Below are 56,962 nucleotides of genomic sequence, written 5' to 3' on the forward strand. Positions count from 1 at the left end.
AGAACGTACAGCGATCAATTCACCTATCCAAGGATCGGCTGCAGATATTCTCAAAATCGCTATGATTCAGCTGGATAAAGCCTTAGTTGCAGGTGGTTATCAGACCAAGATGCTGTTACAAGTACACGATGAAATTGTTCTTGAAGTGCCTAAGTCAGAATTAGCTGCTATCAAAAAACTCGTCAAACAAACCATGGAAGAAGCAATTCAACTGAGTGTTCCATTGATTGCTGATGAGAATGAAGGCGTGACTTGGTATGAAGCCAAGTAAAAAATGAATTAGCAGACAAAAAGGAATCCCCTTTGAATAGTATTGTTCAAAGGGGATTTTTGCTGAGAAAATTTTGCAAGCAAAGATAAAAATGATGTTATCTAGCTGGTAGTAGCATTATTTAATGTCTTTCTTTTGTTCTTTTTTGGCAAGTACTGGTAGAATCACACCTAATCCAATCAGAATAATTGGGGTCAAGATGTTTGTAAGAAGAGAGAATTGCCAAGCAGTTGGATTCTCAGCATAGCTAATTTTTGGAACCATACCAAGGATACAAGCAAAAGCAGTGAAGAGGAAGCACCAAGTGCCGATAACAAAGCCAAGCTTAGGATTATTCACAAACTTGTATTCAGCATTTTTGTATGTTTTCCAAGCACGGTTGAGCATCATATAGGCAAGGAATACCCAAAGATAACGCATCGGCATCACGATAGAATTGAGGTTGGTCATCCATTTTACAAGTCCGTCAATTTCCTGAATACCAAAAATTGGAAGGATGATGATAAGGCTAACGAGGACGCCTGTAAGGAGGTAACCGTTAATGAGGACACCTTTTTCAGTACGTTTACGAAGCCAGCTTGGGATGTAGTTTTCGTCAGCGTTATTGAGTAGGATTTGTAATGGTGCGTCAATAGAGAAGGCAAGTGCTGCGATTTGTCCGACCATGTTTGTAAGAGCATAGATTACGACAAAGAGGTTTCCAACGCCCCAATAATTTCCTAACATTTGGAAGGCTTGATAAGCACCATTACGCATGAGGTCTTCAGGGATATTATTGCCATCAAATAGCATTCCCATGGCAACAGAACCGAGGATAGCAGAGAGACCGACCATGATGGCCATGACAATCATACCTTTTGGAAATTCTTTTGCAGGATTGCGAGTCTGATTCACATAAGGGGAAATTTTTTCACAACCACCAACTGCAAAGACTAGTAGTGAAATCGTTGTAAAATAAGAAAAATCAAAGTTTGGAATGTAGGTGCTTAGTTGATCCATGTGTGGTGTCGCAAACTGAATATCTGGCTTGATGAAAGGCAGACCGACAGCCAAAAGCACGAAGAGTAAAGACATAACCAACATAGCACTTCCTGCCAAGCTACCGATGACTTTTAGAGTTGCCAATCCCTTTGTAGAAAGGTAGAGGAAAAGTCCAAAGATAAGTAAGCAGAGAATAACGATCCAGTGGATGTCGATTTGTTTAAGGAATTGTCCGTTACCTTGCAAGGCCCATCCAAGCGGAATCAGGATCCCTTGTGGTTTTTGTGCGAGGTAAGGAATGTGAACAACCCAGTAAGTCCAAGCAGCAAAGTAGGCGAGACGTTTGGTTGATGTTTTTTCAACCCAGTCACTAACACCACTTCCGCTTTCCTTAAAGGTAGAGCCTAGTTGTCCGACAATGAGGGAATAAGGGATAAAATAGAGTGTGAGGATTAAAACCCAAGATACGACGACAGAAATTCCCTGTTGAGAATAGTTGTTGACGACGTTTCCTAGCCCCCAAACCATGTTGAAGGCAATCAGAGAAACCATCAGCCAATTAAGTTGGTGTTGATCTTTTTTCATAATGTCTCCTTTTCTGATAATTTCAGTATATCATGTTTTTTTGAAAGCGCCTAACAAAATTTGAAATTTACTATAAAAAAAGTAAAACCTAGCTAACAGATCGGAGGAAGGTTTTGTTGGTTGAGAAAAAGGTTATCCACAATTTGTGGAAAAGTCAATACCTACAGATTCGAAATATTTTAATAGTTTTGGTTCGGGAGAAATAGAAGAAATTGAGGAGTAACATCAGATAAAAAACCAGTATAATGCTTGATGTAGCACAGTTTGTTGGCTGTTTTCTATTCTAAATCATAGAGAATGGAATTGGAAAGATATTTTGGAAAATCTTGAAAATATTTTCCGAAGAAAGTTTGAAGGTTATTCACAACTTGTGGATAACTTTGTATGAATAGGAAACCCCTTTGCGCGTGACAAAGGGGCTTAGTTTATTGATGGTTTGGTAGCCAACTGAGAGTAAAGTCAAGGGTTTGAGCATTAAGCAGTTCCTGATGACTGATGGTTTGTTTTTCTTTCCCGTCCAATTGACAGTCTTGTACAAAGTGGAAATGTTCATGGTTTTGATGCGCGTGAATATCCAACCACTGTTTTTTTTCTGCCAGATAGACACGCAGGTGATCAAAGAGTGGAATCCCAAGGTCGTAAGACGCTTTACCTGGACAGGTTGGATAAAGCCCAAGAGCAGACCAGACATACCAAGCAGAGAGGCTCCCGTTATCCTCATCACCTGGATAGGCATCCCAGCCAGCTCGAAAGGCTTTTTGACGGAGAGTTTTGATTAAGAGACTGGTGTACTGAGGATAATTACTGTAACGGAATAGATAAGGGATGTGGAAGCTTGGTTGGTTTGAAATGGCTAGTTGACCAAATGGCGCTGTTGCCATTTCGCTCATCTCATGGATTTCACAGCCATAACCTGTCGTTTCAAAGAGAGGTAAACTTTGGCAAGCTTTTAAGAGATAGTCGCTAAAGGCTTCTTTTCCACCCATTAGTTGGCTCAGCCCAGAAATGTCATGTAAGACACCGAGACTGGCCTGAATAGCTGAGCATTCGGCGTAGTCCCGTCCCCAACTATAAGGAGAAAAGTCAGGACGGAAGTTTCCATCTACATCACGCGCCCTCATGTAGCCTGTTTCAGAGTCAAAGAGGTTCTGATAATTCTTAGCATATTGAGCATAAGTCTGGGCTAGCTCTTCTTGACCTAATCTTGCTGCACAAGTAGAGATGCAAAAATCACTGTAAGCATAGTCCAGTGTGTGGCTGACACTTTCATGGAAGTCTGTGGATAGGTAGCCTAGCTCTTGGTATTGGCTTAGACCGTGTCTTCCGTTGATAGCTTTTGAATCAGCCTTAGTCGCAGTTTCAAGCATAGCTTTGAGAAATTCCTCTTCAAGTTCAGGTGCCATGTCTTTACTAGCACTATCAGCTATCAAACCATCAATCAAGGTGCCAGGCATCATTCCTCTTTCGTCAGGTGCAAGCCACTTAGGGAGGTATCCGGTGTCACGATAGCTATTGAGGAAGCCTTCTAGAAACTGACGATAGCGCTCTGGAATAATCAAGGCAAAGAGTGGGAATGAAGTACGGAAGGTATCCCAAAAGCCATTGTTGGTAAAGAGTAGACCAGGCTTGATAGTTCCTGAAGCTAGATCCATATGGATGTTTTCGCCTTGCTCATTTACCTCATAAAAGGTTTGCGGGAAGAGGAAAAGTCTGTAGAGGCAGTGGTCAAAAAATGTTCGATCTACTGGCCCAGTTTCCACGACATCAAAATGACCTAGAAGATCTTCCCAACTCGCTTTGGCGTTTGTTTGCGTGTCTTCAAAATCTTGTTTAGGAAGATTTAAGAGGGCTTGTTCTTTGGAAATAAAGGAAGTCGCTAGTTGAACCTGAGCTTCCGCTCCAGCCAAATCAATACGCCAGTCCTGTCCCTCTTGCTTGATAGATAAGATTTCTACTGAAAATGTGAGGGCAGTGAACATGACTAGGGGACTCTTATTTGTTTCTGTTAGTCCACTTTGTTCAAGGCTTAGAGTACGTTCATCCACTTGTTTCACTGTTAAATCATCAATCGCGTGCAGATAGAGTGAGAGGTTCTTGCCTTGTGTTTGTCTTAGTTGAATAGAAGCTCCATAGCAAGTAGGACTTAGCTGCGTTTCAATCTGGAAACGCTCTGAAAAAATCTTGAGATAATGGGGATTGAAAATGGCACGCTCCAAGTTATAGGAAGACTGACGATGGAAGAGCGAGTCGCCGCTGATTTCTCCTGTTACTGGTGTCAGCAAGAGCCAAGAATAGTCGCCAATCCAAGGGCTAGGCTGGTGAGTTAGTCGAATACCCTGAAAGATAGGAAGATGGGGATCAAAGAACCAGGATCCTTCTTGATCACTGGTTTGAGGAACATAATAATTCATGCCGAAAGGAACTCCTGTGTAAGGTAGGGTATTTCCTCGTGAAAATGCATGTTTACTAGCTGTTCCAAAACGTGTATCAATGGTTTCAAGTAGAGGTTGCATAGTGATTTCCTTCTGTAGGACTTTTGTATTCAGTATAACACAAAAATAAAGAAAGACATCTAAAAGTTGAAATAGTGTATAAATATATATTTAAAATTTACAAATATGAGCTTTTTTGCTAGAATGAGGGTAAGAAAGGAGATTATTATGAGTAATATTGATGAACACTCTACTAATGAAGAGTTAGTAGAAAAAGAGGAGTTGCAATCTGCAGAATCAGTAGAAGAGGTTGTAAAAGAGGAAGAAACACCAACCTCAGAAACAGCAGAACCTACTGTTGAGAAAGAAGAAGCCTCATCTTCTACGGAAGCGTCTGATCCTGTAGCTGAGGAGCCGGCAAAAGAGGCAGTGGCTACACCTACAGCTACTAAAGGTTTTGATGTAAATGAACTTGTGGAAAAAGCAAAAGATTTATTCCAAAAGAGAAAAATTGCTGTTATCGGTGTTCTTGCAGCAGTTGCTGTACTGATTGTTGCACTTGTTGGTTTCAAGGTATATGATTCTCAACCAAAGAGCTTGCTAGATGTTGTTCAGGTACAATTTTCAGGATACGAAGAATCTGGAACATTGACATACAACAGTGATGAAGTCACAGCTAAACTTCAAGAAATAGCTTATAAAAAAGCTGGATTTAGCTCCAAACAAGCAGCAGGTTTGGCACAAAAAGACCCAGTTACTTTTTCAGAAGTCACTAGAGATCCAAAACTAGCATCAAAATATGGCAAGGCAGATGCTTTGATTAGAAGTGTCCAATTTAGCTTTGATAAAACAAGTGACCTAAAAAATGGAGATGAGGTTACTTTCAGCGTTGTGACCACTTCAAAGAGTGCACCGGTTAAGGCTGAAAAGAAAACCTTCAAAGTTGAAAATCTTAAAGAATATGAAAAAGTTTCAGCTTCTGATTTGTTGACAGAAACACCTGTAACATTCGCTGGACTTAACGGCTATGGTACTGTTTCAATCGCTAAAAATTCTAAGAATGAAACTTACTTCGATTTTGAAAATGGTGAACGTCCAAAGAATTTGAAAAACGGCGATAAAGTTACTTTGAAAGTGAATGATGCTTATATTAATTCTTTGAAATCATCTGGTAAAATGGTAGATTCTAAGACTGTCGAAGTGACTGTCGAAGGACTTAAAGACTTGAAAGATGTGAAGAACTTTGCTGATTTGTTGAAGAAGAATGAAGACTACAGCAAGTCAGAACACAAGAATGATTCATATACTACGTATACTTTAGAGTCACAAGGAAGCTACTTGAAAGTGATTCCTGGCGAAGACAAAAATTCAAGTGCGAAAATCTCCTTAATCACTGTCTACAAAGTAACAAAGACAAGCTCTGGATTTTCAAACTCAACAACTGTCCGCTACAAATACTTCGGCTATGATGCCTTCCTATTGAAGGACGGAAACTTGGATCTTAATACGGCTTCGAAAGTATCTGACAGTTGGGGAACTGAAGATTATGAAGGTTTGAAATCAGAATTGTTGACGAACGGATATAAAGAATTCGATAATAAAAAAGACAATAAGAAAAGTGAATAAAAAGTTGGGCTTGCCCAACTTTTTTTCATAAGTTTGTTTCAAAACGACTTTAGTTTGTGTATATCTTTTGGACCTATTTTTTCTTATACTGAAAATGAATATTTGTTTGAAAGAGGCAAAACAGTTTATGGTTTATTCAAAAGAAATTGTCAGAGAGTGGCTAGATGAGGTAGCGGAGCGTGCTAAAGATCATCCGGAATGGGTGGATGTCTTTGAACGTTGCTACACAGACACTTTAGACAATACAGTTAAAATCTTAGACGACGGCTCAACTTTTGTATTGACTGGAGATATCCCAGCTATGTGGCTTCGTGACTCAACTGCTCAGCTTAGACCTTATCTTCATGTGGCTAAAAGAGACCCTCGTTTGCGTCAGACCATCGCTGGTTTGGTCAAACGCCAGATGACCTTGATCCTCAAGGATCCCTATGCCAACTCTTTCAATATTGAGGAGAACTGGAAAGGGCATCACGAGACCGACCACACCGATTTGAATGGCTGGATTTGGGAGCGCAAGTATGAAGTTGATTCGCTTTGCTACCCTTTGCAATTGGCTTATCTTCTGTGGAAAGAAACTGGTGAGACTAGCCAGTTTGATGAAACTTTTGTCACAGCGACCAAGGAAATCCTTCATCTCTGGACAGTGGAACAAGACCATAACAACTCACCTTATCGCTTCGTTCGTGACACTGATCGCAAGGAAGATACCTTGGTAAATGACGGATTTGGACCTGACTTTGCTGTGACAGGTATGACCTGGTCAGCCTTTCGTCCAAGTGATGATTGCTGTCAGTATAGCTACTTAATTCCGTCGAATATGTTTGCAGTGGTTGTCTTGGGTTATGTCCAAGAAATCTTTGCAGAATTGACTCTAGCCGATAGTGAGAGTATCATTGCAGATGCCAAACGCCTCCAAACTGAGATTCAAGAAGGAATCGAAAATTACGCCTACACTACAAACAGCAAGGGCGAGAAAATCTATGCCTTTGAGGTAGACGGTCTAGGAAATGCTAGCATCATGGATGATCCTAACGTGCCAAGTTTGTTGGCTGCTCCATATATTGGTTACTGTGATGTCAATGATGAAGTGTATCAAGCCACTCGTCGCACTATCCTGAGCCCTGAAAATCCATACTTCTACCAAGGAGAGTACGCAAGTGGACTTGGAAGTTCTCATACCTTCTACCGCTATATCTGGCCGATTGCCCTTTCTATCCAAGGATTGACAACTACTGACAAAGCTGAGAAAAAATTCTTGCTGGACCAACTAGTTGCCTGTGATGGTGGAACGGGTGTCATGCATGAAAGCTTCCACGTAGACGATCCGACTCTCTACTCTCGTGAATGGTTCTCGTGGGCCAACATGATGTTCTGCGAATTAGTCTTGGATTACTTGGATATTCGCTAATACTCTTCGAAAATCAAATTTAAACCACGTCAGCTTCGCCTTGCCGTATATATGTTACTGACTTCGTCAGTTCTATCTACAACCTCAAAGCAGTGCTTTGAGCAACCTGCGGCTAGCTTCCTAGTTTGCTCTTTGATTTTCATTGAGTATAAGGAGCACGCTTTAGCTTCACTGATTCTTGGAAAGAATCACAAATTTACATTTAAAACGTTAACAATAAAAATTTAAATTTAGAATGAGGTTTTACTTCATGGAAAATGTTGTTGTACATATCATCTCTCACAGCCACTGGGATCGTGAGTGGTATCTACCTTTTGAAAGTCACCGTATGCAATTGGTGGAACTTTTTGACAATCTGTTTGATCTTTTTGAAAATGACCCTGAATTCAAGAGCTTCCACTTGGATGGACAAACCATCGTCCTCGATGACTATTTAGAAATTCGTCCTGAAAACCGTGATAAGGTGCAGCGTTATATCGACGAAGGCAAATTGAAGATTGGGCCTTTCTATATCTTGCAGGATGATTACTTGATCTCCAGTGAAGCCAATGTCCGCAATACCTTGATTGGTCAAGCTGAATGTGCAAAATGGGGCAAATCTACGCAGATTGGTTACTTCCCAGATACCTTTGGAAATATGGGACAAGCACCTCAAATCCTTCAAAAATCAGGTATTCACGTAGCAGCCTTTGGACGCGGGGTGAAACCAATCGGATTTGACAACCAAGTCCTCGAAGATGAGCAATTCACTTCTCAATTTTCTGAAATGTACTGGCAAGGTGCAGACGGTAGCCGTGTACTCGGTATTCTCTTTGCTAACTGGTACAGTAACGGGAACGAAATTCCGGTAGATAAAGACGAAGCTTTAGCTTTCTGGAAACAAAAATTGGCAGATGTTCGTGACTATGCCTCCACCAACCAATGGTTGATGATGAACGGCTGTGACCACCAACCAGTTCAACGAAACTTGAGTGAAGCTATTCGTGTGGCAAACGAACTTTTCCCTGACGTGACTTTTATTCATAGCTCCTTTGATGAATACGTTCAAGCTGTCGAAAGTGCACTTCCTGAACACCTATCAACAGTTACAGGTGAATTGACCAGTCAGGAAACGGATGGCTGGTATACCCTTGCCAATACCTCTTCTTCACGTGTTTATCTCAAACAAGCCTTCCAGGAAAATAGTAACTTACTTGAGCAAGTAGTAGAACCATTAACCATCATCACTGGTGGGCATAACCACAAGGATCAATTGACCTATGCTTGGAAAACGCTCTTGCAGAATGCCCCACACGATAGTATCTGTGGTTGTAGTATTGACGAGGTTCACCGTGAAATGGAAACTCGCTTTGCCAAGGTCAACCAAGTTGGGAACTTTGTCAAAACAAACCTTCTCAATGAATGGAAACACAAAATAGCAACTCAGGAAGCGCAAAGTGATCACCTCTTTACAGTCATCAACACTGGATTACATGACAAGGTTGATACTGCCAGTGTTGTGGTAGATGTGGCCACTTGTGATTTCAAGGAATTGCACCCAACAGAAGGCTTCAAGAAAATGGCAGCTTTGACTTTGCCAGATTACCATGTTGAAGACTTGGATGGTCATGTCATTGAAGCCAAGATTGAAGATTTGGGAGCAAGTTTTGGCTACACTTTACCTAAGGATAAATTCCGTCAGCCTTATATTGCTCGTCAAGTACGCGTGACGATTCCAGTTCATCTTGCACCACTTTCTTGGGCAAGTTTCCAATTGGTGGAAGGGGTAGCAGAACACAGCGACGGCATCTTCCAAAATGGAGTCATTGATACACCATTCGTGACTCTTAGTGTAGACGAAGGCATCACAGTCTATGACAAGACTACTAACGAAGCCTACGAAGACTTTATCCAATTCGAGGACCGTGGTGATATCGGGAATGAGTACATTTATTTCCAACCAAAAGGAACTGAGCCAATCTACGCTCAACTGAAAGGCTATGAAGTCTTAGAAAACAACGCTCGCTATGCTAAGGTTTTGCTCAAACATGACTTGACTATTCCAGTTAGCGCAGATGAAAAATTGGATGCTGAACAAAGAGGTATCATCGAGTTCATGAAACGGGATGCAGGTCGTTCAGAAGAGTTGACAACCATTCCTCTTGAAACTGAGATGACTGTCTTTGTAGATAGTCCACAACTTCGCTTCATGACTCGCTTTACAAATACAGCCAAAGACCACCGTATCCGTCTCTTGGTAAAAACTCATAATACTCGCCCAAGCAATGATTCTGAAAGCATCTATGAAGTTGTGACAAGACCAAATAAACCAGCAGCTTCTTGGGAAAATCCTGAAAATCCACAACATCAACAAACCTTTGTCAGCTTGTATGATGATGTTAAAGGAGTGACTGTATCTAACAAAGGATTGAACGAATACGAAATCCTTGGAGACGACACAATAGCTGTGACACTTCTTCGTGCTTCAGGGGAACTCGGTGACTGGGGCTACTTCCCAACACCAGAAGCACAATGCTTGCGCGATATCGAAGTTGAGTTTGCAGTAGAATGCCATCAGGCTCAGGATCGTTTCTCAGCCTTCCGTCGTGCCAAAGCCTTCCAAGTGCCATTTACAGCTCTTCAAGTAGCAAAACAAGAAGGTAGCGTTGCAGCAACAGGTAGTCTCTTCAACCATCCAGCACTTAGCTTGCCACAAGTTTGTCCAACAGCCTTTAAGGTAGCTGAAAATGAAGAAGGCTACGTCCTTCGTTACTACAACATGAGCCAAGAAAATGTTCGTGTGTCTGACAAACAACAAACCATTCTTGACTTATTGGAACGACCATATCCAGTTCATTCAGGACTATTGGCGCCACAAGAAATTCGTACAGAATTGATCAAAAAAGAAGAAATCTAATTTAAAAAAGATAACATAAAAAGAAAGGAGGAGCGAAAAGAGTAAGAACCGACTGCTTTTCTCGCTCCTTTTTACAGGTAAAAGCAATGACCATTGCAACGATTGATATCGGAGGGACTGGGATTAAGTTTGCTAGTCTCACTCCTGATGGAAAAATTTTAGATAAGACCAACACCCCAACTCCAGAAACTCTGGAAGAGTTGCTAGCTTGGTTGGACCAGCGATTGTCAGAACGTGACTACCGTGGGATTGCTATGAGTGTGCCAGGTGCAGTTAATCAAGAAACAGGAGTGATTGAGGGGATTAGCGCCATTCCTTACATCCATGGTTTTTCTTGGTATGAGGCCATTGCTCATCACCAGCTACCTGTCCATCTAGAAAATGATGCCAACTGTGTTGGACTCAGCGAATTACTGGCTCACCCTGAGATTGAAAATGCAGCCTGTGTCGTGATTGGTACAGGGATTGGTGGCGCCATGATTATCAATGGGAAGCTTCACCGTGGACGTCATGGTTTGGGCGGTGAGTTTGGCTATATGACAACTATCGAGCCTGCAGAAAAACTCAACAACTGGTCACTACTAGCTTCTACAGGAAACATGGTTCGTTATGTGATTGAAAAATCAGGTCAGTCTGACTGGGATGGACGCAAGGTATATCAAGAGGCGGCAACCGGCAATACTCTTTGCCAGGAAGCCATTGAGCAGATGAATCGTAATCTAGCTCAAGGACTGCTCAATATCCAGTACCTGATTGATCCAGATGTGATTAGCCTAGGTGGCTCTATCAGTCAAAACCCAGATTTTATCAAAGGCGTGCAAAAAGCAGTAGACACCTTTGTGGAAAGATATGAAGAATATACAATTGCTCCAGTCATTCAAGCTTGCACCTATCATGCAGATGCCAATCTCTACGGTGCCCTTGTCAACTGGTTACAGGAGGAAAACCAATGGTAAGTTTTACAGGACTTAGTTCCAAACAAGCGCAAGCTATCGAAGTATTAAAAAGTCACATTTCTCTATCAGATGTAGAGGTGGCAGTCGCTCAGTCTGACCAAGCTTCTATCTCTATCAAGGGTGAGAAGGGGCAGTATCAACTGACCTACCGTAAACCTCATCAACTCTACCGTGCTTTATCTGTGCTAGCAACAGCTTTAGCAGAAGGGGACAAGGTAGAGATTGAAGAGCAGGCGGCCTATGAAGATTTAGCCTATATGGCGGACTGTTCGCGAAATGCCGTGCTCAATGTCGCATCTGCCAAGCAGATGATTGAAGTCTTAGCTCTGATGGGTTATTCAACCTTTGAGCTCTATATGGAAGACACCTATCAGATTGAGGGGCAACCTTACTTTGGTTATTTCCGTGGAGTGTATTCAGCTGAAGAGTTACAGGAAATTGAAGCATACGCCCAGCAGTTTGACATGACCTTTGTCCCATGCATCCAGACCTTGGCCCACTTGTCAGCCTTTGTCAAATGGGGCGTCAAAGAAGTGCAAGAACTCCGCGATGTAGAGGATATTCTCCTCATCGGTGAAGAAAAAGTCTACGATCTGATTGACGGTATGTTTGCTACTTTGTCTAAACTACAAACACGCAAGGTCAATATCGGGATGGACGAAGCTCACTTGGTTGGTTTGGGACGCTACCTTATCCTAAACGGTGTGGTTGATCGGAGCCTCCTCATGTGTCAACACTTGGAGCGCGTGCTGGATATTGCAGACAAGTATGGTTTCCACTGCCAGATGTGGAGCGATATGTTCTTCAAGCTTATGTCAGCAGATGGCCAGTACGACCGTGATGTGGAAATTCCAGAGGAAACTCGTGTTTACTTAGACCGTCTCAAAGACCGTGTGACCTTGGTTTACTGGGATTATTATCAGGATAGCGAAGAAAAATACAACCGTAACTTTAATAATCACCACAAGATTAGCCAGGATATCGCCTTTGCTGGTGGTGCTTGGAAGTGGATTGGTTTTACGCCTCACAACCACTTCAGCCGTCTCATTGCGGTCGAAGCCAACAAAGCTTGCCGTGCTAATCAGATCAAAGAAGTCATTGTGACTGGCTGGGGGGATAATGGTGGTGAAACAGCCCAGTTCTCGATTCTGCCAAGCTTACAAATCTGGTCGGAACTCAGCTACCGCAATGATTTAGAACGTCTATCTGCCCATTTCAAGACCAATACAGGTCTATCGGTTGAGGACTTCATGCAGCTGGATCTAGCCAACCTATTGCCAGACCTACCAGGTAATATACATGGTATCAACCCCAACCGCTATGTCTTTTATCAGGATGTTCTCTGCCCAATTCTTGACAAGCACATGACACCTGAACAGGACAAGCCACACTTTGCCCAAGCAGCTGAGACTCTTACTGCTATCAAAGAAAAAGCAGGAAACTATGCTTATCTCTTTGAAACTCAGGCACAGTTGAATGCCATTTTAAGTAGCAAAGTGGATGTGGGCCGACGCATTCGTCAAGCCTATCAAAAAGGTGATAAAGAGAGCTTGCAACAAATCGCTCGGGAAGAATTACCAAAACTCAGAAGCCAGATTGAAAACTTCCACAAGCTCTTTAGCCAGCAATGGTTGAAAGAAAACAAGGTCTTTGGCTTGGATACAGTAGATATTCGTATGGGAGGACTCTTGCAACGAATTAAGCGAGCAGAAAGTCGTATTGAGGCTTATCTTGCTGGTCAAATTGACCGCATCGAAGAACTAGAAGTAGACATCTTGCCATTCAATGATTTCTACGGAGACAAGGACTTCGCAGCCACAACGGCTAACCAGTGGCATACTATTGCGACAGCTTCGACTATTTACACAACTTAGAAAAACTCTATTCAGAAAAAAAGTTTCTCGTGAAACATCCTTCTTATATAAAAAAGCTCTCCACATAAAATAATTTGTGGAGTTTTTTCTATAATTTGTAGTTTAAACTGTCCTAAAAATAAGAGTATACTATTTTTGTAAACGTTATCAAGTTTAAAAATGTGAGATTATCAAGTTTTAGAAAAATAAAAAGGGAGGAAATTATGAACAAGTTTTCAAAAACTTTGAGAGATAATTGGATTTTTCTCTTAATGGTTCTACCAGGGACACTTTGGTTGATTTTATTCTTCTACATCCCAGTATTTGGAAATGTGGTTGCCTTCAAAGACTACCATATGACTGGTGAAGGATTCGTCCACAGTATTATGAATAGTAAATGGGTTGGACTAGATAACTTTAAATTCTTGTTTAGTTCGAAAGATGCCTTTGTCATCACTCGAAACACTGTGCTTTACAACCTTGGATTTATCTTTATCGGTTTGGTTGTTTCAGTTGGTATTGCCATTATCCTTAGTGAACTTCGCTCTAAGCAAATGGTTAAAATCTACCAAACATCTATGTTATTCCCTTACTTCCTATCTTGGGTTATCATCAGTTTCTTTACAGATGCTTTCCTAAACATCGATAAAGGGCTTATCAACCACACTTTAGAAGCTCTCGGGATGAAGGGTATCAACTTCTACGCTGATATCAGTATCTGGCCTTACCTCCTCCTCTTCCTAGGTATCTGGAAAGGCTTTGGATATAGTAGTGTGATGTACTACGCAACGATCATGGGTATTGACCCAACTTACTACGAAGCGGCGACAGTGGACGGTGCTAGCAAATGGCAACGTATCCGTAACGTAACCATCCCTCAGTTGACACCGCTTGTGACAGTATTGACTATCCTTGCAGTCGGAAACATTTTCCGCGCAGACTTCGGTCTTTTCTACCAAATCCCTCACAACGCTGGTCAGCTCTATAGTGTAACAAACGTATTGGACGTTTATGTCTTTAACGGATTGACTCAGACAGCAGATATAGGTATGGCATCAGCAGCCGGTCTCTACCAGTCAGTCGTCGGTTTGATTCTCGTTATCCTATCAAACTTACTTGCAAGACGTGTTGATCCTAACTCAGCACTGTTCTAGAAAGGAGGAGCATATGGCAAAAAAAATTCAAAAAGAAAAAATTGATAATGTTGGCATACACTCCTTCAGCAAAAAAGCAGATATCTTCTTTAGTATCATATCTGGTTTGCTGGCCTTCTCTTGTATCTTGCCTTTCATCTTCGTAATCATTATTTCAGTTACAGACGAAAAAAGTATTGTTCAATATGGTTATAGTTTCTTCCCATCGAAGTTTGGTGTAGATGGGTTCCAATTCTTGGCTCAGTTTAAAGACAAAATTTTACAAGCGCTCTTTATTTCAGCCTTTGTGACAGTTGTCGGTACATTGACAAACGTATTCATCACAACAACATACGCTTATGCCATCTCACGTTCAACATTTAAGTATCGCAAATTCTTTACAATCTTTGCTCTTCTTAGTATGTTGTTCAATGCTGGTTTGGTACCAGGCTATATCGTGGTAACTCAGCTACTTCACTTGGGTGATACTATTTGGGCCTTGATTGTTCCGATGCTTCTATCACCATTCAACATCATGTTGATGCGGTCTTTCTTCAAGAAAACCATTCCAGAAGCAATCCTCGAATCGGCTCGTATTGATGGTGCTAGTGAGGCGCGGATCTTCTTCCAAATCTGTTTACCACTCTCTCTTCCAGGGATTGCGACTATCACACTGTTGACAGCACTTGGATTCTGGAACGACTGGTTCAATGCCCTTCTTTACATCAAGAGTGACAACTTGTATCCATTGCAATATTTGCTCATGCAAATTCAAAACAACATGGATTACATTGCTAAGTCAGTTGGGATGTCAGGACAACTTGCAGTTGCCCTACCAAAAGAAACAGGCCGTATGGCCATGGTCGTAGTTGCGACTGTTCCAATTGCGATTCTCTATCCATTCTTCCAACGCTACTTTGTAAAAGGTTTAACCATCGGTGGTGTTAAAGAATAAGAGACACTGAGAAACAAGTTTTCTCTACCCTATCTAACTTTTCTTGTGAAAAGTAGATCACTAAAATTGTTTTAAATTTAAAAATAAAAAAAGGAGTTTTTATCATGAAAAACTGGAAAAAATATGCTTTTACTTCAGCTAGCCTTCTAGCTTTGGCTGCTGGACTTGCAGCTTGTGGTAACCTTAAAGGAAACAACCAAAAAGCTGCTGAATCATCATCATCGTCATCAGGTGATAAGACTGTTATCAAAATGTACCAAATCGGTGACAAACCAGATAACTTGGATGAGTTGCTAGAAAATGCAAACAAAATCATCGGAGAAAAAGTTGGTGCTAAATTGGATATCCAATACCTTGGTTGGGGTGACTACAGCAAGAAAATGTCAGTTATCACTTCATCAGGTGAAAACTATGATATCGCCTTTGCAGATAACTATGTCGTAAACGCTCAAAAAGGTGCTTATGCTGACTTGACAGAATTGTACAAGAAAGAAGGAGCTGACCTTTACAAAGCACTTGACCCAGCTTACATCAAAGGTAACACTGTAAACGGTAAAATCTATGCAGTTCCAGTTGCAGCCAACGTTGCATCTTCACAAAACTTTGCTTTCAACGGCCCACTTCTTGAAAAATACGGAATCGATATCTCAGGTGTAACTTCATACGAAACACTTGAACCAGTATTGAAACAAATCAAAGAAAAAGCTCCAGATGTAATGCCATTCGCTGTTGGTAAAAACTTTATCCCATCAGAAAACTTTGACTACCCAGTTGCAAATGGTCTTCCATTCGTCATCGACCTTGAAGGCGACACTACTAAGATCGTAAACCGTTACGAAGTTCCTCGTTTCGTAGAACACTTGAAGACTCTTCACAAATACTATGAGGCAGGATACATTCCAAAAGACGTAGCAACAAGCGAAACTTCATATGACCTTACTCAAGATACTTGGCTTGTTCGTGAAGAAACAGTAGGACCAGCTGACTACGGTAGCAGCTTGCTTTCTCGTGTTGCTAACAGAGATATCCAAATCAAACCATTTACTAACTTCATCAAGAAAAACCAAACAACTCAAGTTGCAAACTTTGTAATCTCAAACAACTCTAAGAACAAAGAAAAAGCAATGGAAGTGTTGAACCTCTTGAACACTAACCCAGAACTCTTGAACGGACTTGTTTATGGACCAGAAGGCAAGAACTGGGAAAAAGTTGAAGGTAAAGAAAACCGTGTTAAAGTCCTTGATGGATACAAAGGAAACACTCACATGTCAGGATGGAACACTGGTAACAACTGGATCCTTTACATCAACGAAAACGTTACAGATGAACAAATTGCACAATCTAAGAAAGATTTGGAAACTGCAAAAGAATCTCCAGCGCTTGGATTCATCTTCAATACTGACAACGTGAAATCTGAAATCTCAGCTATCACTAACACTATGCAACAATTCGATACAGCTATCAACACTGGTACTGTAGACCCAGAAAAAGCTATTCCAGAATTGATGGAAAAACTTAAATCTGAAGGTGCTTACCAAAAAGTATTGGATGAAATGCAAAAACAATACGATGAATTCTTGAAAAACAAAAAATCTTAAGATAGATTGATTTCGTGTATTCATTCCTAAAAATTGCAATCACTATCTTGTCTGAGTATTTCCAGATGGGGTAGTGATTCTTTTTGTATTTGGTGCGAAAATGCTAAAGAGAGCGACTAGAAAAGCTTTTTAAATACAATATGATAGTATATGAATAGGGCTTAATTGAGCTAATATCCCTATTAGTTTAATTAAGTAGATTTTTAAATAAATCTAGCTTATAATAATAGTGTAAAACAATGAAAGCGCTTAACTTTGTGAAAATTACTTTATTTACTTGGTGATTTCTAGATTGGCTATCTAGGCTGAGTAAATGACAATCGACAATTTTTATCAATAATTCCCTTTGGGGATAAGAATTTTACATGAGGTTATTCATATGAAAAAAACACCCAATCGTTGGTTAATTTTGGCAGCAGCCATTTTAACGAATCTCTCTCTAGGTGCTGGTTACGCCTGGTCAGTCTTTCAAAAGGCACTGCTAGAAACCAATGCTAGTCAAGGATGGGTTCAAGCCCAAACTTCTTTGGCCTTTAGTATTTCTTTTGCAATGGTACCTGTTGGTATGATTATTTTTGGTCCTAAAGTCGATTCAGTAGGACCTAAGAAATTTGTATTCCTAGGTGGTATTCTCTTCGGTGCTGGTATGTTCGCTACTGGATTTGCTACCACTCTTCCAGTCCTTTATCTCACTTACGGGGTTGTCCTAGGACTTGGTATTGGTTCAGCTTATGGAGCATCTACTTCAGTTGCCACTAAGTGGTTCCCAGATAAAAAAGGTCTAGCTGGTGGTTTGACAGCAGCAGGTTTCGGGTTGGGTCCCCTTATTATCGGTCCAGTTGCCAAATCTTTGATTGCTTCTATGGGTGTTTACTCAACATTCAAAGTATTAGGTATCATTCTTCTAATTGTTATTTGTACTTCTTCATTGGTTATGGAGAAAGCTCCTGTGGCTGCACCGGCAGCTGGAGCATCTCAACCAGAAGGTAAAACTTACAAAGAAATGCTTCGTGACGGAAATTACTGGCTTCTATGGTTGATTTACGTTCTTGGTGCTACTGGTGGAATGATGATCATCGGTACTGCAGCATCAATTTCTGACCAGTATCAACTTGTAGGAGAAGCTACACTCTTCGTTATGTTAGTATCTATCGCTAATACATTTGGACGTATCTTCTGGGGTTCAGTATCTGATAAGATCGGTCGCTACCCTACAGTTATCGCTATGTTTGGAGCAATTGCTGTTGGATTATTGCTTACAGCCTTGTTCAAAGGCCCAGGAAGCATCTTGGCTATCCTTGGAGTTATGATGGTTGCCTTGTCATTCGGTGGATTCCTAGGTTCATTCCCAGGTATCACTGCTGAAAACTGGGGAGTAACTTATGTAGGAACAAACTACGGTTGGATGTTTACTGCATACGGTGTGGCTGCGATTGCTGGTCCACAGCTTGGTGCACGTCTTGCACAAGCAAACCAAGGAGACTACACAATGGCCTTCTTCATCGTTATCGGTATGGCTATCGTTGGTATTCTTCTCCAACTCTTCTACATGTCTAAAGCTAAAAAAGCATAAACATTAATCCTTGGAATTTTCCAAGGATTTTTTTATGATTTTGAATTAGATGTAGGATTGCAAATCAAAACTAGCTCCTGCCAGAGGAGGTTAATTTTCAGTCAAATAAATTGCAATCGCTTTTCTTTATCGGTATACTAGTATAGTTAGATGAAAAATTCTGAAAATTTAAGAATAGAAAAGAGATCAAATCTTATGGCAAAAGATATTCGTGTCTTACTTTACTACCTCTATACTCCAATTGAGAATGCGAAACAATTCGCTGCAGATCATTTGGCCTTCTGTAAATCTATCGGTCTAAAAGGTCGTATCCTTGTGGCTGATGAGGGTATTAACGGAACAGTTTCAGGTGACTACGAAACAACACAAAAATATATGGACTATGTTCACAGTCTCCCAGGAATGGAGAATTTATGGTTCAAGATTGATGAAGAAAACGAGCAAGCCTTCAAGAAGATGTTTGTTCGCTACAAAAAAGAAATTGTTCACCTTGGTCTTGAAGACAATGACTTTGACAATGACATTAATCCATTAGAAACAACTGGTGCTTACCTATCTCCAAAAGAGTTCAAGGAAGCTTTACTTGATGAAGATACCGTTGTCTTAGATACACGTAATGACTATGAATATGATTTAGGTCATTTCCGAGGAGCAATTCGTCCAGAAATCCGTAACTTCCGCGAGTTACCACAGTGGGTTCGTGATAACAAGGAAAAATTCATGGATAAACGTGTCGTGGTTTACTGTACAGGTGGAGTACGTTGTGAAAAATTCTCTGGTTGGATGGTTCGTGAGGGTTATAAAGATGTTGGTCAATTGCACGGAGGTATTGCAACATACGGTAAAGACCCAGAAGTTCAAGGTGAGCTTTGGGATGGTAAAATGTATGTCTTTGATGAGCGTATTGCAGTCGATGTCAATCATGTCAATCCAACCATCGTCGGAAAAGATTGGTTTGATGGCACACCGTGCGAACGCTATGTAAACTGTGGTAATCCTTTCTGTAACCGTCGTATCTTGACATCTGAAGAGAATGAAGACAAGTACCTCCGCGGGTGCTCACACGAGTGTCGTGTTCATCCACGCAATCGCTATGTTTTAGAGCATGAATTGACGCAAGACCAAGTCATTGAGCGTTTAGCAGCGATTGGTGAGAACCTAGATCATTCTGAAGTTATATAATAGGTATTAACAGCCTTTCAGGGCTGTTTTTCTATGCTTTTGACCAAAAAATCTTAAATTTGTTTCTGCATCTTTCAGGAAAATGGTGTATACTAGATGTAAACGATTTCAAAGGAGACCATTTATGGTGAAAACATTTTTTATTCCAAATAAACAAAGTATTCTAGGGCAACAGGAGATTCTTACAGCTAAGTCAGTCTTAGCTTTAGTAGAAGGCCTAGAGTCCCATAGTTATGATGCTGTCTATCTCCGTCAACCTCTTAATCGCCTCGAGTATATCGAGTGTGGAATCGTGGGCAGATCTCAGTTTCTCTTTAAAGTTCGCTACCTAGACTCTCAAAAAGGCTATCAAGTAATCATTCCTGACTTGATTACAAGATCTGATTGGGAGATTGTAGAAGCTCTCTTGCAAGCCTTATCAAGTAAGGTCGGTGAAGTAGTTGAAGGATTGGCAGACTTTGATTTGGAAAATTATTTCCACGATACTGTTAAAAACTATTTGGCGGATAAGGATGCTCGTTTGGGCTTCTGCCAAGGAATTCTATCACCTGTTTACTTTGACAAGAAGGATTTAGAAAGCTTCTTAAAAGAAGATGGTTTGGCACGTTTTGAAGCATTAGTCAAAAAGGTTCAAGGGTCGGATGCATATCCTGCAAGCGCCAGATTCTATCCAGATAGCGAGGGTAAGATTCATGGTATCTACCACCTGGCTCAGGGAGTAAAAACAATCTTACCAAAGGAACCTGTGATTCCAGCACCTTACGTTGAACAGTTGGTAGGCAAGGAACTTGTCTGGGAGATTGACCTGGTGAAAATCTCTGGAAATGGTTCTAAACCAGAAGACTATGAAGCAGTAGCTAGGCTTGATTATCAAAACTTCTTAGGAGCTTTGCCAGAAGAACTCTATCAGAATCTAGATGCCAATCAAGTAGAAGTAGGACCTGTTTCAGGAGAGGCATTTGAAACACTGGTAAATGTAAAATAAAGGAATTCTAAAGGAAGATGTATTGAGTGTATTTCTTTTGGTTAAATTGAACTGGGACTTTGAAAAATATAGGAAACACAGAGGAAGTTTGACAAAAAGTGAAAAAATGTCTAAAATATAGGAAAACATAAAGAGGAGATTATTATGTCAAACTTTACAGACTCATTCTTGTCAGCAAATACTGCTAACTTTCCGTCAGAGCAACTTCCATCACTTCGTGAACGCTTGAACCAACTAGACGATTCACAAGCAAACCAAGTGATTGCTGCTACAGATGTTAAAAACCCTACAACAGCGTTGATTCTTTCAATCTTCCTAGGTGCATTAGGGGTTGACCGTTTCTACATTGGTCATACTGGTCTAGGAATTGGTAAGCTCTTGGCTACATTGCTATTGCCTATCATTACACTCGGATTCTCACTTTTCTTTACATGGATTTGGGTTGTTGTTGACTGGTTCCTTATCATGAACGCTACAAAAGCAGCAAACTTTGAAGCTATCAACACAGCACTTGCTACAATGACAGCTACTCCAGAAACTGTAGAAGTCATTGCAGAACCAGCAGAAGTTGTTGAAGAACAAGTAGAAACTACTGAAGAATAAGTAAATATATCTTTTGCATATAAGAATCCTGTCAAAGATTGACAGGGTTTTTTGTTTACAGAAGCCAAAGAATAAATGTGACACGAGTGAAAGGAAGTATGATAGAGACAGTAAAAACCGGCCGAAACAGGCGGTAAACCTAGAGAAAATTTGACAAAAGGGGAAAAAATCTCTAGAATAGAAGAAAACATAAAGAGGAGATTATTATGTCAAACTTTACAGATTCATTCTTGTCAGCAAACACTGGGAGCTTCCCATCGGAGCAACTTCCATCACTTCGTGAACGCTTGAGCCAACTAGATGACTCACAAGCCAACCAAGTGATCGCTGCTGCAAACGTTAAAAACCCTACAACAGCTTTGATTCTTTCTATCTTCTTAGGTGGATTTGGGGTTGACCGTTTCTATATTGGTAATACTGGCCTAGGAATTGGTAAGCTATTGACTACTGTGTTATTGGCTGTTATTACACTCGGGCTCTCACTTTCGGTTACATGGATTTGGGTTGTTGTCGATTGGTTCCTTATCATCAATGCGACTAAGAAAGCAAACTTGGTGGCTATCAATAACGCCCTTGCTACAATGACAGTGCCTTCAGCTACCACAGAAGCAAACGAAGGATAAGTAGATTAACGTTTAAAGATAAGTAGTGTTATAAAACACGGGAAAGCATCCCGCTCACTACTTATCTTTTTTTGACAGTAAATAAAGCAAATGATTAAAGAAACTAGATTATTAGTATACTTGACAAGTATTGTATTCAATACAGAAATAATGCGATACGGAAGTGTAGTTTTTGAAGATAAAGTTGTAAAAAAACTTGCCTCGATTGATGAGAATGCTTCGTGGGTAAATGGCTTACAAGCCGTTGCTTATGAAGTGAAAGGCGAGGATACTATCTACATGGTTGTCAGAGGGGCTGATGTAGGGATTGGGAAAAAACTCTTTCGTAAGACGGGAGCTGATGCTCGTTTCATCCCCAAGGTGAATGACGAAGATAGTTTCAAAACGATTTTTCAAGACTGGATTTATAGCTCGACTCTAGGTAGTATGGGCTTGGTCCACTTGTATCAGTATGATAGTCTTCAAACGTTTTATCATTCCTTGAGAAAGAAGTATCCCCACAAACGCTTTGTAGTTTCCGGTGTATCTTTGGGAGGATTGCTGGCTCAACGTTTATACATCTTTGAGGATGGGATAGAGAGATGTCTAACATTTTCTGCGACTTCCCCTTGGTGGACTTTTAATCGGCGCAGTCAAGAAATTTTGAAAGAGTCTCATTTTTTAAAGAGTGATGACAACTTGATAAACTTCTATTCCAATCACGATCCCTTCCGCTTTTTACCTTTATTTAAAAGACATCTGGGTCAACAAAAGAATGTACTTTTACAACCTTTCCAATCTCGCTCGAACTTTTTTGCGACAGTGATTGAAAGAATCTACTGGGCACATATCCCCAATTATTATACCTACACAGATACAGGCAGCGTAAGGCAGAGACAAGATCATTCTAAAATACAGAAATGGAACAACTGGTTAAACAGTAGGGCGAGTTATTCAAACTTGATAAACATTAGCGTAGTGGCAATAAGTATCATATTGGCCCTTGTTTTAGCCCTTGTTTTCCCGCTTTTGAACACTTACGACATTCTATCTCCAATTTATAGTCTGGAATCATCATTTGGAATTTTCTTTTCACTTGCTAGTGGTTTCTTGTTTTTGTGCTTTTTTATTCCAACCTTAGTTGTAAAAACCAATTGGAAGTATCTGATGTTTTTGATGAATCTAGTAATCATATGGTTCTCTCCATTTTGGGTATTGTTACTTGCGTTAAGTATTATTTTTGAATCCATTTCGAATAAGGAAGAGAACAGTAATAAAAGAATAGGGAGAGTAGAATGAGGAACATCATTGATTATGCTCAGGGGTTGAAAACATACTCATTTGACCAAGTCTTTTTTAAAGATTTAGATGTCCTTGCATTGACAGAAGTAGCCTATTTACCTTTTGAGCAGATCATTACTGAAGGTGAAATAACATTAGAAAAATTAGCGCAGTATTATACGACGCTTAATGGTGAAAAAGGGGAAATTTTATCAGTTATTACTACACCTAGAATTGATTTGCTTAGAATTTTAGGACGTAGTGCTCGGTATGGCACTATTGAAGCTTTTGATTTTATTAATAAAATCGATTCAAATATTGAGCGTCAATTTTCAGCCATAACCTATCGTCTAGGAGAAGAAAAATATTTGGTTGTTTTTCGAGGTACAGATGAGAATCTGATTGGTTGGAAAGAAGACTTCCACATGACCTTTATGCACGAGGTTCCAGCTCAACAGTCTGCCCATCAATACTTAGAAAAGCGGATGACGGAGTACCCAGGAGAGTATATTGTATCTGGTCACTCTAAAGGTGGAAATCTTGCAATTTATGCCAGTTCAAAGTTAGACGAAGAAAAGCAGAATTCGGTTTCAGAAATTTATGCCTTTGATGCTCCAGGTCTTCATGAGTCCCTTTTGGAGTCAGAAGGATTTCTCCGAATAAAAGATAGAATTGCCTCCTACATTCCTCAAGACTCAATGGTGAGCGTCTTATTGGAGCCACCGGTGAATGCCAAAGTAGTCAAGAGTAACGCCATTTTGCTTCTTCAACACGATACGTTCTCTTGGGAGGTGGGGCAAATAGACTTTGTCCAGATTGAAAATCAATCTCAGTTAAGTATTCATGCCGACAAGGTTATTTCGAGCTGGTTAGATACCATGAGTAACAATGAAAAGCAAGAGTTTTCAGATGTTATCTTTGATGTCTTTTTGGAATCAGGTATTAATAAATTCGCAGACATAACAGTTGATACTCCGAAGAAGATTATCAACATTGTTAATAATATGACTCGTCTAACATCTGAACAAAAGAAGATGACCATACAAGTTTTCTTCAAACTATTCAATGCTCAATTTGATGTTTTTAAGAGTTATCTTCCAAAGCCCATTCAGAAGGTCGAAGGTAAAGTGGAACATTTTGCCAAAAGTGCATTTTCAAATATCACAGGAGTTTTCAAAAGGTCTAAACGAAAAGGTAAATAGATTTTCTCGAAACTACAAGATGAGAAATAGTGGTTCGTTAGACATATAAAATCCCAGCTATTCCTAAATAGCTGGGATTTTTTTATAAGAAGACAAGAATTCGAAGATAGTCGAAAACAAGTGCCATTTCTGCTAGGAAGAATAGAAATAGAATGCCACCGTTGACTAGGAATGCCAAGAGGAGACGATAGAAGGAGTCAACTTGACTATCCTTGCTAGGTCTTGAAATGATATAGAGGTTACCAAGTAGAACCATGCCCATACTAATGAGGCAGAGAAGAGCCGCAAAGCGTAGACCGTTAAAGAAGGCAAAGAAGCTAGCAATGCCTGTCAAGAGAATTGGGATAGCCAAGAGTCTGCTATGTACTTGAAAGGCTCTTTCCAATGTCCAATCACTGTCCTGATCGACAAAACGTTTGACTACAAATCCACCCATGAGGATAGAGAAGAAGAACAAACTTGTCGCTACCAGGATGGAGAAGATAGAAAAGAGATTTAGTGAAGGGAGATGCTGGAGAGCTTTAGAGTCGATGGCTGCCATGCGGCCGTAGTAGCCTTGCTTGGCGTGATAAACTGTAAAGAGGAAACTCGTGGCAGAAAAGATAGTTAGGAGCGCAAAAGCAGTGTAACTGTGTTTTTTATCTGTATCAAACCTTGCTGTCGGTTCTTTAAGGGCACCTTGTAACCAAATCCAAAAGTCAGCTAGTTCTTCTTTGAAGATTACCGTTTTTGTAGGTACAGGATCTGGGACAAATGGACTTTCCAAAGATTTGCTAGGCTGAGGTGCTTCTTTGACAGGCTCTTCTGACTGGTCTGTCTTTGTTGCCAGTTTATCTTCAGCTTCTTCTTGTTCTTCAGTCTCTACTTTTTCTAAATCAGCATCCTGTTCTTCGGGCTTGTCTTGAGGATTTTCTTCAACTACTGCCAACTCTTCTTTTTCTTTTAGTTCTTCCACGGGAATGACTGGGTCAGATGGACTTTCTTTTTTATCATTGTTGGCTGTTTTCTCGAAATCAGCACTTTCAAACCATTCTTGAGTCATGATGAGACCTCCCTTTTGATTAGTAACTTTTTATTCATGATTTCTATAAGAAGGCGAGCGAACATCCTCTTTTGGTAGATTGATGTCTCGACCAGCTTTTGCGACAAGTAAATCTTGTGTATCTTTTTTCTCTGATTTGTAAGGATTAGAGAACTCTTCATCTTCCTTATTTTCCTCGTTTGGATTATATCCTTCCCGACTACGATGATAGATGGAACCATGGTCAGAAGAAAGATCTAGATTGATTCTGTCAAATTCTTTTGGGTTAGCTTTAGGGTCATATCTTTTTCTGTCTCTAATTCCACTCTGCCATGGATTTGGATGTCGTCAGCAGAGATATGTTCATGTTCTGCTTGGATGCGGCTGTCAGTCAGACTGGTTTCAAATACATTGACAATTCCAGCTGTGGTTAGTTGGCTATTTTTAATCTCGCTATCAGTGATCCGAAGAAGATAGCCATTTGACTGAATCTTAGCATTGCTGATTTTTGCATTGGAAATTGAAAGGATACGATGGTCAACCTGAGCTGTAAGATTTTTTAAGTCCTTTCCTCTTGGTAATGAGAGAACAACTTCATCATTGCGACTAGAAACTCCGCTTACGATAAAGAGGATACCCTGGATACTAGAACCAACAGAAGGACGTGTAGTTGACTTGGTGTCGGAAATCTCAAGAGTTTTTTCTTTGCTAGAATGTTGAAGATTCTCTTTTTCAGAGATGGTTGGATGATACTGGATGTGAATCTTATCATCGTTTGACTCCGTAATAACTAGAGAATGTTGTGTTAGTGAGATGTTAAGATTTTCGATATCTTGATCAAATGTGAGCTCTTCCATTCGGCTCTCAAAGACTGGATTTTGAGACATTGCAAGGAGGCTTCTGACACCATCAGTTTGGATACCGATGATCATCATGGAAAAACCGATGATACTGGTGACAATACCAAAGATAAGAAATCCTTTTGTTAATTTACGCATGACTTTCACCTCTCTTTCCTCTATTAAGAATCCACTGAATGAGTCGAAGGACTAGTATTCCAAAGAAACGGGTCACATAGGAAGTTGCTAGCAAAACGAGGGACGAAGCTCCGATTGCCAGTAAACCTCCACCAAAAATCAGCATAAAGGCAGATGTAGATTCAGCCAGAACGTAGAAGCTTTCAAATAGGAGGACAGCTCCGAGCACCATTCCAGCTGCCGATACAGCAAAGAAGGTTAAAAGTATACTAATCGCAGCGATAAAAATCCCGATGATAACCATGAGGAAACCAATTGCTACAGGGATGCCGATAGGAGCCGCAAGAAGTGCTAGGATAGCGATTTGTATCACTTGACGGTTATTCTTACTTGAATTTTCTTCGTTGATTTTTTTATCGAGAAGTGTTGTCAAAATATCATGGGCAGCCTCTTTTGGACTACCGAGACTAGCTATGAGTTCTTCCTCACCTTCTGGACCAGCATCATCAAAGAGTTCTTTGAAGTAGTCCATGGCTTCGATACGATCAGCTTGAGGAAGCTTCATCAGATAGGCTTCAAGCTGATTCAAATATTCAGTTCTTGTCATGGCGAATGCTCCCTTCTATAATGCCGTTGATAGTGTCAGTGTAGAGTGTCCACTCTTCTCTGAGTACAAATAGTTGCTCCTCCCCAATCTCTGTTAAGGAGTAGTATTTCCGCATCCGACCTTGGTATTCGCGAGAGTATGTAGTCAGATAGCGGTTGGTATCCAGTTTTTTCAGGATGGGGTAGAGAGTAGATTCCTTGATTTTGGCAATGAGTTTAATGGTTTGGCTAATTTCATAACCATAGGAATCCCCTTGTTCTAGAATGGCCAAGATGAGAAACTCAATCAAGGCCGATGATGTTGGGAAATACATGGGGCACCTCCTTTTTAGTATATAAAAATTTTATATATAATTATTCTACACATATATCATACATCTAAATGGAAACGCTGTCAAGAAATATGTATAAAAATTTTACATATAAAAAATCTTCCAGCAAAAACTAGAAGATTAGAGGATTTTATCCGCTCGATCCACCATAAAGAGGGCTGTTGTCATGATGATATCAATAACTAGAAGAGCCAATACCGCTGGAACCCAAGAATGGAACATATCAAAACTGTAACCAAAGAGAGTTGGTCCAAAGGCAGCTAGGATGTAACCACCGGTCTGGGCAAGTCCAGATAATTGAGCTGTCTTTTCAGGAGAACTGGTTTTGATAGAGAAACAAACCATGAGGTAAGGGAAAAGGGCGCTGCAGGCTGTCCCAATCAAGAGTTGCGCCACCAGCCAGTATAAGAAACTGTTGCTTGGGTATAAAAGCATGGCGATTCCTAACATACCAGCCAAAGAGATGACTGTTAACATGATTTGACGGTGACGATTAGATAAACGAGTCGTTAGACTTGGAATAGTCATGGAGAAGGGAATGCTAATCAGTGAAAAGATAGAAGCCAAAAGACCAGCATCTGTATGAGATAGTCCGGCACTGATTGTCATGGTTGGTAGCCAGGTCATGCAGGTATAGAAGAGTAAAGACTGAAGCCCGCCAAATACAATAATAGCCCAAACTTGCTTACTTTTTAGGATATTCTCTGTTTCTTTTTTCTCTTCATGTCCTTCTAGGAAATGATTGTGGCTATGGTTAGGGAACCAGACAAATAAAGTTAGTAGACAGACCAAGGATAAGCAGAGAATCAAGCCTCTCCATGATGTTGCCTGAGTAATGGGGACTGAAAGATAGGAAGCAAGAGCAGTGGCAATCCCCATAGTCGTCACATAAATCGTTGTCAGGAAGCTAATCTTTTGTGGGTAGTTTGCCTGAATGACACTAGGAAGAAGCACGTTGAAAATAGCGATACTTGCTCCGATAAGTAAGGTTCCCAGATAGAGCAGAGGGAGATTGAAGATACGAATCACTGAACCGACGGTCAAGACGATAAGACTATAGGTGAAAAGATGCTCAAGTCCAATTTTTGAGCTAAGCGGCTCGCAAAAGAAGAGAAGAGGGCAAACATCAAGAGAGGAAGACTCGTCAAAACCCCAAGTGAGCTGACCTCAACTCCTAAACCTTGGGCGATATCTCCTAAAATAGTTGGTAAGGCAGTAAAAGGAGTTCTTAAGACTGCTCCAATTAAGATAATTCCTAGAATAAAAAAGAGTGATCGTTTTTTCATGTGAACCTCAACAAACTGATTTTGATAACAGCTTATTTTAAGGCTTTTTCCTATAGATGTCAAGATGGCGTGAGGGGATCCGTTTTTAGCTGCGAAAAATCATTGAAAAAAGTTTGATAAATTTACTAGTTTTTTTCTGCAATTCAAATAAAAATAGGAAAGTCTGGGAATTTGTGATAAAATAGTGAAAGAAAATATTTAGGAGACTATAAGTGATTCAACAAATCGATAATTTAATCGTCTCTATTGTGATTAGTGCTTATAATGAAGAGAAGTACTTACCAGGCTTAATTGAAGATTTAAAAAGACAGACATACAGTAAAGAAAATATTGAAATTCTATTTATTAATGCAATGTCTACTGATAAGACAACCGATATTATTCAGAGATTCATCTCTGAGGATACTGAATTTAGGTCAATTAGATTGTATGATAACCCTAAAAAGAATCAAGCAAGTGGTTTTAATTTAGGGATTAAGAACTCTAATGGAGACGTTGTTTTGAAGATTGATGCGCATTCCAAAGTCACAGAGGATTTTGTGAAGAATAATGTTGAACTCATCAATCAAGGGGAATATGTCTGTGGGGGGCCTAGACCAACGCTTGTTGAAGATGAGGGTAAATGGTCAGAAGCTTTACATATTGTTGAAGAAAATATGTTTGGAAGCAGCATCGCAGATTATCGAAACAGCTCTCAAGACAGATATGTTTCTTCTATTTTTCATGGTATGTACCGTCGAGGAGTTTTTGAGCAAGCTGGTTTAGTCGATGAACAACTCGGAAGAACGGAAGATAATGAGCTTCATTATCGTATCAGAAAACACGGATATAAGATAAGATTTAGTCCCAATGTTTTATCTTATCAATATATTCGCCCAACATTTAAAAAGATGCTCCACCAAAAGTATTCAAATGGTCTATGGATTGGATTGACAACTCATGTTAAACCAAGATGCCTATCAATCTTTCATTATGTTCCCTTTGCTTTTGTGTTAAGCATTTTTGTAGGTGCTATGTTACTACCTTTTTCACCATTGTTTTTAGTGCTTCTTTTTGCAGTATATAGTCTACTTGTAACATCTTTGACGATACTTGCTTTATTGAAACATAAAAACGAAGTATTATTGTTAATGCCTGCTATGTTATTTTCAATCCATTTTGCCTATGGGATAGGAACATTGGTTGGGTTAATCAAAGGTTTCAAATGGAAAAAAAGTTACAGCTACGACATTCAATATTTAAGTTGAGAATACTCTCATACCAAAAATTTCTCTGTGTAGGAGGATACCATTCACATGAATAAAAAAATGACAGATTATGTAATTGATCTGGTTGAAGTATTAAATAAACAACAGAAACAAATTTTTTGGGGATTTTTTGATATTGCCAGTATGGTCTTATCAATTATTGTTTCCTATATTTTATTTTATGGATTAATCAATCCAGCCCCGGTAGACTATGTCATTTACACAGGTCTAACCTTCCTTTTCTACCAACTGATGATTGGATTCTGGGGTCTTAATGCTAGTATTAGTCGATACAGCAAGATTACAGATTTCATGAAGATTTTCTTCGGAGTAACCATCAGTAGTATTTTATCTTATATTATTTGCTATGCTTTCTTACCACTCTTTTCTGTCCGCTTTATCGTACTCTTTATCCTATTAACAACCTTCTTGATTCTACTTCCTCGTATTACTTGGCAGTTGATTTACTCAAGACGTAAAAAGGGAAATGGAGAAGGAGAACACCGCCGTACCTTCTTGATTGGTGCCGGAGATGGTGGTGCGCTCTTTATGAACAGTTACCAGCATCCTACCAGTGACCTTGAATTGGTCGGGATTCTGGATAATGACGAAAAGAAAAAAGGTCAAAAGCTTGGAAAAATCCCAGTCTTGGGTTCTTATGATGACCTGCCAGAATTGGCGAAGCGCTTTAGAGTTGAAAAAGTGATTGTTGCGATTCCGTCTCTAGATCCATCTGAGTATGAACGCATTCTGCAAATGTGTAACCATATCGGCTTGAAATGCTATAAGATGCCTATGATTGAGTCAGTTGTGCAAGGTATTCAGCCTCCAATTGGTGGTTTCCAGAAGATTGATATCACAGACCTTTTGGGACGTAAAGAGATTCGACTAGACGAATCACGTCTGGGTTATGAAATTACTGGTAAAACAATTCTGGTGACTGGTGCCGGAGGTTCGATTGGATCAGAAATTTGTCGTCAGGTTAGTCGTTTCAATCCTGAACGTGTCATTTTGTTAGGACATGGGGAAAATTCGATTTACCTGATTTACCATGAATTGATTCGTAAGTACCAAGAAATTGACTTTGTTCCTGTCATTGCCGATATTCAAGATTACGAGCGTCTGCTTCAAGTTTTCGAACAATATGAACCAGCTATTGTTTACCATGCTGCAGCTCATAAGCACGTTCCGATGATGGAGCGTAATCCCAAAGAAGCCTTCAAGAATAACATCCTTGGAACCTATAATGTTGCCAGAGCAGTTGACGCTGCTAGAGTTCCAAAAATGGTTATGATTTCGACAGATAAGGCCGTTAATCCACCAAACGTAATGGGAGCAACAAAACGTGTTGCTGAGTTGATTGTGACTGGATTTAATCAACGTAGCCAATCAACCTACTGTGCGGTTCGTTTCGGTAATGTACTCGGTAGTCGTGGTAGTGTGATTCCTGTCTTTGAACGTCAGATTGCTGAAGGCGGACCTGTAACGGTGACAGATTTCCGAATGACTCGTTACTTCATGACCATTCCAGAAGCTAGTCGTTTGGTGATTCATGCGGGTGCTTATGCCAAAGATGGGGAAGTCTTTATCCTTGATATGGGCAAACCTGTACGCATTTACGACTTGGCTAAGAAAATGGTTCTACTCAGTGGTCATACTGAAAATGAAATTCCAATCGTAGAAGTAGGGATCCGCCCAGGTGAAAAACTATATGAAGAATTGCTTGTATCAACTGAATTAGTGGACAATCAAGTAATGGACAAGATCTTTGTTGGTAAAGTAAATGTGATGCCTCTTGAAATGATTGATCAGAAGATTGCAGAATTCCGGACTATGCAGGGTGCTGAATTGAAGAGAGCCATTATCAGTTTTGCAAACGAAACAACTCATGCTGACTAAAATAGATAAGATATTATCCGCGACTTCTTTTAGAGAAGGAGCAGATAGTATCTTTTTTAACTTAGAGTGAGCTTCTGTGAATCAGGTGCTTGCTTGTCAAGTGTTTACACTTATGGTAAAATATAGCTATAAAAGCAAATAGGAGTATTTTATGATTGACGCAATTAAAAATTTCTTTAAAGGTTATGTAGATTTCTCTGGACGTTCAACACGCCCAGATTACTGGTGGATTTGGTTGGCAAACATTATCCTTTCTATCCCTTTCTACATGGTATACGCTAGTGCAATGGCAAATCCAAATAGCGAAGCTGCTATTATGGCTTTGGGCTTAATCGGATTTGTTTATCTCATTTTTGCTTTGGCACTCTTCTTGCCTGGCCTTGCATTGACAGTTCGTCGTCTACGTGACGCAGGTTTCCATTGGGCACTCATTTTCGTTGCCTTTATTCCATTTGTTGGAGGTATCGCCCTTATGGTGCTACTAGCTATGCCATCAAAGGACTAACGATACGTTCAACTGTCTGAAAAAGATACAAGAATCAAGAAGTTTCAACCTTGAATCGAACTTCTTGAGTCTTGATGAACCATTTACTAACACTCCCAAGTCTCTAGTTGGATTTGGGAGTGTTCTATAACTGAATAGTTAGTTATATTGATGAAAATAAAAGTCGAGGGTATCTCATGATTAACGCGTATAAGAATTTTTTTAAGAATTATGCAGAGTTCACTGGACGTTCAACGCGGCCAGATTACTGGTGGGTTTGGCTAGGAAACTTTATTCTTTCTATTCCTTTCTGGATTATCTATTTCTACACCGTATTTCTTAGTGCCGTGATGGATTCGATAGACGATTCAGTGAGCGAAGCGACTTTTATGGTGTTTGGCTTAGTTGTTATTATTTATGCAGTTTTCTTCCTAGCAATCTTAGTGCCAACACTAGCTTTGTCAGTTCGTCGTTTGCGTGATGCTGGATTCCACTGGGCCTTTATCTTCCTTCGCTTCGCCCCTATGGGAGGGATTGCCCTTATGATCTTACATGCTATGCCAACAAAAGAGACTAAGGTAGTAAACTATAGTGAACCTCAAGCAGTTAATGTTGAAGAAGTCATCGAGGTGACACCATTTGAAGATTCTGACAAGAACTAAAAGATTTTAGTTTTACATTTGTATCTTGTTTGAACTTTTTGTATTTTGTTACCAACAAGTTAAAAAGCACTCCAATTTAATTGGAGTGCTTTTGTTTAGTTCTTCTATTGTAGTTGAACTAAAATATCTGTTGGTCGATGAGCAACCCAGTCAGGTTGATAGGTCATGAGTTCTTTCTCGTCGCCAAATCCCCAAGTAACCGCTAGTTTTTTAATGCCAGTTTCTTGGGCGCCAATCATATCGAATTTTGTATCTCCGATAATAACCACTGTTTCTGGAGCTAAATCATGTGTTGTTAAAGCTTGACGAATAACATCTGCCTTGTGCAGGGCTTGAGGACTTGAACCATAGATTCCATCAAAGAAGCGGTCAATTCCAAAATGGCTAGTCATATCAACTGCGGTTGGTGTATTCTTCGTAGTAGTGATATAGAGTGGGTATTGTTTAGCTAGTTCAGTTAGCAGGTTTTTGATTTGTGGGAAGAGCTGGGCTTCGTAAACTCCCTTTTCCTTATAGTAGGAACGATAAAGCTGGATAGCTGTTTCAACTTGATCTGCTGGGAGGCAACTAGCAAAACTTGTTTCCAATGGTGGCCCCATAAAGCCACGGATGGTTTTTGCATCTGGACTAGGGACTCCCAGTTGGTCAAAAGTATAGGTGAACCCATTGTGAATACCGATTGAGCTATCTACAAGGGTTCCATCTAGATCAAAAAAGATGGCTGATAGAGATGACATTGATTCTCCTAGTAATTTGAAATTATTCACCGAAGATTTCTTTTTGAAGGCGACGACCTGTCGGTGTGGCAGCAAGGCCTCCCTCGGCAGTTTCACGAAAGGCGGTTGGAAGACTAGAGCCCACTTGGTACATGGCATCAATGACTTCATCAACTGGGATTTTTGATTCGATACCAGCTAAGGCCATATCAGCTGCGATGAAGGCGAAGCTTGCTCCCATGGCGTTACGCTTAACGCATGGAACTTCAACCAAACCTGCAACGGGATCGCAGATAAGACCAAGCATATTTTTGATAACGAAGGCGATAGCCTGACTCGCTTGATAAGGCGTTCCGCCTGCAGCTAGGGTTAGGGCAGCAGCGCTCATGGCTGAAGCTGAACCAACTTCGGCTTGACAGCCACCTTCGGCACCTGAAATAGAAGCATTGTTCGCAATGACGAGGCCAAAAGCACCCGCAGCAAATAAGAAGTCTAGTTGTTGTTCATGGGTTAGACCCAACTTTTGAATAGCAGCTGTGAGGACTGCGGGAAGACAACCGGCACTACCAGCAGTAGGAGTTGCACAGACCAATCCCATCTTGGCATTGTGTTCGTTAACGGCGATAGCGTTACGGGCTGCAGATAGGACAGTGAAGTCTGATAGTGTTTTTCCTTTTTTGATGTAGTGATCGAGTTTGGCTGCATCTCCACCAGTTAAACCACTACGAGATTTCTTTTCGCTGAGACCGAGTTCAACAGAAGCCTTCATGACTTCAAGATTACGTTCCATGAGTAGAAGAACTTCTTCACGTTCACGCCCAGTTAGCTCAAACTCAGTCGAAATCATGAGTTCAGCAACATTTCCTTGAAAGTCTAAGTCGGCTTGTTCGACTAATTCTTTGATAGAGTAAAACATATTTTCTCCTATTGAAAGAAATTGACATTATGTAAATGAGGAATTTTACGAATTTCTTCGATAGATTCTTCACAGTTGCGGCTATCAACTTCGATAATCATAATGGCTTTCTCACCAGCTTTTTCTCGAGTTACATTCATTTGAGCGATGTTAATATTAAAGCGCGATAAGGCCTCAGTCACATGAGCGATCATACCAGGGACATCCTGATGAACGATGATAATGGTGGGGGTGTTCATGTTGAGAGATACGGCAAAGCCATTTAGTTCTGTCACCTGGATGTTACCACCACCGATTGAGATTCCTGTTACACTGATAGTCTTACGATCGTTCTTCACAGTGATTTTCGTGGTGTTTGGGTGGGGAGCATTACTATCCTTTTGGATGGTCCATACGATTTTGATTCCACGTTTGTGGGCAATTTCCAGACTGTTAGGAATTTCAGGGTCATCTGTATCCATTCCTAAGATTCCAGCGACGAGGGCAAGATCGGTCCCATGTCCGCGATAGGTTTTGGCAAAAGAATTGAAAAGTTGGAACTCGACTTCAGTAGGAGTGTCGTCAAAGATTGATGAAACGATTTTTCCGATACGAACAGCTCCTGCTGTATGACTACTAGATGGACCAATCATAACTGGACCAATGATATCAAAGACAGATTGAAAACGAAGTGATTGCATCTGTTTCCCCTTAAAAAGATTCTTACTTCTATTATATCAAAGATTGGTTTCAAGTGCTTAATTCCGTTCTGAAATCTCAAAAAATGCCAAAAAGCCTTTAATAACGAGGCTTTTGTAACAAAAAAGGCTATTTCTAGGTAAATAAATCACAGTTCTGTAACATTTCTACACAAAATCGTTAACAAATAGTAATAATAGAAGGTTATCATGGTAGTATAAGAAAGAAGGAGAAACTTTTTTAAATGAAATCAAACATTAAAACTAAATTTGCGGGATTAGCAGTAGTACTTGCTTTCCTAGCACCATCATTAACTTTTGCACAAGAATCAAAAACTTACACAGTCAAAGCTGGAGATACTCTCTCAGAAATTGCTGAAACTCACAACACAACAGTTGAAAAATTGGCTAAATTGAACAACATTAAAAACATTCACCTCATCTATGTTGACCAAGTATTGGTTATCGACGGTGAAGCTCCAGCTGCTTCAACTACAACAGAAGCTCCTGTAGCAGAAGTCAAAGAAACTCCAGCAGTTTCTGAGACTGTTGCAGAAGAAACTACATATGAGGCTACTTACAAACCTGCAGCGCCTGTAGTTGAAGAAAGCTATTCAGCTCCAGCTTCAACTGTAAGTGGTTCAGAAGCAGAAGCTAAAGAATGGATCGCCCAAAAAGAATCAGGCGGTAGCTATACAGCTACAAACGGACGTTACATCGGACGTTACCAATTGACAGATTCATACTTGAACGGTGACTATTCAGCAGAAAACCAAGAACGTGTAGCTGACGCTTATGTAGCAGGACGCTATGGTTCATGGACTGAAGCTAAGAACTTCTGGCTTAATAACGGTTGGTACTAAAAAAATAAAAAAAGAGCCTTGAATGGCTCTTTTTGTGTACCTTTTAATGAGAGACAATTTTTAAGTAATAGTGACGGAAGATTTGTTCAGGTTGATGATTTTACAGAATTTTTCCACCCGAATTAGTAAGTTAAACTGTTTAAGTCGCGAATTTTAGTTTAATTATTATGTCTATTAGCCTCTGTCTGAGAACCGGAAGAATTAGAAGATTGATCTCGTGTATCAACGCCATGATTCCCTTCGCTGCCAGCACTATCAGATGAATATTGCTCAGCTGCAGGTGTTTGAGAATTATTTATGCTTTCATATGATTCAGTGTAGGTTGGACTGTAGTTGTTATCTTCTGAATTGTAGGATTCTACTACCTGAGTCTTACTAGCTGTTTCTGTTTCGTTTTGGTTAGATTTTTGTTCTTCTTTTTTAGTCAAGAATTCAACTTGTTTTTGGAATTTAGAAATCAGTTCTTGAATTGGTTTTATTTTTTCTTCAATGGAAGTTTGTTCGTTAGTAGAGTTAATATCTTTAATGATTTCTAATATTTTTTGTAAAGAAGTGATGCCTGCTTCAAGTGTTTGTTTATCTTGAAACTGGCTATCAGAGTCCTTTATATCTAATTTTAAAGCTTTTTCAGTATAATGCTTTGTGACTTTATCGGCAGTAGAAGTAAGAAAGTCTGTTAGTGTCTTTTTACCCGCATCAGTGGTTGGTTTCAATTCCTGAATCTTTTTCCAATCATCTATTATGCTTTCAGAATCGATGTTGAAGTCTTTAATAGCATTTTTTACTTGTTCAACATCTTGTTGATTTTTTTGTTGTTTGATGAGAGCAATGTTTCCTTTCTCTGCTTGAACATGTTCTTGATGAATGACTAAGGCTGTTAAAAGTCCAAAACCTGCAATAATTATAATAGTAAAAATGGTATTTTTTGATTTTAGTATATCTTTGTAGTTGTTCACAATAGTTCTACGCACGTGGATAAAGGTATATGTATGGAATCATGTGCGCATTCCTCCTCATTACAGTATATCATTTTTAGTTGATTTTAAAAATAAATTTTTAAAGTGAATAGAGGTTTAGGCATGAATTACTTTTTTGAGTTCTTAATTTTATGTATTTACAGAAGAGATTGCTAGATTTGTCTCCATCTTCCTTGTCATCTTTTTTAAAGCATGCTATAATGAATCTTGCTCAAGCGACCTTCAATCGTTGAAGCACACACGACCTTCAATCGTGAATAAACGAATAGATGGGAGACTTACCATGAGTGATAACTCTAAAACACGTGTTGTCGTGGGGATGAGTGGTGGTGTTGATTCGTCGGTGACGGCTCTCTTGCTCAAGGAGCAGGGCTACGATGTGATCGGTATCTTCATGAAGAACTGGGATGACACAGATGAAAACGGCGTCTGTACAGCGACCGAAGATTACAAGGATGTGGCTGCGGTGGCAGACCAGATTGGCATTCCTTACTACTCTGTCAATTTTGAAAAAGAGTACTGGGACCGCGTTTTTGAGTATTTCCTAGCGGAATACCGTGCAGGACGCACGCCAAATCCAGACGTTATGTGCAACAAAGAAATCAAGTTTAAAGCCTTTTTGGACTATGCCATGACCTTGGGAGCAGACTATGTAGCAACTGGGCACTATGCTCGAGTGGCGCGTGATGAGGATGGCATCGTTCACATGCTTCGTGGCGTGGATAATGGCAAGGATCAGACCTATTTCCTCAGTCAACTTTCGCAAGAACAACTCCAAAAAACCATGTTCCCACTAGGACATTTGGAAAAACCTGAAGTCCGAAAAATAGCTGAAGAAGCAGGACTTGCGACTGCTAAGAAGAAAGACTCGACAGGAATTTGCTTTATCGGAGAAAAGAACTTTAAAGAATTTCTCAGCAACTATCTACCAGCTCAGCCTGGTCGCATGATGACTGTGGATGGTCGCGATATGGGCGAGCATGCCGGCCTTATGTACTATACAATTGGTCAGCGTGGGGGACTCGGTATCGGTGGGCAACACGGAGGGGACAATGCCCCTTGGTTCGTTGTCGGAAAAGATTTGAGCCAAAATATCCTCTATGTCGGACAAGGTTTCTATCATGAAGCGCTCATGTCAACTAGCTTAGAGGCTAGTCAAGTTCACTTTACTCGTGACATGCCAGAGGAGTTTACGCTAGAATGTACGGCTAAATTCCGCTACCGTCAGCCAGACTCGAAGGTAACTGTTCATGTTAAAGGAGACAAGGCCGAGGTCATCTTTGCGGAGCCGCAACGCGCCATTACACCAGGACAGGCAGTTGTCTTTTACGATGGTGAAGAATGTCTCGGTGGTGGTTTGATTGACAATGCCTACCGTGATGGCAAGGTTTGTCAGTACATTTAGATTGACAAATGTTCTCAATTTGCTACAATAATAAAAGCAATAGAAATGATGGTCAAAGCTCATGGATGTTGCAGGCTTTTTTGTCCTGCACTTCTTACGAGTTTTGACTGTTTTTGTGTCGTTTAAGGGAAAGGGCAAAAATGACTCAACAAGACTTTCGGACAAAAGAGGGAAATACTGTTTTTGGTGTTCGGGCAACAGCCTTGATTCTCCAAAATCGCAAACTTCTAGCTACTAAAGACAAGGACAAGTATTACACTATCGGCGGTGCTATTCAAGTCAACGAAAGAACGGAAGATGCGGTAGTCCGTGAGGTGAGGGAAGAACTGGGCGTCAAAGCTCAAGCTGGGCAGCTAGCTTTCGTGGTTGAAAATCGTTTTGAAGAAGACGGTGTTCACTATCACAACATCGAGTTTCATTATTTAGTGGACTTACTTGAGGACGCCCCATTGACCATGCAGGAAGACGAAAAAACGCAGCCTTGTGAGTGGATTGATTTGGACAAGCTTGAGGATATTCGGCTGGTTCCAGCCTTTTTAAAGACAGCCCTACCAACCTGGAACGGCCGACTAAGACACATTCACCTTGAGGAATAGGAGAGAAAATGACTTATAATTTTACAGAAGAATACGATATTATAGTTATCGGTGCTGGGCATGCCGGGGTGGAAGCTTCCCTAGCTGCGAGCCGTATGGGTTGCAAGGTCTTGCTTGCGACTATTAACATTGAAATGTTAGCTTTCATGCCTTGTAATCCGTCTATTGGTGGTTCTGCAAAGGGGATTGTCGTGCGTGAAGTGGATGCCCTTGGTGGCGAAATGGCTAAGACCATTGACAAGACTTACATCCAGATGAAGATGCTCAACACTGGAAAGGGACCAGCTGTTCGTGCCCTTCGTGCGCAGGCTGACAAGGAGCTTTACTCTAAGGAAATGCGCAAGACAGTTGAAAATCAAGAAAATCTGACCCTTCGTCAAACCATGATTGATGAGATTTTGGTGGAAGACGGCAAGGTTGTCGGCGTTCGTACAGCAACCCATCAAGAGTATGCTGCCAAGGCTGTTATTGTGACCACAGGGACTGCCCTCCGTGGGGAAATCATCATCGGAGATCTCAAGTACTCGTCAGGTCCTAACCACAGCCTAGCTTCTATTAACCTCGCTGACAATCTCAAAGAACTTGGGCTCGAAATCGGTCGTTTCAAAACAGGGACACCACCTCGTGTCAAGGCTTCTTCTATCAACTACGATGTGACAGAAATCCAGCCAGGAGACGAGGCACCAAATCACTTCTCATACACTTCACGTGACGAGGATTATGTCAAAGACCAAGTGCCGTGCTGGTTGACCTACACCAATGGTGCCAGCCATGAGATTATTCAAAACAACCTCCACCGTGCGCCTATGTTTACAGGTGTGGTCAAGGGAGTTGGGCCTCGCTATTGTCCGTCAATTGAGGACAAGATTGTACGTTTTGCAGACAAGGAACGCCACCAACTTTTCCTTGAGCCAGAAGGTCGCAATACAGAGGAAGTCTATGTCCAAGGACTTTCGACTAGTCTTCCTGAAGACGTACAACGTGACTTGGTTCATTCTATCAAAGGGTTGGAAAATGCAGAGATGATGCGAACTGGTTATGCCATTGAGTATGATATGGTCTTACCACACCAGTTGCGTGCGACTCTGGAAACCAAAAAAATCTCAGGCCTCTTCACTGCTGGACAGACAAATGGAACGTCAGGTTACGAAGAAGCTGCTGGCCAAGGGATTATCGCGGGTATCAATGCGGCTCTGAAAATCCAAGGTAAGCCTGAGTTGATTCTGAAACGAAGCGACGGTTATATCGGAGTGATGATTGACGACTTGGTAACTAAGGGAACCATTGAACCTTACCGTCTCTTGACTAGTCGTGCTGAATACCGCCTCATTCTCCGTCATGACAATGCTGATATGCGTTTGACTGAGATGGGGCGTGAGGTTGGCCTTGTGGATGATGAACGTTGGGCACGCTTTGAAATCAAGAAAAATCAATTTGAGAATGAAATGAAGCGTTTGGATAGCATCAAACTCAAGCCAGTCAAGGAAACCAATGTTAAGGTTGAAGCAATGGGCTTCAAACCATTGACTGATGCAGTCACTGCCAAGGAATTCCTCCGTCGTCCAGAAGTCTCTTACCAAGACGTGGTGGCCTTTATTGGACCTGCTGCCGAAGAATTGGATGACAAGATTATCGAATTGATTGAAACAGAAATCAAGTACGAAGGTTACATCTCAAAAGCTATGGATCAGGTTGCCAAGATGAAACGCATGGAAGAAAAACGTATTCCGGCCAACATCGATTGGGATGATATTGACTCTATTGCGACAGAAGCGCGCCAGAAGTTCAAACTCATTAATCCAGAAACCATTGGTCAGGCTAGCCGTATTTCTGGGGTAAACCCAGCAGATATCTCTATTTTGATGGTGTATCTGGAAGGTAAAAATCGTAGCATTTCAAAAAACTTAGAAAAGAAAACTGATTAAAAAGTGCTGAATCCTCTTTTTGAGAATTCAGCTTTTTTAGATTTTTCTCCTTTTTTCGAATGAAGAGAAAAGGAGAATTGACTATGCTGACAGTAGAAGAAAAAATTTTTTTAGACCACTATAAAAGAGTTTCATATCATCGTTTTTATGAGATTGAACGCTTTGTTACTTTGTCTGAAAAGTTGAACGAACGTCCGCCAAAGGCTGACAAGAACTAGACTTTTTGATATACTAGAACAAATTAAAATATAGGAGAGAGCGAATGAACGTATATGGCAGATTAGAAGATGAATCGAATCCATATTGGGTGGGAAGTCAGGAAGCTCCAGTAACAAATGAGGAGCAACTCGAGGTTGAAACTCGTCAGCCTGCTCGCTTACCATTTTTTAATATCCTAATTTTGAGTACGCTAGTAGTACTTGTGTCTGTGGTCCTACCCTTTTTATTAGGCTTGCTAAGTCCAGAACAGACTCAGGATTTCTATATCGGGTGGGCCATGCATCAGAGAGGAGATATCTACTCTGACTACTTTGGCACTAGTGGTCTCCTTTATTACTTTTTACAGTATCTAACCAAAGGCAGTCTATTGTTTGCAGTCTTTAATTGGTTAGCCTTAATAGGTGCAGGATTCTTTCTTTTTCATTCGGCTTATAACTTGACGGGACAAAACAAACAATCTCAACAAGTGCTGACAGTCTTTTATATCCTCGCCAGTGCTCTTAGTTTTGGTGGTGGCTATGCGACTATTCTTGCCCTTCCGTTCTTATTCTATGCTCTCAGTTTAGCGATTGCTTACTTTGCAGAACCAGATCATGATAAAGATTTCATACGTATTGGGATTAGCTTGGCCCTAGCATTTTTCTTTGCACCTTTGGTGACAACTTTATATGCATTTGTCTTATTTTTTGCAGTAACTGCTTTTAATGTTGGGCGCAACAACTTGACTCATGGCCTCTATCAATTCTTTGCGGCGGGTCTTGGTTTTTCAATCTTCTTTTATCCAATTGGCTACTATACAGCTTATAAAGGTAGCTTCGGAAATGCCATTAGTCAAATCCTCTATCCATTAGATAGTTTGAACTTCACCTCTAACCCGGGATTACTCGACAACATCCTCTTCTATGGATTATTGGCAATTGCTCTTGGAGCATTGACGTTGGCTTTCACAGGTCTCTTCCAATCTAAACCATTGAAACAATCAGTCTTATCAATCTCTGCTGCAATAGCTGTTATTTTGGTATTAGTTTTAGAAATTTTCTCTACAGATCTTATCAATGGTAGTCGTATGGTTGAATTGTTACCCTTCTTGTCTATTCTATTGTTAACTCGAATTCGCACGTGGGAATTCGAGGGAGCAAGCCGTCGTAGAAGACGCAGAGAAGAAACGTCACCATGGGGCACTTTTGTGAAAGGAAATGCCTATCTGCCAATTTTAGCTCTCGTTTATCTATTTTTAGCTCCTGTAGTATCACGATATTTACTTCATGCGGAACAATATCAAGAACGTACAGGCATTGAAACTAAAGTCAAAGGGGAAACGCAAGCTACAGATCGTATCTATGTTTGGGATAATCTGACAAGTAGCTATAAAGCTAGCGAACGCTTGGCTGCTAGTCAGTTGTTATCTCCTAGATTGCATACAGGACTTGATGCAAATCGTACTAAGCTTGTAAATGATCTTCGAGATAATCAACCAAAGATGATTGTAGTGAATACAAAAACAACTCTTTGGACAGAAGTTGAGCAGCTTTTAGCTGAAAATTATCAAGCGGTTCAAAGTGAATTCAAAGATTTTAAACTCTATAAATTAAAATAAAAACTATCAATATCTTGTGTAATTTTAAAAAAATTTTATTTTTTGACACAAGATATTGATTTTTATTTTTTTAGTGATATAATACTTTTTAGAATCAATATTATATTTAAGAAAAGGGTATGGATATGATTGTATTGGAAGAGAAGGCTGTCCCTGATCCGACTTTATTCGTCGAAAAGCGTGACGGCAGACGTGTCATTTTTGATGTAGACAAGATTGCCAAAGCGCTTCATAAGGCTGCTGAAAAGGTTATGGATGTAACTCCTTTGGTCGAAAAGCGCCTTAGTGCCCTGGTTGAGCGTATCGTTGATGAGATCCATAGCCGTTTCCCGCAAGGTGTAAAAATCTATGAAATCCAAAACATCGTTGAGCACGAGTTGCTGGAAGCTAAAGAATATGCCTTGGCTGAAGAGTATATCACTTATCGGACTCAAAGAGATTTTGAGCGCTCAAAAGCGACAGATATCAACTTTAGTATTCATAAGCTTCTCAATAAGGATCAAGCGGTTGTTAATGAAAATGCCAATAAAGATAGCGATGTCTTCAACACCCAGCGTGATTTGACGGCCGGAATTGTTGGAAAATCAATCGGACTGCAAATGCTTCCTAAGCATGTGGCTAATGCCCATCAAAAAGGGGATATCCACTATCACGATTTGGACTACAGCCCCTACACTCCTATGACCAACTGCTGTTTGATTGATTTTAAGGGTATGTTGGAAAATGGTTTTAAGATTGGGAATGCTGAGGTAGAAAGTCCTAAGTCTATCCAAACTGCGACAGCACAGATTTCACAAATCATCGCAAACGTCGCATCTAGCCAGTATGGGGGCTGTTCGGCAGACCGTATAGATGAAGTTTTGGCTCCTTATGCAGAGAAAAATTATCAAAAACACCTTAAAGATGCAGAGGAATGGGTCCTACCTGACAAGCACGAAGAATACGCCTGGAAGAAAACTCAAAAAGACATCTATGATGCCATGCAATCTTTAGAGTACGAGATTAACACCCTCTTTACATCAAATGGACAAACACCTTTTACTTCTCTTGGTTTCGGTCTAGGAACCAATCGTTTTGAACGTGAAATTCAAAAGGCAATCCTAAACATTCGTATCAAGGGGCTTGGTTCAGAACACCGTACAGCCATCTTCCCGAAACTTATCTTTACTCTTAAAAGAGGTCTTAACTTAGAGGAAGGTTCTCCTAACTACGATATTAAACAATTGGCTCTCGAGTGTGCAACCAAGCGCATGTACCCAGATGTCTTGTCTTACGATAAGATTGTCGAGTTGACAGGTTCTTTCAAAGTTCCGATGGGTTGCCGTTCTTTCCTTCAAGGATGGAAGGATGAAAATGGTGTAGAAGTTAATTCAGGTCGTATGAATCTAGGCGTGGTAACGGTCAATCTTCCTCGTATTGCCCTTGAATCTGAAGGCGACTTGAACAAGTTCTGGGAAATCTTCAATGAGCGCATGAATATTGCAGAAGATGCACTGGTCTATCGTGTAGAGCGAACCAAGGAAGCTACTCCAGCTAACGCACCTATCCTCTATCAATACGGAGCCTTTGGGCACCGCCTTGGGAAGGAAGAAAGTGTTGACCAACTCTTCAAGAATCGTCGTGCGACTGTTTCGCTTGGCTATATCGGGCTCTATGAAGTGGCGACAGTATTCTTTGGCAACAATTGGGAAACCAATCCAGAAGCCAAGGAATTCACACTGGATATTATTCGAGACATGAAACATCGAGTAGAAGAATGGTCAGACCAATACGGTTATCACTTCTCTATTTATTCAACGCCATCTGAAAGTCTGACAGATCGTTTCTGTCGTTTAGATACAGAGAAATTTGGATCTATTCCAGACATTACTGATAAAGAATACTACACAAATTCCTTCCATTATGATGTCCGAAAAAATCCAACTCCTTTTGAAAAATTGGACTTCGAGAAGGTTTATCCAGAAGCGGGTGCATCAGGTGGATTTATCCACTACTGTGAGTACCCAGTTCTTCAACAAAATCCAAAGGCCTTGGAAGCTGTTTGGGATTATGCTTATGATCGTGTAGGTTATCTAGGGACTAATACTCCGATTGATCGTTGCTACAAGTGCGATTTTGAAGGAGACTTTAATCCAACCGAGAGAGGTTTTGCCTGTCCTAACTGTGGTAATAGTGATCCTAAAACAGTCGATGTTGTTAAACGGACTTGTGGCTATCTTGGAAATCCGCAAGCGCGTCCGATGGTGAATGGACGTCACAAGGAAATTGCTGCGCGTGTTAAACACATGAACGGTTCTACTATTAAAACAGCAGGGCATGAAGTAACAAATTAGAAAGAGATAGCATGGGAAAATATCAATTAGACGATAAGGGTAAGGCCTTGGTTCAACGATTCCACGAAAAGCATTCAAAGGGTGGAGTCAATAAAAAAGATCGAGTAGCCAGCCTTAGAGAACAATTTTTAAATAAGAACAAGAAAAAGTGAGAGTCCCCTCTCACTTTTCTCATAGCGGGAGGAGTACATGGGATTACGCAGACCAACATTGGCAGATAAAGGAACCATTCTAAACATGATGGCAGAGTTTGAACAGACTCAATCAGCCCACGATGGTGGATTTTGGGATGCTGAGAACTTTGATTATGAGAATTGGCTAGAAACTAACCTTAATAAAGAAATGGGAATAAACTTGCCTGAAAATCGCGTTCCATCAATTCAGTTCGTATTGTTTGATGAATCAGATCATGCTTTAGGTTTTTTAAATTTACGGTTGAGACTAAATGAAGGATTGCTGAATTATGCTGGCCATATCGGCTATTCCATCCGCCCTTCTGAAAGGGGAAAAGGTTATGCTAAGGAAGCTCTCCATCAAGGTCTTCAAGTAGCTAAGGAGAAAAACATTCATCGTGCTTTGGTGACTTGTAGCACAGAAAATCCTGCCAGCCGAGCTGTTATCTTAGCTAATGGTGGGAAGTTAGAGGATGTTCGAAATGGGACGGAGCGCTATTGGATAGAGTTGGAGTAGAAAGTATGACATGGAATACACCAAAACCAGGCGAGTGGAAGAGTGAGGAGCTTAGTCAGGGACGTATTATTGATTATAAGGCTTTTAACTTTGTGGATGGCGAAGGGGTGCGCAATTCGCTTTATGTAGCAGGATGTATGTTTCACTGTGAAGGTTGCTACAATGTAGCGACCTGGTCATTTAATGCCGGGATTCCTTATACACCAGAGTTGGAAGAACAGATTATGGCAGATCTTGCCCAGCCTTATGTTCAAGGTTTGACCCTACTCGGTGGAGAGCCATTCCTGAATACTGGAATTCTTTTGCCTCTCGTTAAACGCATTCGGAAAGAATTGCCAGAAAAAGACATCTGGTCTTGGACAGGCTACACCTGGGAAGAAATGATGTTAGAGACGCCTGATAAATTAGAACTTTTATCCCTGATTGATATTCTCGTCGATGGCCGCTATGATAAGAGCAAACGCAACCTTATGTTGCAGTTCCGTGGCTCTTCTAACCAACGAATCATCGATGTACAAAAGTCTCTTCAAAGTGGAAAGGTAGTCATTTGGGACAAGCTTAACGATGGAAAAGAAAGCTATGAACAGGTGAAGAGAGAATGAAGAAAAAAGACTTAATAGAACAACTAGTCTCAGAGATAGAAACTGGAAAAGTAAAAACGCTGGGTATCTACGGCCATGGAGCTTCAGGAAAATCAACTTTTGCTCAAGAATTGTACCAAGAACTTGATTCCCAAAAGGTAAATTTACTAGAGACAGATCCCTACATTACTTCGGGACGACATTTAGTGGTACCTAAAGAGACACCAGACCAAAAAGTGACAGCATGTTTACCAGTAGCGCATGAGCTGGCAAGTTTACAAAGAGATATTCTTGCTCTGCAAGCGGGTATGGACATCTTAACAATTGAGGAACCCTGGAAGGCTAGTGAGATTTTATCTGGAGAAAAAACGATTTTGATTGTCGAAGGGATGTCTGTTGGTTTTTTACCCAAGGAACTTTTTGACAAAACCATTTGTTTCTACACAGATGAGGAGACCGAATTAAAGAGACGTCTAGCTCGAGATACGACTGTGAGGAAAAGCGAAGCCTCGTTTGTTCGTGAGACTCATCAAATCGGACGCGGACAATATCGCCGTTATTATCAAGAAACAGAAAAAGAGGCGGATGTGTTAATTAACCAATCTCAAAATCAGTTTCAAATAGAAAATGACTATTAAAGAACTATTTAAATAGGAAAAGATATATATAAATTGAGAATAGATTGTCTTTTTTGTTTCAGAAATGTACGAAAACAGTTTCATCTAAAAAATTTAAAAAATCCTGTCAAATCCCTTGCAATCGCAGGGGCTTTGTGTTATTCTATTATGGTGCTGTAAATTACAGCCTTAGCTTTGATGCAAGAGGTTGCGACACGCTCGGTTGCATTGCCACGCAACGCGCGTCGGTTTTCTTGTGGAGCTAGCCTATTATCTTAAATAGACGAAAAGGAGAAAAAGATGGCAAACAAAAAAATCCGTATCCGTTTGAAAGCTTACGAACACCGTACGCTTGACACAGCGGCTGCAAAAATCGTAGAATCAGCTACTCGTACAGGTGCACAAGTTGCGGGTCCAATCCCACTTCCAACTGAGCGTAGCCTCTACACAATCATTCGTGCGACTCACAAATATAAAGATTCTCGCGAACAATTCGAAATGCGTACACACAAACGTTTGATCGACATCATCAACCCAACTCAAAAAACAGTTGACGCTTTGATGAAATTGGATCTTCCAAGTGGTGTAAACGTAGAAATCAAACTTTAATTTAAAGCTTGATACCTTGAGCATAAAAAACGCTCGTTAAAAACTTTTTGAATAAAAAATATAGAAAAGGAACTATTTTCTCATGACAAAAGGAATCTTAGGGAAAAAAGTGGGAATGACTCAAATCTTCACTGAAGCTGGCGAATTGATCCCTGTAACAGTTATCGAAGCAACTCCAAACGTTGTTCTTCAAGTTAAAACTGTTGAAACAGATGGTTACAACGCTATCCAAGTTGGTTTCGATGACAAACGCGAAGTATTGAGTAACAAACCTGCTAAAGGACATGTAGCAAAAGCTAACACGGCTCCTAAGCGCTTCATTCGTGAATTCAAAAACGTTGAAGGCTTGGAAGTTGGTGCTGAAATCACAGTTGAAACTTTCGCAGTTGGAGACATTGTTGATGTAACTGGTACATCTAAAGGTAAAGGTTTCCAAGGTGTTATCAAACGCCACGGACAATCACGTGGACCTATGGCTCACGGTTCTCGTTACCACCGTCGTCCAGGTTCTATGGGACCTGTTGCACCTAACCGCGTATTCAAAGGTAAAAACCTTGCAGGACGTATGGGTGGCGACCGTGTAACAATTCAAAATCTTGAAGTTGTACAAGTTGTTCCAGAAAAGAACGTTATCCTTATCAAAGGTAACGTACCAGGTGCTAAGAAATCTCTTATCACTATCAAGTCAGCAGTTAAAGCTGGTAAATAATAAGGAAAGGGGAATACAGTCAAAATGGCAAATGTAACATTATTCGACCAAACTGGTAAACAAGCGGGCGAAGTTGTTCTTAACGATGCAATCTTTGGTATCGAACCAAACCAATCTGTTGTGTTTGATGTGATCATCAGCCAACGCGCTAGCCTTCGTCAAGGAACTCACGCAGTTAAAAACCGCTCAGCTGTTTCAGGTGGCGGACGCAAACCATGGCGTCAAAAAGGAACTGGACGTGCTCGTCAAGGTTCTATCCGCTCTCCACAATGGCGTGGTGGTGGAATCGTCTTCGGACCAACTCCACGTAGCTATGCGTACAAACTTCCTCAAAAAGTTCGTCGCCTTGCGCTTAAATCTGTTTACTCAGAAAAAGTTGCTGAAAACAAATTTGTAGCCGTTGATTCTCTTGAATTTACAGCTCCAAAAACTGCTGAATTTGCAAAAGTTCTTGCAGCTTTGAGCATCGATTCTAAAGTCCTTGTTATTCTTGAAGAAGGAAACGAATTCGCAGCTCTCTCAGCTCGTAACCTTCCAAACGTGAAAGTTGCGACTGCTACAACTGCAAGTGTTCTTGACATCGCAAATAGTGACAAACTTCTTGTTACTCAAGCAGCTATCTCTAAAATCGAGGAGGTTCTTGCATAATGAATTTGTATGATGTTATCAAAAAACCTGTTATCACTGAAAGCTCAATGGCTCAACTTGAAGCAGGAAAATATGTATTTGAAGTTGACACTCGTGCACACAAACTTTTGATCAAGCAAGCTGTTGAAGCTGCTTTTGAAGGTGTTAAAGTTGCAAATGTTAACACAATCAACGTAAAACCTAAAGCTAAACGTGTTGGACGTTACACTGGTTTTACTAACAAAACTAAAAAAGCTATCATCACTCTTACAGCTGATTCAAAAGCAATCGAGTTGTTTGCTGCTGAAGCTGAATAATCTAAGGAGGAAATATCGTGGGAATTCGTGTTTATAAACCAACAACAAACGGTCGCCGTAATATGACTTCTTTGGATTTCGCTGAAATCACAACAAGCACACCAGAAAAAACTTTGCTTGTTGCTTTGAAGAATAAGGCTGGTCGTAACAACAACGGTCGTATCACTGTTCGTCACCAAGGTGGTGGACACAAACGTTTCTACCGTTTGGTTGACTTCAAACGTAACAAAGACAACGTTGAAGCAGTTGTTAAAACTATCGAGTACGATCCAAACCGTTCTGCAAACATTGCTCTTGTACACTACACTGACGGTGTGAAAGCTTACATCATCGCTCCAAAAGGTCTTGAAGTTGGTCAACGTATCGTTTCAGGTCCTGAAGCAGATATCAAAGTCGGAAACGCTCTTCCGCTTGCTAACATCCCAGTTGGTACTTTAATCCACAACATCGAATTGAAACCAGGTCGTGGCGGAGAATTGGTACGTGCTGCTGGAGCTTCTGCTCAAGTTTTGGGTCAAGAAGGTAAATACGTTCTTGTTCGTCTTCAATCAGGTGAAGTTCGTATGATTCTTGGAACTTGTCGTGCAACAGTTGGTGTTGTCGGAAACGAACAACATGGACTTGTAAACCTTGGTAAAGCAGGACGTAGCCGTTGGAAAGGTATCCGCCCAACAGTTCGTGGTTCTGTAATGAACCCTAACGATCACCCACACGGTGGTGGTGAAGGTAAAGCACCAGTTGGTCGTAAAGCGCCATCTACTCCATGGGGCAAACCTGCTCTTGGTCTTAAAACTCGTAACAAAAAAGCGAAATCTGACAAACTTATCGTTCGTCGTCGCAACGAGAAATAATTTTAAACTAGTCGCTTAAGTGCTAGATAATCCGCCAGCTCGGTAGCGCTCCTCGTGAGCGCAAGCCGCTGTGGTACTATATTTAAAGGAGAAAATATTAAAATGGGACGCAGTCTTAAAAAAGGACCTTTCGTCGATGAGCATTTGATGAAAAAAGTTGAAGCTCAAGCTAACGACGAAAAGAAAAAAGTTATCAAAACTTGGTCACGTCGTTCAACGATCTTCCCAAGTTTCATTGGTTACACTATCGCAGTTTATGATGGACGTAAACACGTACCTGTTTACATCCAAGAAGACATGGTAGGTCACAAGCTTGGTGAATTTGCACCAACTCGTACTTACAAAGGTCACGCCGCAGACGACAAGAAGACACGTAGAAAATAAGGAGAACATAAATGGCAGAAATTACTTCAGCTAAAGCAATGGCTCGCACAGTACGTGTTTCACCTCGTAAATCACGTCTTGTTCTTGACAACATCCGTGGTAAAAGCGTAGCCGATGCAATCGCAATTTTGACATTCACTCCAAACAAAGCTGCTGAAATCATCTTGAAAGTGTTGAACTCAGCTGTAGCTAACGCTGAAAACAACTTTGGTTTGGATAAAGCTAACTTGGTAGTATCTGAAGCATTCGCAAACGAAGGACCAACTATGAAACGTTTCCGACCACGTGCGAAAGGTTCAGCTTCACCAATCAACAAACGTACAGCTCACATCACTGTAGCTGTTGCAGAAAAATAAGGAGGTAAAATCGTGGGTCAAAAAGTACATCCAATTGGTATGCGTGTCGGCATCATCCGTGATTGGGATGCCAAATGGTATGCTGAAAAAGAATACGCGGATTACCTTCATGAAGATCTTGCAATCCGTAAATTCGTTCAAAAAGAACTTGCTGACGCAGCAGTTTCAACTATTGAAATTGAACGCGCCGTAAACAAAGTTAACGTTTCGCTTCACACTGCTAAACCAGGCATGGTTATCGGTAAAGGTGGTGCTAACGTTGATGCACTCCGTGCAAAACTTAACAAATTGACTGGAAAACAAGTACACATCAACATCATCGAAATCAAACAACCTGATTTGGATGCTCACCTTGTTGGTGAAGGAATTGCTCGTCAATTGGAGCAACGTGTTGCTTTCCGTCGTGCACAAAAACAAGCAATCCAACGTGCAATGCGTGCTGGAGCTAAAGGAATCAAAACTCAAGTATCAGGTCGTTTGAACGGTGCAGATATCGCCCGTGCTGAAGGATACTCTGAAGGAACAGTTCCACTTCACACACTTCGCGCAGATATCGATTACGCTTGGGAAGAAGCAGATACTACATACGGTAAACTTGGTGTTAAAGTATGGATCTACCGTGGTGAAGTTCTTCCAGCTCGTAAAAACACTAAAGGAGGTAAATAACCAATGTTAGTACCTAAACGTGTTAAACACCGTCGTGAATTCCGTGGTAAAATGCGCGGTGAAGCTAAAGGTGGAAAAGAAGTAGCATTCGGTGAATACGGTCTTCAAGCTACAACTAGCCACTGGATCACTAACCGCCAAATCGAAGCTGCTCGTATCGCCATGACTCGTTACATGAAACGTGGTGGTAAAGTTTGGATTAAAATCTTCCCACACAAATCATACACAGCTAAAGCTATCGGGGTTCGTATGGGATCTGGTAAAGGAGCACCTGAAGGTTGGGTAGCACCGGTTAAACGTGGTAAAGTAATGTTCGAAGTTGCTGGTGTATCTGAAGAGATCGCTCGCGAAGCGCTTCGTCTTGCAAGCCACAAATTGCCAGTTAAATGTAAATTCGTAAAACGTGAAGCAGAATAAGGAGAAGGCATGAAACTTAATGAAGTAAAAGAATTTGTTAAAGAACTTCGTGGTCTTTCTCAAGAAGAACTCGCGAAGCGCGAAAACGAATTGAAAAAAGAATTGTTTGAACTTCGTTTCCAAGCTGCTACTGGTCAATTAGAACAAACAGCTCGCTTGAAAGAAGTTAAAAAACAAATCGCTCGTATCAAAACAGTTCAATCTGAAGCGAAATAATAGACTAGGGAAGGAGAAATTTCAATGGAACGCAATAATCGTAAAGTTCTTGTTGGACGTGTTGTATCTGACAAAATGGACAAGACAATCACAGTTGTAGTTGAAACAAAACGTAACCACCCAGTCTATGGTAAACGTATTAACTACTCTAAAAAATACAAAGCACATGATGAAAACAATGTTGCCAAAGAAGGCGATATCGTACGTATCATGGAAACTCGCCCGCTTTCAGCTACAAAACGTTTCCGTCTTGTAGAAGTTGTTGAAGAAGCGGTTATCATCTAATCAAGCCTGAAAGGAGAAAACTGAAATGATTCAAACAGAAACTCGTTTGAAAGTCGCTGACAACAGCGGTGCACGCGAAATCTTGACTATCAAAGTTCTTGGTGGTTCTAAACGTAAATTTGCGAACATCGGTGATGTTATTGTGGCATCTGTAAAACAAGCTACTCCTGGTGGTGCGGTTAAAAAAGGTGACGTTGTTAAAGCAGTTATCGTTCGTACTAAATCAGGTGCTCGTCGTGCTGATGGTTCATACATCAAATTTGACGAAAACGCAGCAGTTATCATCCGTGACGATAAAACTCCTCGCGGAACACGTATCTTTGGCCCAGTTGCACGTGAATTGCGTGAAGGTGGCTTCATGAAGATCGTGTCACTTGCTCCAGAAGTACTTTAATCAATAAAAACAAACACAGTCCCCTGGCCTAGCCAGGGTGCCCATTGGGCGTAAGAATAAAAGGAGAAAAAAATGTTTGTAAAAAAAGGCGACAAAGTTCGCGTAATCGCTGGTAAAGATAAGGGAACAGAAGCTGTTGTCCTTACTGCCCTTCCAAAAGTAAACAAAGTTATCGTTGAAGGTGTTAACATCATTAAGAAACACCAACGTCCAACTAACGAACTTCCTCAAGGTGGTATCATCGAGAAGGAAGCAGCTATTCACGTATCAAACGTTCAAGTTTTGGACAAAAATGGTGTAGCTGGTCGTGTTGGTTACAAATTTGTAGACGGTAAAAAAGTTCGCTACAACAAGAAATCAGGCGAAGTGCTTGATTAATCACGAAGGAAAGGAGAAGTATAATGGCAAATCGTTTAAAAGAAAAATATCTTAATGAAGTAGTTCCTGCTTTGACAGAACAATTCAACTACTCATCAGTGATGGCTGTGCCTAAAGTAGATAAGATCGTTTTGAACATGGGTGTTGGTGAAGCTGTATCAAACGCTAAAAGCCTTGAAAAAGCCGCTGAAGAATTGGCGCTTATCTCAGGTCAAAAACCACTTATCACTAAAGCTAAAAAATCAATCGCCGGCTTCCGTCTTCGTGAAGGTGTAGCGATCGGTGCAAAAGTTACCCTTCGTGGTGAACGTATGTACGAATTCTTGGATAAATTGGTTTCAGTTTCACTTCCACGTGTACGTGACTTCCATGGCGTTCCAACAAAATCATTTGATGGACGCGGAAACTACACACTTGGTGTGAAAGAACAATTGATCTTCCCAGAAATCAACTTTGATGACGTTGACAAAACTCGCGGTCTTGACATCGTTATCGTAACTACTGCTAACACTGACGAAGAGTCACGTGCATTGCTTACAGGCCTTGGAATGCCTTTTGCAAAATAATATAGGAGGTATAACTAATGGCTAAAAAATCTATGATTGCTAAGAACAAACGCCCAGCGAAGTTCTCTACTCAAGCATACACTCGCTGTGAACGTTGTGGACGTCCACACTCAGTTTACCGCAAGTTTAAACTTTGCCGTGTTTGCTTCCGTGAATTGGCATATAAAGGTCAAATCCCTGGTGTAACAAAAGCATCTTGGTAATAACATGATACAAAGAGCGTAACAACCCCAGCAAAAATAGGAGATTTAGTGCAGGAGCAATGCTCCAAGACAAATCTATCTTTTTTGCCCAGGTTGTAGCTCGTGTTCAAATGAGATTATCTTGTTTGAATGTGTCAATACTATCTGAGCACAGCTCAATCATTAACTAGCAAGTGCAACTTGCAAACTACTAGTAAGAGGAGAAAAATAAAATGGTTATGACTGACCCAATCGCAGACTTCCTAACTCGTATTCGTAACGCTAACCAAGCAAAACACGAAGTACTTGAAGTACCTGCATCAAACATCAAAAAAGGGATTGCTGAAATCCTTAAACGCGAAGGTTTTGTTAAGAACGTAGAAATCATCGAAGATGACAAACAAGGCATCATCCGTGTATTCTTGAAATACGGAACTAACGGTGAACGAGTTATCACTAACTTAAAACGCGTTTCTAAACCAGGACTTCGTGTTTACAAAAAACGTGAAGATCTTCCAAAAGTACTTAACGGTCTTGGAATTGCTATCCTTTCAACTTCTGAAGGTTTACTCACTGATAAAGAAGCACGCCAAAAGAACGTTGGTGGAGAAGTTATCGCTTACGTTTGGTAATATTTAGCTCCCAATTTCGTTGTGACTCTTCGTTATTGTCTCTTGCCTAACTCAAAGTTATGTCTGCGAGACAATGCCTCGATTCACTTTGAAATTGAGACCTAAACATTAACTTTTAAATCAAAAAGATTTAAACCCCGTGAAAACTGGCCTTCAAAGGCCTGACAATTTAACAGGAGAATAAAAACATGTCACGTATTGGTAATAAAGTTATCGTGTTGCCTGCTGGTGTTGAAATCACTAACAATGACAACGTTGTAACTGTAAAAGGCCCTAAAGGAGAACTTACTCGTGAGTTCTCGAAAGATATTGAAATCCGTGTGGAAGGTACTGAAGTAACTCTTCACCGTCCAAACGATTCAAAAGAAATGAAAACTATCCACGGAACTACTCGTGCGCTTTTGAACAACATGGTTATTGGTGTTTCAGAAGGATTCAAGAAAGAACTTGAAATGCGTGGGGTTGGTTACCGTGCACAACTTCAAGGATCAAAACTTGTTTTGGCTGTAGGTAAATCTCACCCAGACGAAGTTGAAGCTCCAGAAGGAATTAGTTTTGAACTTCCAAACCCAACAACAATCGTTGTTAGCGGAATTTCAAAAGAAGTAGTTGGTCAAACAGCTGCTTACGTACGTAGCCTTCGTTCACCAGAACCTTATAAAGGTAAAGGTATCCGTTACGTTGGCGAATATGTTCGTCTTAAAGAAGGTAAAACTGGTAAATAATGTTGAGTGGTTGATTATCAACCACCAACCACATTACCAACTTTGTGCATAGCACACGATTTAAAATTAAAGAGGTGAAAACTGTGATTTCTAAACCAGATAAAAACAAACTCCGCCAAAAACGCCACCGTCGCGTACGCGGAAAACTCTCTGGAACTGCTGATCGCCCACGTTTGAACGTATTCCGTTCTAATACAGGCATCTACGCTCAAGTGATTGATGACGTAGCGGGTGTAACGCTCGCAAGTGCTTCAACTCTTGACAAAGAAGTTTCAAAAGGAACTAAAACTGAACAAGCCGTTGCTGTCGGTAAACTCGTTGCAGAACGTGCAAGTGCTAAAGGTATTTCAGAAGTGGTGTTCGACCGCGGTGGATATCTATATCACGGACGTGTGAAAGCTTTGGCTGATGCAGCTCGTGAAAACGGATTGAAATTCTAATAGGAGGACACTAGAAAATGGCATTTAAAGACAATGCAGTAGAACTTGAAGAACGCGTAGTTGCTGTTAACCGTGTTACAAAAGTTGTTAAAGGTGGACGTCGTCTTCGTTTCGCAGCTCTTGTAGTAGTTGGTGACCGCAATGGTCGTGTAGGATTTGGTACTGGTAAAGCTCAAGAAGTTCCAGAAGCAATCCGCAAAGCAGTAGAAGATGCTAAGAAAAACTTGATCGAAGTTCCTATGGTCGGAACAACAATTCCACATGAAGTTCTTTCAGAATTCGGTGGAGCTAAAGTATTGTTGAAACCTGCTGTAGAAGGTTCTGGAGTTGCCGCAGGTGGTGCAGTTCGTGCCGTTGTGGAATTGGCAGGTGTGGCAGATATTACATCTAAATCACTTGGTTCTAACACTCCAATCAACATTGTTCGCGCAACTGTTGAAGGTTTGAAACAATTGAAACGCGCTGAAGAAGTTGCTGCCCTTCGTGGTATTTCAGTTTCTGATTTGGCATAAGAAAGGGGATAAAATGGCTCAAATTAAAATTACTTTGACTAAGTCTCCAATCGGACGCATTCCATCACAACGTAAAACTGTTGTAGCACTTGGACTTGGCAAATTGAACAGCTCTGTTATTAAAGAAGATAACGCTGCAATCCGTGGTATGATCACTGCAGTATCTCACTTGGTAACAGTTGAAGAAGTAAACTAATGATTATTTAGGGGATGTGCATATGACCATCCCCTAAAACTAGATATAGTCATCTTAGATGACACAGTATAGGCGAGTTGATAAAGGAGACAACCTTTTCTCCTTTATCGGCGCTAGCATTTTACAAAAGAGGAGAAAAAAATGAAACTTCATGAATTGAAACCTGCAGAAGGTTCTCGTAAGTCACGTAACCGTGTTGGACGTGGTACTTCATCAGGTAACGGTAAAACATCAGGCCGTGGTCAAAAAGGTCAAAAAGCTCGTAGCGGAGGCGGTGTACGTCTTGGTTTTGAAGGTGGACAAACTCCATTGTTCCGTCGTCTTCCAAAACGTGGATTTACTAACATCAACGCTAAAGAATATGCTATTGTAAACCTTGATCAATTGAACGCCTTTGATGACGGTGCTGAAGTAACTCCAGTGGTACTTGTAGAATCAGGAATTGTTAAATCTGAAAAATCAGGTATCAAAGTTCTTGGTAACGGTGAGTTGACTAAGAAATTGACTGTTAAAGCAGCTAAATTCTCTAAATCAGCTGAAGAAGCTATCACTGCTAAAGGTGGTTCTGTTGAAGTCATCTAAGTGAGGTGACCTATGTTTTTTAAATTATTGAGAGAAGCATTCAAAGTTAAACAAGTTCGATCAAAAATTCTATTTACAATTTTTATCGTATTTGTATTCCGTATCGGTACAAGCATTACTGTACCATGGGTAAATGCAAATAGCTTGAACGCTTTGAGTGGACTATCCTT

General features: G+C 40.6%; 62 protein-coding genes and 2 pseudogenes (2 of these 64 only partly in view). 53 read left to right on the forward strand and 11 right to left on the reverse strand.

Annotation, left to right across the window (positions count from 1 at the left end; translation table 11 throughout):
• A protein-coding gene (gene polA, locus GOM46_RS00260) for a DNA polymerase I (protein WP_235083616.1) crosses the window boundary here: on the forward strand, positions 1–271 show its 3' end. The gene continues 2,363 nt to the left of window position 1, outside the view; the window shows 271 of its 2,634 coding nt (coding positions 2,364–2,634); the start codon falls outside the window, past its left edge; its stop codon occupies positions 269–271.
• A 117-nt stretch (positions 272–388) separates the two neighbouring features.
• Here polA and GOM46_RS00265 read toward each other — a convergent pair whose 3' ends face one another.
• A complete protein-coding gene (locus GOM46_RS00265; RefSeq protein ID WP_235083617.1) occupies positions 389–1,837 on the reverse strand; it encodes an APC family permease in 1,449 nt (482 codons plus the stop codon).
• Between the two features lie 425 nt (positions 1,838–2,262).
• Positions 2,263–4,350, reverse strand: coding sequence for a GH92 family glycosyl hydrolase (locus GOM46_RS00270; RefSeq protein WP_235083618.1), 2,088 nt, complete (start codon positions 4,348–4,350; stop codon positions 2,263–2,265).
• Positions 4,351–4,497: 147 nt separating this feature from the next.
• Here GOM46_RS00270 and GOM46_RS00275 point away from each other — a divergent pair, with 147 nt between their 5' ends.
• The 15 genes from GOM46_RS00275 (at position 4,498) to GOM46_RS00345 (ending at position 24,122) form a co-directional block, all read left to right on the forward strand.
• A complete protein-coding gene (locus tag GOM46_RS00275; protein ID WP_235083619.1) occupies positions 4,498–5,895 on the forward strand; it encodes a hypothetical protein in 1,398 nt (465 codons plus the stop codon).
• 127 nt (positions 5,896–6,022) lie between these two features.
• Complete coding sequence (locus GOM46_RS00280; RefSeq protein WP_235083620.1) at positions 6,023–7,303, forward strand: glycoside hydrolase family 125 protein; 1,281 nt, start codon at positions 6,023–6,025, stop codon at positions 7,301–7,303.
• Between the two features lie 250 nt (positions 7,304–7,553).
• Positions 7,554–10,199, forward strand: a complete 2,646-nt coding sequence (locus GOM46_RS00285; protein ID WP_235083621.1) for an alpha-mannosidase — start codon at positions 7,554–7,556, stop codon at positions 10,197–10,199.
• An 86-nt stretch (positions 10,200–10,285) separates the two neighbouring features.
• The gene (locus GOM46_RS00290; protein WP_235083622.1) at positions 10,286–11,155 is read left to right on the forward strand and encodes an ROK family protein; all 870 of its coding nucleotides are present in this window, start codon (positions 10,286–10,288) and stop codon (positions 11,153–11,155) included.
• Positions 11,149–13,029, forward strand: coding sequence for a beta-N-acetylhexosaminidase (locus tag GOM46_RS00295; RefSeq protein WP_235083623.1), 1,881 nt, complete (start codon positions 11,149–11,151; stop codon positions 13,027–13,029). Before GOM46_RS00290 ends, GOM46_RS00295 begins: the two co-directional genes overlap by 7 nt.
• 203 nt (positions 13,030–13,232) lie before the next feature.
• A complete protein-coding gene (locus GOM46_RS00300; RefSeq protein WP_235083624.1) occupies positions 13,233–14,162 on the forward strand; it encodes an ABC transporter permease in 930 nt (309 codons plus the stop codon).
• Positions 14,163–14,175: 13 nt separating this feature from the next.
• A complete protein-coding gene (locus GOM46_RS00305; protein ID WP_025170531.1) occupies positions 14,176–15,096 on the forward strand; it encodes a carbohydrate ABC transporter permease in 921 nt (306 codons plus the stop codon).
• Positions 15,097–15,200: 104 nt separating this feature from the next.
• Positions 15,201–16,694 (forward strand): ABC transporter substrate-binding protein, encoded by a 1,494-nt coding sequence (locus GOM46_RS00310; RefSeq protein ID WP_235083625.1) that lies wholly within the window; start codon positions 15,201–15,203, stop codon positions 16,692–16,694.
• A gap of 379 nt (positions 16,695–17,073) precedes the next feature.
• Positions 17,074–18,267, forward strand: a complete 1,194-nt coding sequence (locus GOM46_RS00315) for an OFA family MFS transporter (protein ID WP_006151067.1) — start codon at positions 17,074–17,076, stop codon at positions 18,265–18,267.
• Between the two features lie 195 nt (positions 18,268–18,462).
• The gene (locus GOM46_RS00320; protein ID WP_235083626.1) at positions 18,463–19,449 is read left to right on the forward strand and encodes a rhodanese-related sulfurtransferase; all 987 of its coding nucleotides are present in this window, start codon (positions 18,463–18,465) and stop codon (positions 19,447–19,449) included.
• 124 nt (positions 19,450–19,573) lie between these two features.
• Entirely contained in the window at positions 19,574–20,434 is an 861-nt protein-coding gene (locus tag GOM46_RS00325; protein ID WP_235083627.1) for a DUF4299 family protein, read from the forward strand.
• 144 nt (positions 20,435–20,578) lie between these two features.
• Positions 20,579–21,037, forward strand: coding sequence for a TM2 domain-containing protein (locus GOM46_RS00330; protein ID WP_235083628.1), 459 nt, complete (start codon positions 20,579–20,581; stop codon positions 21,035–21,037).
• 206 nt (positions 21,038–21,243) lie between these two features.
• Positions 21,244–21,660 carry a TM2 domain-containing protein gene (locus GOM46_RS00335; RefSeq protein ID WP_235083629.1) on the forward strand — a complete coding sequence of 139 codons (417 nt, stop codon included), beginning with the start codon at positions 21,244–21,246 and terminating at the stop codon, positions 21,658–21,660.
• 90 nt (positions 21,661–21,750) lie between these two features.
• Positions 21,751–22,938, forward strand: coding sequence for a hypothetical protein (locus tag GOM46_RS00340; protein ID WP_235083630.1), 1,188 nt, complete (start codon positions 21,751–21,753; stop codon positions 22,936–22,938).
• Positions 22,935–24,122 carry an Mbeg1-like protein gene (locus tag GOM46_RS00345; protein WP_235083631.1) on the forward strand — a complete coding sequence of 396 codons (1,188 nt, stop codon included), beginning with the start codon at positions 22,935–22,937 and terminating at the stop codon, positions 24,120–24,122. Before GOM46_RS00340 ends, GOM46_RS00345 begins: the two co-directional genes overlap by 4 nt.
• A gap of 82 nt (positions 24,123–24,204) precedes the next feature.
• On the opposite strand, the gene GOM46_RS00350 is transcribed toward GOM46_RS00345, so the two are convergent.
• The 5 genes and pseudogenes from GOM46_RS00350 to GOM46_RS00370 all read right to left on the reverse strand — a co-directional run bounded on the left by GOM46_RS00350 (position 24,205) and on the right by GOM46_RS00370 (position 28,344).
• Positions 24,205–25,164, reverse strand: coding sequence for a DUF6574 domain-containing protein (locus GOM46_RS00350; protein WP_235083632.1), 960 nt, complete (start codon positions 25,162–25,164; stop codon positions 24,205–24,207).
• Positions 25,165–25,194: 30 nt separating this feature from the next.
• Positions 25,195–26,141, reverse strand: a pseudogene (locus tag GOM46_RS00355) (DUF4097 family beta strand repeat-containing protein).
• On the reverse strand, positions 26,134–26,727 hold the full coding sequence (locus tag GOM46_RS00360; RefSeq protein WP_235083633.1) for a DUF1700 domain-containing protein: 594 nt from the start codon (positions 26,725–26,727) through the stop codon (positions 26,134–26,136). Before GOM46_RS00360 ends, GOM46_RS00355 begins: the two are co-directional and overlap by 8 nt.
• Complete coding sequence (locus tag GOM46_RS00365; RefSeq protein ID WP_000273853.1) at positions 26,714–27,040, reverse strand: PadR family transcriptional regulator; 327 nt, start codon at positions 27,038–27,040, stop codon at positions 26,714–26,716. Before GOM46_RS00365 ends, GOM46_RS00360 begins: the two co-directional genes overlap by 14 nt.
• 138 nt (positions 27,041–27,178) lie before the next feature.
• A pseudogene (locus GOM46_RS00370) lies at positions 27,179–28,344 on the reverse strand (CynX/NimT family MFS transporter).
• Between the two features lie 212 nt (positions 28,345–28,556).
• Between GOM46_RS00370 and GOM46_RS00375 the strand changes: the two are divergent.
• From GOM46_RS00375 to GOM46_RS00390, 4 genes are all read left to right on the forward strand, one after another.
• Complete coding sequence (locus GOM46_RS00375; RefSeq protein ID WP_235083634.1) at positions 28,557–29,591, forward strand: glycosyltransferase family 2 protein; 1,035 nt, start codon at positions 28,557–28,559, stop codon at positions 29,589–29,591.
• Between the two features lie 48 nt (positions 29,592–29,639).
• On the forward strand, positions 29,640–31,490 hold the full coding sequence (locus tag GOM46_RS00380) for a polysaccharide biosynthesis protein (RefSeq protein WP_235083635.1): 1,851 nt from the start codon (positions 29,640–29,642) through the stop codon (positions 31,488–31,490).
• Positions 31,491–31,641: 151 nt separating this feature from the next.
• The gene (locus GOM46_RS00385; protein WP_235083636.1) at positions 31,642–31,995 is read left to right on the forward strand and encodes a DUF805 domain-containing protein; all 354 of its coding nucleotides are present in this window, start codon (positions 31,642–31,644) and stop codon (positions 31,993–31,995) included.
• Positions 31,996–32,171: 176 nt separating this feature from the next.
• The gene (locus GOM46_RS00390) at positions 32,172–32,636 is read left to right on the forward strand and encodes a DUF805 domain-containing protein (RefSeq protein ID WP_235083637.1); all 465 of its coding nucleotides are present in this window, start codon (positions 32,172–32,174) and stop codon (positions 32,634–32,636) included.
• Between the two features lie 104 nt (positions 32,637–32,740).
• Here GOM46_RS00390 and GOM46_RS00395 read toward each other — a convergent pair whose 3' ends face one another.
• From GOM46_RS00395 to sdaAB, 3 genes are read right to left on the reverse strand one after another with little or no spacing between them, the layout of a single operon-like run.
• The gene (locus GOM46_RS00395) at positions 32,741–33,373 is read right to left on the reverse strand and encodes an HAD hydrolase-like protein (RefSeq protein WP_235083638.1); all 633 of its coding nucleotides are present in this window, start codon (positions 33,371–33,373) and stop codon (positions 32,741–32,743) included.
• A gap of 22 nt (positions 33,374–33,395) precedes the next feature.
• Positions 33,396–34,268 (reverse strand): L-serine ammonia-lyase, iron-sulfur-dependent, subunit alpha, encoded by an 873-nt coding sequence (gene sdaAA / locus GOM46_RS00400; protein WP_235083639.1) that lies wholly within the window; start codon positions 34,266–34,268, stop codon positions 33,396–33,398.
• A gap of 8 nt (positions 34,269–34,276) precedes the next feature.
• Complete coding sequence (sdaAB, locus tag GOM46_RS00405) at positions 34,277–34,948, reverse strand: L-serine ammonia-lyase, iron-sulfur-dependent subunit beta (protein WP_049526542.1); 672 nt, start codon at positions 34,946–34,948, stop codon at positions 34,277–34,279.
• Positions 34,949–35,190: 242 nt separating this feature from the next.
• Between sdaAB and GOM46_RS00410 the strand changes: the two genes are divergently transcribed.
• Entirely contained in the window at positions 35,191–35,808 is a 618-nt protein-coding gene (locus GOM46_RS00410) for a LysM peptidoglycan-binding domain-containing protein (protein WP_235083640.1), read from the forward strand.
• 158 nt (positions 35,809–35,966) lie between these two features.
• Here GOM46_RS00410 and GOM46_RS00415 read toward each other — a convergent pair whose 3' ends face one another.
• On the reverse strand, positions 35,967–36,764 hold the full coding sequence (locus GOM46_RS00415) for a hypothetical protein (protein WP_235083641.1): 798 nt from the start codon (positions 36,762–36,764) through the stop codon (positions 35,967–35,969).
• A 304-nt stretch (positions 36,765–37,068) separates the two neighbouring features.
• Between GOM46_RS00415 and mnmA the strand changes: the two genes are divergently transcribed.
• From mnmA to secY, 32 genes are all read left to right on the forward strand, one after another.
• Complete coding sequence (gene mnmA / locus GOM46_RS00420) at positions 37,069–38,190, forward strand: tRNA 2-thiouridine(34) synthase MnmA (protein WP_235083642.1); 1,122 nt, start codon at positions 37,069–37,071, stop codon at positions 38,188–38,190.
• Positions 38,191–38,330: 140 nt separating this feature from the next.
• A complete protein-coding gene (locus GOM46_RS00425; protein WP_235083643.1) occupies positions 38,331–38,786 on the forward strand; it encodes an NUDIX hydrolase in 456 nt (151 codons plus the stop codon).
• 8 nt (positions 38,787–38,794) lie between these two features.
• On the forward strand, positions 38,795–40,711 hold the full coding sequence (gene mnmG / locus GOM46_RS00430) for a tRNA uridine-5-carboxymethylaminomethyl(34) synthesis enzyme MnmG (protein WP_235083644.1): 1,917 nt from the start codon (positions 38,795–38,797) through the stop codon (positions 40,709–40,711).
• A gap of 83 nt (positions 40,712–40,794) precedes the next feature.
• Positions 40,795–40,929 carry a hypothetical protein gene (locus GOM46_RS08325; RefSeq protein ID WP_265324763.1) on the forward strand — a complete coding sequence of 45 codons (135 nt, stop codon included), beginning with the start codon at positions 40,795–40,797 and terminating at the stop codon, positions 40,927–40,929.
• Between the two features lie 44 nt (positions 40,930–40,973).
• Positions 40,974–42,527, forward strand: coding sequence for a damage-inducible protein CinA (locus tag GOM46_RS00435; protein WP_235083645.1), 1,554 nt, complete (start codon positions 40,974–40,976; stop codon positions 42,525–42,527).
• A gap of 125 nt (positions 42,528–42,652) precedes the next feature.
• Positions 42,653–44,860, forward strand: coding sequence for an anaerobic ribonucleoside-triphosphate reductase (gene nrdD / locus GOM46_RS00440; RefSeq protein ID WP_235084129.1), 2,208 nt, complete (start codon positions 42,653–42,655; stop codon positions 44,858–44,860).
• 11 nt (positions 44,861–44,871) lie between these two features.
• Positions 44,872–45,012 carry a hypothetical protein gene (locus GOM46_RS00445; RefSeq protein WP_000521611.1) on the forward strand — a complete coding sequence of 47 codons (141 nt, stop codon included), beginning with the start codon at positions 44,872–44,874 and terminating at the stop codon, positions 45,010–45,012.
• A 37-nt stretch (positions 45,013–45,049) separates the two neighbouring features.
• Positions 45,050–45,550, forward strand: a complete 501-nt coding sequence (locus GOM46_RS00450; protein ID WP_235083646.1) for a GNAT family N-acetyltransferase — start codon at positions 45,050–45,052, stop codon at positions 45,548–45,550.
• 5 nt (positions 45,551–45,555) lie between these two features.
• Positions 45,556–46,152 (forward strand): anaerobic ribonucleoside-triphosphate reductase activating protein, encoded by a 597-nt coding sequence (gene nrdG / locus GOM46_RS00455; RefSeq protein WP_045613165.1) that lies wholly within the window; start codon positions 45,556–45,558, stop codon positions 46,150–46,152.
• Positions 46,149–46,769, forward strand: coding sequence for a uridine kinase (locus tag GOM46_RS00460; RefSeq protein ID WP_235083647.1), 621 nt, complete (start codon positions 46,149–46,151; stop codon positions 46,767–46,769). The genes nrdG and GOM46_RS00460 overlap by 4 nt, the downstream gene beginning before the upstream one ends.
• Positions 46,770–47,048: 279 nt before the next feature.
• Positions 47,049–47,357, forward strand: a complete 309-nt coding sequence (gene rpsJ, locus GOM46_RS00465; protein WP_003009585.1) for a 30S ribosomal protein S10 — start codon at positions 47,049–47,051, stop codon at positions 47,355–47,357.
• Positions 47,358–47,439: 82 nt separating this feature from the next.
• Positions 47,440–48,066, forward strand: a complete 627-nt coding sequence (gene rplC / locus GOM46_RS00470; protein WP_235083648.1) for a 50S ribosomal protein L3 — start codon at positions 47,440–47,442, stop codon at positions 48,064–48,066.
• Between the two features lie 24 nt (positions 48,067–48,090).
• Positions 48,091–48,714 (forward strand): 50S ribosomal protein L4, encoded by a 624-nt coding sequence (rplD, locus tag GOM46_RS00475; protein WP_000024549.1) that lies wholly within the window; start codon positions 48,091–48,093, stop codon positions 48,712–48,714.
• A complete protein-coding gene (locus tag GOM46_RS00480; protein ID WP_001055347.1) occupies positions 48,714–49,010 on the forward strand; it encodes a 50S ribosomal protein L23 in 297 nt (98 codons plus the stop codon). The genes rplD and GOM46_RS00480 overlap by 1 nt, the downstream gene beginning before the upstream one ends.
• Positions 49,011–49,027: 17 nt before the next feature.
• Complete coding sequence (gene rplB / locus GOM46_RS00485) at positions 49,028–49,861, forward strand: 50S ribosomal protein L2 (RefSeq protein WP_006144707.1); 834 nt, start codon at positions 49,028–49,030, stop codon at positions 49,859–49,861.
• A 102-nt stretch (positions 49,862–49,963) separates the two neighbouring features.
• Positions 49,964–50,245, forward strand: a complete 282-nt coding sequence (rpsS, locus tag GOM46_RS00490; RefSeq protein ID WP_000533766.1) for a 30S ribosomal protein S19 — start codon at positions 49,964–49,966, stop codon at positions 50,243–50,245.
• A gap of 11 nt (positions 50,246–50,256) precedes the next feature.
• Positions 50,257–50,601 carry a 50S ribosomal protein L22 gene (rplV, locus tag GOM46_RS00495; protein WP_000818137.1) on the forward strand — a complete coding sequence of 115 codons (345 nt, stop codon included), beginning with the start codon at positions 50,257–50,259 and terminating at the stop codon, positions 50,599–50,601.
• 12 nt (positions 50,602–50,613) lie between these two features.
• A complete protein-coding gene (rpsC, locus tag GOM46_RS00500; RefSeq protein WP_000529936.1) occupies positions 50,614–51,267 on the forward strand; it encodes a 30S ribosomal protein S3 in 654 nt (217 codons plus the stop codon).
• A 3-nt stretch (positions 51,268–51,270) separates the two neighbouring features.
• Positions 51,271–51,684 carry a 50S ribosomal protein L16 gene (gene rplP / locus GOM46_RS00505; RefSeq protein WP_000960948.1) on the forward strand — a complete coding sequence of 138 codons (414 nt, stop codon included), beginning with the start codon at positions 51,271–51,273 and terminating at the stop codon, positions 51,682–51,684.
• Between the two features lie 9 nt (positions 51,685–51,693).
• On the forward strand, positions 51,694–51,900 hold the full coding sequence (gene rpmC / locus GOM46_RS00510; RefSeq protein ID WP_000772918.1) for a 50S ribosomal protein L29: 207 nt from the start codon (positions 51,694–51,696) through the stop codon (positions 51,898–51,900).
• Between the two features lie 24 nt (positions 51,901–51,924).
• Positions 51,925–52,185 carry a 30S ribosomal protein S17 gene (rpsQ, locus tag GOM46_RS00515; protein WP_000440801.1) on the forward strand — a complete coding sequence of 87 codons (261 nt, stop codon included), beginning with the start codon at positions 51,925–51,927 and terminating at the stop codon, positions 52,183–52,185.
• 25 nt (positions 52,186–52,210) lie between these two features.
• Complete coding sequence (gene rplN, locus GOM46_RS00520; protein ID WP_000616547.1) at positions 52,211–52,579, forward strand: 50S ribosomal protein L14; 369 nt, start codon at positions 52,211–52,213, stop codon at positions 52,577–52,579.
• A 72-nt stretch (positions 52,580–52,651) separates the two neighbouring features.
• Positions 52,652–52,957, forward strand: coding sequence for a 50S ribosomal protein L24 (gene rplX / locus GOM46_RS00525; RefSeq protein WP_235083649.1), 306 nt, complete (start codon positions 52,652–52,654; stop codon positions 52,955–52,957).
• Positions 52,958–52,980: 23 nt separating this feature from the next.
• Complete coding sequence (gene rplE, locus GOM46_RS00530) at positions 52,981–53,523, forward strand: 50S ribosomal protein L5 (RefSeq protein ID WP_000013542.1); 543 nt, start codon at positions 52,981–52,983, stop codon at positions 53,521–53,523.
• 17 nt (positions 53,524–53,540) lie between these two features.
• Entirely contained in the window at positions 53,541–53,726 is a 186-nt protein-coding gene (locus tag GOM46_RS00535; protein WP_001085699.1) for a type Z 30S ribosomal protein S14, read from the forward strand.
• 212 nt (positions 53,727–53,938) lie between these two features.
• Positions 53,939–54,337, forward strand: coding sequence for a 30S ribosomal protein S8 (gene rpsH / locus GOM46_RS00540; protein WP_006144711.1), 399 nt, complete (start codon positions 53,939–53,941; stop codon positions 54,335–54,337).
• A 188-nt stretch (positions 54,338–54,525) separates the two neighbouring features.
• The gene (gene rplF / locus GOM46_RS00545) at positions 54,526–55,062 is read left to right on the forward strand and encodes a 50S ribosomal protein L6 (RefSeq protein ID WP_235083650.1); all 537 of its coding nucleotides are present in this window, start codon (positions 54,526–54,528) and stop codon (positions 55,060–55,062) included.
• Between the two features lie 83 nt (positions 55,063–55,145).
• A complete protein-coding gene (gene rplR / locus GOM46_RS00550; RefSeq protein WP_004251098.1) occupies positions 55,146–55,502 on the forward strand; it encodes a 50S ribosomal protein L18 in 357 nt (118 codons plus the stop codon).
• Between the two features lie 17 nt (positions 55,503–55,519).
• Entirely contained in the window at positions 55,520–56,014 is a 495-nt protein-coding gene (gene rpsE, locus GOM46_RS00555; RefSeq protein WP_004251100.1) for a 30S ribosomal protein S5, read from the forward strand.
• A 13-nt stretch (positions 56,015–56,027) separates the two neighbouring features.
• Positions 56,028–56,210: a 50S ribosomal protein L30 gene (gene rpmD, locus GOM46_RS00560; protein WP_000057241.1), complete on the forward strand. Its 183-nt coding sequence runs from the start codon at positions 56,028–56,030 to the stop codon at positions 56,208–56,210.
• Positions 56,211–56,351: 141 nt separating this feature from the next.
• On the forward strand, positions 56,352–56,792 hold the full coding sequence (gene rplO / locus GOM46_RS00565; RefSeq protein WP_006151070.1) for a 50S ribosomal protein L15: 441 nt from the start codon (positions 56,352–56,354) through the stop codon (positions 56,790–56,792).
• Between the two features lie 12 nt (positions 56,793–56,804).
• Positions 56,805–56,962: the start of a preprotein translocase subunit SecY gene (secY, locus tag GOM46_RS00570; protein WP_235083651.1), read on the forward strand. Its footprint extends 1,153 nt past the window's final position; 158 of the gene's 1,311 nt are visible here — the first part of the coding sequence; it begins with the start codon at positions 56,805–56,807; its stop codon lies off the right edge, out of view.

The organism is Streptococcus infantis (assembly GCF_021497965.1).
Classification (GTDB): domain Bacteria; phylum Bacillota; class Bacilli; order Lactobacillales; family Streptococcaceae; genus Streptococcus; species Streptococcus infantis_B.

What these genes read in the sequence shown, in the direction of transcription:
- GOM46_RS00335 (WP_235083629.1), top strand. Translation starts at nt 21,244, where the DNA reads ATGTCAAACTTTACAGATTCATTCTTGTCAGCAAACACTGGGAGCTTC.
- mnmG (WP_235083644.1), top strand. Translation starts at nt 38,795, where the DNA reads ATGACTTATAATTTTACAGAAGAATACGATATTATAGTTATCGGTGCT.
- GOM46_RS00280 (WP_235083620.1), top strand. Translation starts at nt 6,023, where the DNA reads ATGGTTTATTCAAAAGAAATTGTCAGAGAGTGGCTAGATGAGGTAGCG.
- GOM46_RS00395 (WP_235083638.1), bottom strand. Translation starts at nt 33,373, where the DNA reads ATGTCATCTCTATCAGCCATCTTTTTTGATCTAGATGGAACCCTTGTA.
- GOM46_RS00340 (WP_235083630.1), top strand. Translation starts at nt 21,751, where the DNA reads ATGATTAAAGAAACTAGATTATTAGTATACTTGACAAGTATTGTATTC.
- rpsQ (WP_000440801.1), top strand. Translation starts at nt 51,925, where the DNA reads ATGGAACGCAATAATCGTAAAGTTCTTGTTGGACGTGTTGTATCTGAC.
- GOM46_RS00445 (WP_000521611.1), top strand. Translation starts at nt 44,872, where the DNA reads ATGGGAAAATATCAATTAGACGATAAGGGTAAGGCCTTGGTTCAACGA.
- rpmD (WP_000057241.1), top strand. Translation starts at nt 56,028, where the DNA reads ATGGCTCAAATTAAAATTACTTTGACTAAGTCTCCAATCGGACGCATT.
- GOM46_RS00365 (WP_000273853.1), bottom strand. Translation starts at nt 27,040, where the DNA reads ATGTATTTCCCAACATCATCGGCCTTGATTGAGTTTCTCATCTTGGCC.
- GOM46_RS00295 (WP_235083623.1), top strand. Translation starts at nt 11,149, where the DNA reads ATGGTAAGTTTTACAGGACTTAGTTCCAAACAAGCGCAAGCTATCGAA.
- GOM46_RS00435 (WP_235083645.1), top strand. Translation starts at nt 40,974, where the DNA reads ATGAACGTATATGGCAGATTAGAAGATGAATCGAATCCATATTGGGTG.
- GOM46_RS00325 (WP_235083627.1), top strand. Translation starts at nt 19,574, where the DNA reads ATGGTGAAAACATTTTTTATTCCAAATAAACAAAGTATTCTAGGGCAA.
- GOM46_RS00425 (WP_235083643.1), top strand. Translation starts at nt 38,331, where the DNA reads ATGACTCAACAAGACTTTCGGACAAAAGAGGGAAATACTGTTTTTGGT.
- GOM46_RS08325 (WP_265324763.1), top strand. Translation starts at nt 40,795, where the DNA reads ATGCTGACAGTAGAAGAAAAAATTTTTTTAGACCACTATAAAAGAGTT.
- GOM46_RS00270 (WP_235083618.1), bottom strand. Translation starts at nt 4,350, where the DNA reads ATGCAACCTCTACTTGAAACCATTGATACACGTTTTGGAACAGCTAGT.
- rplV (WP_000818137.1), top strand. Translation starts at nt 50,257, where the DNA reads ATGGCAGAAATTACTTCAGCTAAAGCAATGGCTCGCACAGTACGTGTT.
- GOM46_RS00305 (WP_025170531.1), top strand. Translation starts at nt 14,176, where the DNA reads ATGGCAAAAAAAATTCAAAAAGAAAAAATTGATAATGTTGGCATACAC.
- sdaAA (WP_235083639.1), bottom strand. Translation starts at nt 34,268, where the DNA reads ATGTTTTACTCTATCAAAGAATTAGTCGAACAAGCCGACTTAGACTTT.
- GOM46_RS00300 (WP_235083624.1), top strand. Translation starts at nt 13,233, where the DNA reads ATGAACAAGTTTTCAAAAACTTTGAGAGATAATTGGATTTTTCTCTTA.
- GOM46_RS00480 (WP_001055347.1), top strand. Translation starts at nt 48,714, where the DNA reads ATGAATTTGTATGATGTTATCAAAAAACCTGTTATCACTGAAAGCTCA.
- rplO (WP_006151070.1), top strand. Translation starts at nt 56,352, where the DNA reads ATGAAACTTCATGAATTGAAACCTGCAGAAGGTTCTCGTAAGTCACGT.
- rpsE (WP_004251100.1), top strand. Translation starts at nt 55,520, where the DNA reads ATGGCATTTAAAGACAATGCAGTAGAACTTGAAGAACGCGTAGTTGCT.
- GOM46_RS00315 (WP_006151067.1), top strand. Translation starts at nt 17,074, where the DNA reads ATGAAAAAAACACCCAATCGTTGGTTAATTTTGGCAGCAGCCATTTTA.
- GOM46_RS00320 (WP_235083626.1), top strand. Translation starts at nt 18,463, where the DNA reads ATGGCAAAAGATATTCGTGTCTTACTTTACTACCTCTATACTCCAATT.
- GOM46_RS00330 (WP_235083628.1), top strand. Translation starts at nt 20,579, where the DNA reads ATGTCAAACTTTACAGACTCATTCTTGTCAGCAAATACTGCTAACTTT.
- nrdD (WP_235084129.1), top strand. Translation starts at nt 42,653, where the DNA reads ATGATTGTATTGGAAGAGAAGGCTGTCCCTGATCCGACTTTATTCGTC.
- GOM46_RS00535 (WP_001085699.1), top strand. Translation starts at nt 53,541, where the DNA reads ATGGCTAAAAAATCTATGATTGCTAAGAACAAACGCCCAGCGAAGTTC.
- GOM46_RS00360 (WP_235083633.1), bottom strand. Translation starts at nt 26,727, where the DNA reads ATGACAAGAACTGAATATTTGAATCAGCTTGAAGCCTATCTGATGAAG.
- sdaAB (WP_049526542.1), bottom strand. Translation starts at nt 34,948, where the DNA reads ATGCAATCACTTCGTTTTCAATCTGTCTTTGATATCATTGGTCCAGTT.
- rplN (WP_000616547.1), top strand. Translation starts at nt 52,211, where the DNA reads ATGATTCAAACAGAAACTCGTTTGAAAGTCGCTGACAACAGCGGTGCA.
- rplE (WP_000013542.1), top strand. Translation starts at nt 52,981, where the DNA reads ATGGCAAATCGTTTAAAAGAAAAATATCTTAATGAAGTAGTTCCTGCT.
- GOM46_RS00450 (WP_235083646.1), top strand. Translation starts at nt 45,050, where the DNA reads ATGGGATTACGCAGACCAACATTGGCAGATAAAGGAACCATTCTAAAC.
- rplD (WP_000024549.1), top strand. Translation starts at nt 48,091, where the DNA reads ATGGCAAATGTAACATTATTCGACCAAACTGGTAAACAAGCGGGCGAA.
- GOM46_RS00290 (WP_235083622.1), top strand. Translation starts at nt 10,286, where the DNA reads ATGACCATTGCAACGATTGATATCGGAGGGACTGGGATTAAGTTTGCT.
- GOM46_RS00380 (WP_235083635.1), top strand. Translation starts at nt 29,640, where the DNA reads ATGAATAAAAAAATGACAGATTATGTAATTGATCTGGTTGAAGTATTA.
- rplF (WP_235083650.1), top strand. Translation starts at nt 54,526, where the DNA reads ATGTCACGTATTGGTAATAAAGTTATCGTGTTGCCTGCTGGTGTTGAA.
- rplC (WP_235083648.1), top strand. Translation starts at nt 47,440, where the DNA reads ATGACAAAAGGAATCTTAGGGAAAAAAGTGGGAATGACTCAAATCTTC.
- GOM46_RS00275 (WP_235083619.1), top strand. Translation starts at nt 4,498, where the DNA reads ATGAGTAATATTGATGAACACTCTACTAATGAAGAGTTAGTAGAAAAA.
- rpsH (WP_006144711.1), top strand. Translation starts at nt 53,939, where the DNA reads ATGGTTATGACTGACCCAATCGCAGACTTCCTAACTCGTATTCGTAAC.
- GOM46_RS00350 (WP_235083632.1), bottom strand. Translation starts at nt 25,164, where the DNA reads ATGACTCAAGAATGGTTTGAAAGTGCTGATTTCGAGAAAACAGCCAAC.
- rpmC (WP_000772918.1), top strand. Translation starts at nt 51,694, where the DNA reads ATGAAACTTAATGAAGTAAAAGAATTTGTTAAAGAACTTCGTGGTCTT.
- GOM46_RS00460 (WP_235083647.1), top strand. Translation starts at nt 46,149, where the DNA reads ATGAAGAAAAAAGACTTAATAGAACAACTAGTCTCAGAGATAGAAACT.
- rpsJ (WP_003009585.1), top strand. Translation starts at nt 47,049, where the DNA reads ATGGCAAACAAAAAAATCCGTATCCGTTTGAAAGCTTACGAACACCGT.
- GOM46_RS00410 (WP_235083640.1), top strand. Translation starts at nt 35,191, where the DNA reads ATGAAATCAAACATTAAAACTAAATTTGCGGGATTAGCAGTAGTACTT.
- GOM46_RS00345 (WP_235083631.1), top strand. Translation starts at nt 22,935, where the DNA reads ATGAGGAACATCATTGATTATGCTCAGGGGTTGAAAACATACTCATTT.
- GOM46_RS00310 (WP_235083625.1), top strand. Translation starts at nt 15,201, where the DNA reads ATGAAAAACTGGAAAAAATATGCTTTTACTTCAGCTAGCCTTCTAGCT.
- GOM46_RS00285 (WP_235083621.1), top strand. Translation starts at nt 7,554, where the DNA reads ATGGAAAATGTTGTTGTACATATCATCTCTCACAGCCACTGGGATCGT.
- rplP (WP_000960948.1), top strand. Translation starts at nt 51,271, where the DNA reads ATGTTAGTACCTAAACGTGTTAAACACCGTCGTGAATTCCGTGGTAAA.
- rplX (WP_235083649.1), top strand. Translation starts at nt 52,652, where the DNA reads ATGTTTGTAAAAAAAGGCGACAAAGTTCGCGTAATCGCTGGTAAAGAT.
- GOM46_RS00390 (WP_235083637.1), top strand. Translation starts at nt 32,172, where the DNA reads ATGATTAACGCGTATAAGAATTTTTTTAAGAATTATGCAGAGTTCACT.
- nrdG (WP_045613165.1), top strand. Translation starts at nt 45,556, where the DNA reads ATGACATGGAATACACCAAAACCAGGCGAGTGGAAGAGTGAGGAGCTT.
- GOM46_RS00385 (WP_235083636.1), top strand. Translation starts at nt 31,642, where the DNA reads ATGATTGACGCAATTAAAAATTTCTTTAAAGGTTATGTAGATTTCTCT.
- mnmA (WP_235083642.1), top strand. Translation starts at nt 37,069, where the DNA reads ATGAGTGATAACTCTAAAACACGTGTTGTCGTGGGGATGAGTGGTGGT.
- GOM46_RS00265 (WP_235083617.1), bottom strand. Translation starts at nt 1,837, where the DNA reads ATGAAAAAAGATCAACACCAACTTAATTGGCTGATGGTTTCTCTGATT.
- rpsS (WP_000533766.1), top strand. Translation starts at nt 49,964, where the DNA reads ATGGGACGCAGTCTTAAAAAAGGACCTTTCGTCGATGAGCATTTGATG.